Source organism: Ruegeria sp. G5 (assembly GCF_056533365.1).
Map to the genome: position 1 here is coordinate 1 of NZ_JBQFOK010000012.1, position 56,742 is coordinate 56,742.

Here is a 56,742-nt window from a genome sequence, read left to right on the forward strand (position 1 = left end):
CCGTGATGCTGTAGTTGATCTCATCACCCGCATCCGTGAACCCGTTCCCGTTCACATCCGTAACGCCCGTGATCGTCTTCTCAATCTCAAGGTCGGGTAGATATGCCAACGGAGCATCGGCGTCATCGTCGTCGGTTACTTCCTCTTCCTCAAAGAAGCCACTTACGCTGGCCGTGTTTTCTATGTTTCCATCATCGTCGTCTGTAACATCGCCTGTCTCTGCATCACCTATGCTGTCCAGATCCTCCTGGGTTACTTGGTAGATCAAATCTACCGTCCCCCCCATCCCATCACTGTCGCCGTCATTGATAGTGACGACTTCACCGACACCGAGATTTCCAACAAGAATGTTGGCTCCAGTTAGAGGGTCACTCACGGTCACGCCGGACAGTGCCACATTGCCCGTATTTTCGACTACCAATTGATACGTAATTTCGTCACCGGCGTCTTCGGCTATACCTTCGGACCCTTCGTCGTCTACATCGACAACTGTTTTCGTAATCGTTATCTGCGGATTTGGCGTCAGATTACCGATCTGGACGAAATCTGAGTCTCCAGCGTCCGATAGATTAGCGACCCAAAAATAAGGGTCGTCTCCCTGACCATCGAATGTGCCATTTGTTGGTTCAGTACCTGTCGCCAGACTGGACAGATCTTCGCGAATAATTATGTCATCGGGACTGGTCGCGACCCCGAAGAAGGTAAAATTACCATTCTCATCTGTGACAGTAGAGCGCTCGGAATCTGCATCGAACATGCCGTTGTTGTTGCTGTCGATATATACAACGACGCCTTCTAAACCGCTTTCTCCATCCTCCGGTTCATAGATACCGTCGCCATCAATATCATCAAATTTAAAGCCATTGATCGTGCCGGCGCTTTGGATGTTCCATTCGTCAAATCCTGCCTCTTCGTCGTAGACACCTTCTCGACCCATTTCTGTATAGAGGTAGAAATAATAGTCCTCAAAAGACTCGCCGGGGTTCGCCAAAAAATAGGCATCAATGACGCTTTTCTCAATTAGGACTGTGTAATCGTCTGTGCCGCTGCCTGTAGATGTTTCCGCCAAAAAGAGCGTAGTCGGCTCTACTGCATCAATATCGTAAACCAAGTTGGCCGTTGAAGTTAGATCGCTGAAAGTCCCAATCGTCCCATTGTCGGACAAGTAAATTTGAAAAGTCTCAAGCGTAATGAGGTCGTCACTGTTGCTTTCATTCAAATCCAAGCGAATTTCGTAGTATTCCACTCCGTCAATAACGGTGACCGGAATATCGGTCAGCTTGACCTCACTCGTTTTTTGCTTGTCTAACTCGTTATTTCCAAAAGCATTATTTATTGCGGAGTTCGAGTCGTTAGCAGTGTTGAATCCCGCAGCGACACCATCTGACGTACTAGCTTCGTCGCTTGTTGCTAAAAAAGGTTCAAAGTTTCCTGTACCGGAACCCTCATTGGGAGAGTTAATAAATGTAACTCCACCAATAGTTACACTGGTACCTTCACCTTCAAGATTAAAGTCAGCCATAATGCCCCCCGGCAAACTATTAAAATATCTGTGCTACGGGGCTTCAAACCTTATAACTACCTGCACTCATTAAATTTTTTTGGCCTTTAGTCGGAATATACAGATCGGCACCACCCGTTGCATATCATTCGCTAGAGGTGTCAGAACGATAGAAACTCAACAAATTCGAGTCAACAAACTAGTGAATTTGTGCATGCAAAACGTCTCAGGCTGGCTGAACCTGAAAAACCAATAACCCGACAGAATCTGGCACCAATTGCCCTGCCGAAACATCACCAGATCTGTTTCTTTGGAAATATCTACGTTCCTAACTTAACTCTCTCTAAGAGCTCTTCGGAAATAATTAGCCAAAGGCTGAACAAGATACGAAATCGGCGCGCGCGCATCTGTCTTTATAAATGCCTCCACAGGCATTCCCGGAACCAACAGTACATCCCCTGTCGCAGTCAGAGAATTCGCATCGGGTTGTAAAACGGCTTCGTAATAAGTTACTTCCAACGCCTCGTCAGTGAACGTGTCAGCTGAAATCCTCACGACGACACCAAGCACCTCAGGTGTTGTTCTTTGGTCAAACGTCGTAAAGCGCAAGGAAACAGGCTGACCCTCGTACACTTGGTCGATATGTACAGGGTCAATTCGTGCAGATACCTGAAGCGGTCTATCCTTAGGGACGATGTACATTATCGGATCGGCGGGTTTTATTACGGCCTGTTCAGCAAAAACGGATGACCCGAAAACAACCCCCTCGGAAGGTGACTTTACTTCCAACCTGGACAAGCGTTTCTTCAAACTTTGACGATTTTCCACCAATGGAATTTCGTTGAATCGCAGGTCACGCAACTCTGTAATGGCACCTTCGCGACGCCTGTTCTCCAAGTTAATGATTTCGATGGAAACTCCGGTCTTTCGCCCTTTCGCCTCGGCCTTTGCAGCTTCCAACTGACCAATCTCTCCCTTCAGTCTGGCCTGCTCCCGCCTCAGTGCCAAAACCCGAGACGCTTGGACCAACCCTTGTTCCAAAAGGGCCTCAAGGTCTTTGATTTCGGTTTCGACCAAGTCCAGTTGATCTTTAAGGGCGCTCACCTGGGCCTCGATCCCCCGAACTTGATCCTCTATTTGGAACGACTGTTGCTGCAGCTGGTCGATTTCGTTGCGATGCGACACCAGTTTCGCGTTGAAAAGGTTCTTTTGTCCTTGAAGTTGGGCGCTGACCCATTGCGTGTCCAGTGTCGAGAATTCCTCCAACGCGACATTCTGAAAATTGGAAAGCTGGTCTCTTTCCGCTTCTAACCTAAAGCGGCGAACGAGAATCTCCATCAGTTGTCGCTCGACCACTTCCAACTCTGATTTTAGAAATGTGCCATCAAGCTCGACTAATACGTCCCCCGCCTCTACCAAATCTCCGTCTCGGGCCAATATGGCTGAAACAACGCCACCGTCCGGGTGTTGCGCGACTTGTCTTTCGGCTTCTACTTTTACTGTACCGCTCGCCACAACAGCACCGGAAATCTTGGTAAAGATACTCCAGTAGCCAATACCGAAGACCAAAACCATTATTGAGATCAAACCAATAGAAATTGGGACTATTGCGCTCCAATCATCCCCATCTTCAATGCTCGTTTTTCTTTCTGATTGATCTGAAGCTTTGGTTTTTCTGTTTGACCAACTTACTTTTGCGAATTGAACGAAACTCTTTAACTGGTTTCGGCATTTTTCTATTCGCTCTGACAGATTTAAATTCTTCATCATCATTGGACTGAATTTGCCTCTTTATCGACATCACGTTCTTGAGCGAGGAACCAATTACTTGGTCGCGAGGCCCAAAAGCTTTCGTTTGGCCGTCTTGAAGAATAAGCAGTTTATCACATTCCGAAATCGCAACTGGTCGATGCGTCATAACCAAAATGGATTTTTTCGCAGCTTTCATTTCTGAAACGACGGCATTCAAAGCATCCGAACCCTCTTTATCCAAAGCGGAATTGGGTTCATCCAAAACAAGGATTTTAGGATCACCGTAGAGAGCGCGGGCAAGGGCTAATCTTTGCTTTTGTCCCCCTGATAAGTTGTCATCAATTGGGCCTATAACTGTGTTATAACCCTCATCTAGGTCCAAGATGATATTGTGAACTTTGGCTTTTTTCGCCGCTTTCACTACTCTGTCCGCAGCCACGTCGAGAGACATTTGCGCAATATTCTCAGCGATCGTTCCCGCAAAGAAATGAACGTCCTGAGGCAAGTAACCAATCTGCTTGCCCAGTTCTTCCGGTCCGTATTGCTTCAGTGTCGCGCCACCTAAACGGATATCTCCGAGGTCAGGCGAAACCAGCCCCATGACAACTCTGGCCAAGGTGCTCTTTCCTGAACCGCTTTTCCCCAAGATCCCCAGTGCCTCGCCAGGCTCTAAGTTAAAAGAAACATTTGCTAATACCGGACTTTCACGCCCTTGCGCAAAAACCGTTACACTATCGACGGTCAACGACGCGTCAGGTGTGGGAAGTTTAGTTACATCGTCATCGAGCGTCATGAGCTGCAGCAGTTCATCCAGTCGCCGCCAGCCCCGTCTCGCTTTTTGCGCGAGGGGCCACTGTGGAATACACTGCTCGATAGGTGCCAAGGCTCTGCCAAGTAGGATCGAGGATGCGATCATCGCTCCAGCCGTTAGCTCATGTTGCAAAACCAACCAGGCACCAAGTCCAAGCATCGCAGCTTGAAGCAAAAAGCGGAAAGCTTTTGTAAAAGAGGCAAACCCCCCGGTCCAATCGTTTGCCTGGATGGAAGATTGGAGAGAAGCATCTTGAAGCTTTTTCCAACGCTTCTCCAAGTCTGGCCCCATACCTTGCGACCACGCCAAGTCGCTCATCTCTTGGACTTGGCCAGCGAATCTATTGGCGGATTGTGAGACGGATTGCGCTTGCAGAGTTTTTTTGACCGTCAAAAATTGGTTAGTCAAAGCTGCAGTAATAAGAACACAACCACCCGCGAGCGCAAGCCAACCGAGATAGGGATGAAAGATAAAGACAGCAGCCAGGAATATCGGCGTCCACGGCAAGTCAAAAATAGCTAGCAATAGCGGGGACGAGTAGAATGTCTTAAGCGCTTCGATGTCTTGTAGCCCGTGATTTTCGACTTCCGAGCTTCTATTGAGAGCCGAGCTTTCCAGCAGTGCCTTAAACGCAAGCGGCCCGAATGTACTTTGAAATCTGGCACCTATCCTTGCGGACACACGCCCGCGTGCATATTCCAAAAAGCCGTAAATAGTGAATAACAGCGTGACCAACCCAAAGAGAACCAACAGGGTTTCTTCCGAACGCGAATTCAAGACTCTGTCATAAACCTGGAGCATGAATATTGGACCAGTCAGCATAAGCAAGTTTGTAAAAATACTGAAACCCATTGCGATCAACAACAAGTTACGACTTCTTGCAGCCGCGAGGGAAATTGACACGCGTTTATGATTCAGATCTTCCAAACAGGCACTCACTACAGAAACACTGGCGACACAATCATTGTATCCAAGAGCCATACGTTTCAACTGTGTTGTACGGATTTACCATTTTGCTGAGTTTTTCGGAGCTTAAGACAGTTCTCTCTGTGCCAGGACACAAACTCAGTTCTTGGACGGTTTTCCATATGGCTTGCGGCGATTAACTCTCTTAAATTATTAAGCATTTCGGAAGCCGTGTTCGGAATGCCTGTTCGTAGAGTTATCAATGCCCTCGGATCGCCCACCGAACCGGAAAGTTTTCGGTCGAGGATGCGTGATAGCAAGGACCCTGCCTTCACCGCGACATCAATCGTCGGAAAGCTTGATGCCACGTTGGATTTGCCGTGAATTGTCTTGCCGTATTGGATGATCCATGCACCCTGCGTTTTCTTATCGATTGCCATCTCAAATATCGGAATATTGCATGTGGTTGAATCAGCCACAGAGTCTTCTCGTGCCTGGCATTAATTGCAGCGTCAGGGTAAAGCCGATAAGAGCATGCCTGCTCAACCTTTCATCGCAGGCGGTAAACCAGAGGCAAGGACACCATTTTCTTGTTCGCACGCCAGGTTGGACATGTGCACTGTTGACGAATACGACGTTGCAGTCTGGGCGCAATCCCGAACGAGCAACCAACGAGGTGCGATAGCAGACATATCGCCAACGCATTTCTTTTAATAGGAAAAATGGTGCCCGGGGGCGGAATCGAACCACCGACACGAGGATTTTCAATCCACTGCTCTACCCCTGAGCTACCCGGGCACGGGAACGGCAACTGCCGTTGGGTGGAGGCGTTCTATGACTTGCTACAGGCAGTGTCCAGAGCCTTTTTTACATTTTTTCAATGTGGACGCGCCGGTTGTGTTTCATCCGGCAAACCCTCTTCTTCAAGGTCCTCTTCCCGTTGGGATGCGACGGCATAGGATCCGTTTAACCATTTGGCCAAATCGACATCCGCACAGCGCCGTGAGCAAAACGGGCGGTACTTGGTAACGGTATCTTCCCCACAAATCGGACAACTCATTTCAGCACCTCCGAAAGCGCAAGACGGCCTCTCTTTCGTTGAAGCTCAAAATGACCCAGCGGCGTCCAGCCGGCAAGAATGGTCTCGATCGGGTCGGATTTGAACGCGGCGCGCAAGGCAGATTCAAACCCACGGCGGTCTTTTTTGGGCATAGGGGCCAGGTCCAATGTGATCTGGCCACCAAGGCCGCGGACACGCAGCGCACGCGGCAACGCCTTGGCACAATCGAAATTTGCTTTGGTGCCTGCGGCCAAAGATGTGTCTGCGCCCGTGTTTACGTCTACGGCAACCAAGGCGCGCGTCGGCTGAATATACAGATGCCCGCCACCCGGCAGCGTTTCCGAAATGCCCCGCGCCGTGTCCAGCTCATCCAGAACCGCGTGGGTTTCAAAACCCCCCGATTTGGTGACGACCTCTGCCGGATCGGTCCAGTCGCGCCATGCCAGAACATGGGGGCCATCGCCTTCCAGCAGCAACTCGGGTTCAGTTCCGGGATCGTTCATGACCTCATCGGCATGGGCCAGCATTGCGCTGATATCCTCGGCAATCTCAGCTGCGTTTTCACCTACGCAGCACGAACGCAGGATCAAACCGTAAGAACTGCCATCCATGGCTTCGTGCGCGATTTCCAGCAGGCGGTCTCTTTCTTCCTCATCCCTGATTGAGCGTGAGATATTCAGGCCCGGCGCATCAGGTGTCACAATTGCATACCGGCTTTTGAACAAAACGCGGTCGGTCACAGGCAAAGCTTTGCCCGGTTCAGCGTAGCCTGTTACCTGCACGCAAATCAGCGCGCCCGGTGCCAGCCCCTTTACTTGGCGCAGAAAAGCAGGACCATCGGGCGTTGTCAGGAACATCCCGCCCTGCCCTTTGACTGGGCGGTCAGCACGGGCGCGATAGATCGTCCCCGGTGCAGGAGCATCCCCTGCGATCAGAAAATCGTCCAGCTTGCCATCCACCATCAAAGCAGCGGCTTCGCGATTGTCGATATGGTCGAGAACGATAGTGCGACCCTTCATGATGCCTCACGATACAGGGGATAGCCGATGCCTTGCAAAAGGGCGGCGGTTTCGGAAAGGGGAAGACCAACGATACCGGTGAATGACCCAGAAATCCAAGGAATGAACGCGCCAGCCGGGCCTTGGATGGCGTATGCGCCTGCTTTGCCCTGCCAGTCTCCGGTCGCCAGATAGGCGTTGATCTCAACATCCGACAGGCGTTTGACCTTGACCTGAGAAACCACGTCGCGTTGCAATACCCGGTCACCCCGTCGCACTGCGACCGAGGTGATCACACGGTGCCGCCGACCAGACAGAGCATGCAGGAACTCGGCCGCCTGACCAGCGTCTTCGGGCTTGCACAGGATGCGGCGACCCAGAGCCACGGTGGTATCCGCACATAGGGTGATGTCATCGCTATCCGCTTGAACAGCCTGCACTTTAGCCCGCGTGATGCGGTTACAATAAGGAACCGGCAACTCACCCTTCAAAGGCGTTTCGTCAATGTCAGGAGCGCGAATTGTATCGGGCTGCACGCCAAGCTGAGCCAACAGGTCCAGCCGCCTTGGGCTGCCCGATCCTAAGATAAACGCCATTGCGGCAGGCGTTACTTGAAGCGGTAGTTGATCCGACCCTTGGTCAGATCATAGGGGGTCATTTCGACCTGAACTTTGTCGCCGGCCAGAACACGGATGCGGTTCTTACGCATCTTGCCTGCCGTATGTGCGATAATCTCATGGCCGTTTTCCAGCTCGACCCGAAACGTCGCATTAGGCAGGAGTTCCTTCACGACACCGGGAAATTCGAGCGTATCTTCCTTGGCCATGTTGTCTCCATAGTTACGTTGCACTCGCAGAATCTGCGAGGATGTGCGCCTAAATGAGCCTATTTCGGGCTTATTTCAAGGCCGGAATCATCAAAGGCCGGATATTGTGACCGATTCGACTCGGGGCGTTTGCTCATCCCAATGGGTCCGGTTCAGTACGTGGCCATCCGCGCGAACGTGGGCGATAGCCGAAAGGTCAACATCGGCAAATGTCCAGCCGGGTTGGTTTAGTTGACCCTCGGCCAAAACCCCGGTGGGCGGGAAACCCTTGTCAGGCGGGCCAAAAATACCGCCGGTTCCCGTATTCATATCCACGGCTTCGGACCATTCGTTTTCACCAACCAGTGAGGCCATAGCAGTCACACATTGATTCTCAAGCGCGCGGGCCATCGCGCCAATCCGAACCCGCCAAAACCCTGAAAGCGCCTCGGTGCAGGACGGCACGAGGATCAGATCAGCTTGGCTTAACGCACGGCCCAACAAGGGGAATTCACTGTCATAGCAAATCAGAACACCGATCTTGCCCAGCGCAGTATCAAAAAGCTTGAGCGGTCCTCCGGGGGAGATATCCCAGTCCTCACGTTCGAACCGGGTCATGATCTGCTTGTCCTGAAAGTCGTGCCCGCCGTCAGGCGCATACAGCGCCGCGCGATTTACCGGACGGTCCAACCCGGCAAGGACCGGGGCAGAGGCCCCAAGGATATATACCTTGAATTCCTCAGCCAGCCGCCGATGCAGCGATTGTGCAGCGCCCATTCGATCAGACACTGCCTTGATCGAACGCTCCAGATCACCGGCAACGTCGGCACCGTCCAATGTCGACAACTCCATCGCGCCGTATTCGGGGAAAACCAACAAATCAGCCCCCTGCCCCGAGGCATCCGACACCCAGCGATGCAACTTGTCTTCGTATTGAGCCCAGCTCGACAGCCAATCAAGATTGTAGGCAGCGGTTGCGATTTTCATCAGCGAGTTCCTGGCCGTTGGAGTTGGCGGACACTAAGAGAGGTCGAAGCACCCTGTACACAAGTTTTATCCGTTCTATCAACGACGAGAATGTGAATTTGCATCTGTCGTCCTAGATGGTTGAATGCGTTGAGGAGGTGCATCATGCAAAACCCGGAAAGCTTCGAAAAGTTCTATTTTGCCAAGGTTGGAATGGGTGAAGCCTGCGGCTGCGCAGAGCGTGTCATCGACGTTTTCGAATTCAATCGCAAGAGCGGTGAGCAGACGAAACACGCACTGAAGACGCCCAAGAGAAAACGCCGATCGTTTAGAGGCTGGGCAGTCAAATACGGGCTACTTAGCCGTAAGCGGTAAGAGAGTGGTGCGCGACCAGAACTGTCAGATGGCGCACCCCAGAGTTGTGAACGACCTCAAAGATCCCTGATCCAAAACTGCAGCGGTTTCAGGCTTTCATCTTCCTCGCCGACATCTTTCCACGAGAACTGCGCGATAACTCCGGACAAGGGGTTATACCCACGAGCCTTCCAGAATGCGTCCAGCGGTCGATAAGACGTAGGCCGCATCGGGTGATCCGCTGGGCGTTGCACACCGCAAAACGCACATTTGGAGAAACCCAGCTTTCGGGCATGGGCTTCGCGCAGGTCAAAGAACTTGTGCCCGACACCCTGTCCTCTGTAGTCAGGCAAAAGGACAGACTCCGCGCAATAGAAAATCTCGGACAAATCGAGATCCGTATTCTCGAAAGCCGCAGCAAAATCATCTGCGTGATCAATCAAAGGTGCCCCGGTCGATGCGCCAATCAGGTGGTCACCTTCAAAGGCCCCGACAACAATTGCCTTATCGCTGTCACGGTAGGACTGCAGGTATTTACGCTCATAGTCCAGATGACCATCGTACAGGTAGGGCCAGGCCCGAAACACCTCGATCCGCAAACGCGCCACATCATCCAGAGCAGCTTCAAGCGCTGTCCCGGTCAAGGCGCGGACGTCAGTGACCTCAGCCACCCGACACCTGCTTCGTCCAGTCGGCCAGGTTGTAAAACGTGGTCACGCGAGTGATCTTACCATCCTTGAGGTCAAAGAATGAACCGGCTGGCAGACGATAAGTCTGGCCGTTCGCCTCGGGCAATCCTTCGTCGGTTTCCAGATAGGTCCCGTTGACAATAAACTCGGCTGCAGCCCGTGCGCCGCCCTCGGCCTCGAACACCACGATATCAGTCAGGTTTTCACGGTAGCAGCGATTCATATGGGCGCAAAAGGTCGCAAACTTTTCTTTGCCGACACGGATTTGACCTTCGTTCACGTGATGGGCCACATCGTCAGAAAGGCACGCCAGCATGCCATCAACGTCGCCTCCATTGAAAGCTTGGAAATAGGTTGTGACGGTTTGGTTCATGTTCACTCCGTAGGTTCGCCCCAGCGGTCTTTGAGATGCCGTATGATCTGATCGCGGGTCTGTCGGTAGTGAGTTAGCTTGTCTTCGCGGGTTTCGCCCAGTCCAGTAGGGTCCATTATTGGCCAATAATCGACATCCAGGTGAAAAATTCGGGTCAGTTCCAGCGCGCGGCGCTGACTGGCGGGTGACAATGCAACGATCAGGTCGAATGAGCTGAGGTCATCACCCCATTCCTGCATTTCGTCGAAAGAGCGCGACCTGTGGCGCGAAAGCTCAACGTCGATCTCATGGCAGACCGCGATGCAAAACCCGTCAATTTCGAGGTCGTTATGCACACCGGCCGATTGCACATAGGTGCCGGTGCCATAGAACTTTTTCATGATGCCCTCGGCCATCGGGGACCGGACCGAGTTGTGGTCGCAACAGAACAGGATCGACTGCGGCAGAGGCGTCACCCGTCACCCCCCGAAATGCAGCACGCAGATCAGCGTGAACAATCGACGGGCTGTATCGGTATCGACCTCGGCCTTGCCTTCCAACCGCTCCTGCAGAACGCGACTGCCTTCGTTGTGAATGCCACGCCGCGCCATATCGATTGTTTCAATCTGACTTGGTGGCAACGACTTGACCGCATCAAAATAGCTTTCGCAAATCTGAAAGTAGTCTTTGACCACTTGCTTGAAGGGGCCCAGCGATAAATGAAACTCGGCCGCTTTCTCTGCCGCTTCGGTCGCGACATCAAAAACCAGACGTTTGTCGCGGATTGAAAGTTGCAAATGATAGGGCCCTTCGGGAACCGTACGGCCATCACGCTGTGGCAGCGCAAAGCTGTTTTCTTCCAAAAGGTCGTATATCGCGACTTTGCGTTCCTGCTCGATCTCGGGTGTCGGCGGCGGCAGGTTACGGTCGTCCAGTTCGATATGTGAAATACGGGTCATGGCTGTGTGGTCCGTTCAGGTCGAGACAGACCTAACGCAAGATAAATGAATGAGCAACGAAGCTAAGTGGGATTTGTCACAAAGGATGGTGAGACGGATCGATCGCGTGCTTACGCAGTAAAGTACCGACTAGAGAATCCCTGTTGATTTCACGGTCTTTGAATATCTTGCGGAACCAAGAACCAAAGAAATGGATCGACATCTTGCTTTCCCAATCGAGGAAATCGAGTTTGGATAAATCAGGGTCATTCCATAGCCGTCGATGCCTAAGTGGAATGGCATAAAGCTCGCTCCTAGCTAAACACATTTCATGCTCTGGGGTGTCATAAAGACAATGGAAATATAGCGGTGGACCGAATGTCGACAGGGGTAGGCACCAATAGCTGGATTGCCCGTAAAGCTCAAGAAAGACGCGCTTCTGCTCATCCGGCCACCAAAACGGAAACAAATCACTTCAGAATGCAAAATCGCACATCTTCCTTAACGCAGGGCTGCGCTCGGCAGGCCGACGACACCATTCGTCATACGCTGTCGCGTCAGGTTTGCTTTCGGAAACAAATACCCCTGATTGGTTTCGAAAGGCCGCACTGCATAGGCGTCTGCGCCCACCCAAATGTAGTCCGTGTCTCGCATTAGTTTCAAACGAAACAGGTCGGCGTGAACCGCCACGGATCTCTTGATTGGATCACAATAAACCTCGGGCGTATCAAAAATCTCGCGAGCGTCCCGAGCTTCGATGTAGCCGGGAATATCCTCTAGATCTCCGTAGCGATAAACAATGGGCTTTTGATCGACATCCGCGAAGGACTTTAGGCACAGATGCTCTAGGAAACTGAACCGTTTGCCGATCCACAATGTTGCCACACGCTCCAAGGCTTACCCCACTAAACTGTCTCTAGCGCTCTTGATGTAGCTCTCATTCGTTCAGACGTAGCAAACGCGCCGTGACAGATAAACCATGCGCCTCAAGACTCTCGGACTTGGCCAGTTGCTCGGCCGCTGGGCCAATCGCTCGCAGCGCGGCTGGTGTCATCTGGCTGAGCGTGGTGCGCTTGAGAAAGTCCATCACGCTTAGCCCCGAGGAAAACCGAGCAGAACGCGCGGTAGGCAATACATGGTTCGGTCCACCCACGTAGTCTCCGATAGCTTCGGGTGTGTACTGACCAAGGAAGATCGCACCGGCATGAATTGTTTTTTCGCTCAGACCCACCGGGTCTGCCACGCAAAGCTCAAGATGTTCAGGGGCTATACGGTTTGACAACCTAGCGGCCTCTTCCAGATCGCGCACTGTAATGATCGCGCCAAAATCACGCCAGCTTGCCCCTGCGATGGCGCGACGTTCCAGCGTTTTCAGCCGTTTTTCTACCGCATTGGCAACAGCTTCACCAAAGACTGCGTCATCGGTAATCAGGATAGACTGGGCGCTTTCATCATGCTCGGCCTGGCTCAGCAGATCCAACGCGATCCAGTCCGGATCATTGTCTTTGTCTGCGATCACCAGAATCTCGGACGGGCCAGCGATCATATCTATGCCGACCTTGCCAAAAACACGACGTTTTGCGGCCGCCACAAAAGCGTTGCCGGGGCCAGTGATTTTATCCACGGGCGTGATGCTGTCCGTTCCATAAGCCAACGCAGCAATCGCCTGAGCACCGCCAATGCGATAGATCGTGTCTACACCAGATAATCTGGCCGCAAGCAGCACAAGCGGGTTCACCTGCCCGTTCGGAGTGGGCACCGTGATTGCAAGACGCTCAACACCCGCCACCTTGGCCGGGATGGCATTCATCAAAACGGACGACGGATAGGATGCGAGCCCACCGGGCACATACAAACCAGCGGCCGACACAGCCGACCAACGCCAACCGAGCGTTGCGCCGGTCTCATCTGTCCACTGGTGATCTTCGGGCAACTGTTTCTCGTGGTAGGCCCGGATGCGATCCGCCGCCAATTCAAGCGCCGCACGGTCCTCGGGTGACACCCGGGCAACTGCTTCGTCAATCTCATCCGACGAGAAAGCCAAGTTATCGGGCGTCAACTCCAGCCTGTCGAAACGCGCGGTCAGCTCAATGACGGCCTCATCGCCTCGGGCGCGGACATCGTCGATGATTTCCGCCACGACCGCGTCAACATCCGGGCTGTCTTCACGTTTGGCCGACAACAACGCAAGAAAGGCGGTCTCAAAATCAGGCGAGGTCGTATTCAGAAAAACAGGCATTGTCTGGCACTCCGGGCGTTTCACCGGGACATATCGTTCGAGGCTGAGGGGCTCAACCCTTCGTCGGGTACGCTTAGCGATTTGTGCATGGGAAACTGGGGAATACCGTGCCAATCTTCGGGGTCACCAGTGTCTTGCCAACCAAACCGGCGATAGAATTCACGCGCCGTGGCCGTGGCATCCAGATGCGCTACTGTGCAACCGTTTTGGGCAAGTACACCCTCCAGCCGGATCAGCAGCGCCAATCCGACACCGCGACGCACATAGGCAGGGTCGACATACAGCAGCGAAATTTCGGACAGGTTGCGAAGGCCCCCGACACCGGCGACCTGCCCGTCCATTTCAGCCAGCCAGATTTCGGCGCCAGACTGAATCCAACGCCGAACAGTTTGCGGATCTTTGTTTTCAGTCCAAAGCGCCAGCAAATCGGCGTCTTTGTGATGATCAGCCACGCAAAGATAGGTGATCGAACGGACAAGAACCTGACTAATGCGAAAGACATCAAACACAGTCGCACGGCGCAGCACCAGACCCGTTGAGGGTCCAGAGAACGCCTGCGCTATGCCGCGTTTATTCCGGATGGTGTGGTACCTGCCCAGACGGTGCCTGATACGGGCGTGTAACGTCCTTGAGCGCGGCATCCAAAGCTTCGACCGACAGGCGAATTGCGCCATCACCGGCCAATGTCAGGATAACATGACCTGCACCATCTTCCCCTGCTTCAAAATCTACCGACAACAGCGACATGACCATATCCTTGTCGCTGCGGTCGACGCCCTGGCTGGCGACCGACAGCACCGAGTCGAAGACAAGCACGGATTGCACCCGCTCAAACGGACGACCACGACGCGTCGCAGCGTCCTTGTCTTCCCAACGAAATCTGTTGAGCAACAGCCCGAACCGTCGCTCAGCGGGGCGCCATGTCATCTCGGTGATCGGGAACACCGCGTCCTGCGTGAGGGTTGAAATCACCTGCAGGTCATCGGCATCTTCGGCCCCCAGGTTCAGGGGCGACTCTTGCCCGTCGTGAAAACTTGCGTCTGTCATTGGCCCTTGATCCGTTCGATTTTGGCACCTACGCCTTCCAGCTTGCGCACTACATGCTCATATCCGCGGTCCAGATGATAGACCCGGCTGACCGTTGTTTCACCTTCTGCGGCCAATCCAGCCAAAATCAGCGAAACCGAAGCTCGCAAATCCGTCGCCATCACTGGGGCCCCTTTTAACTGCTCGACCCCGGTTACAGTCGCCGTTCCGCCGTGAACTTCGATGTTTGCGCCCATCCGAACCAGTTCAGGGGCGTGCATAAAGCGATTCTCAAAAATACGCTCTTCAAGAACGGACACACCTTCGGCAGTGCACATCAGTGCCATCATCTGCGCCTGCAGGTCTGTCGGGAATCCGGGGAAAGGCTCGGTCACAACATCAACGGCATTCACGCGGCCATTTTTGCGCGAAACCATCAGGCCACTTTCGGTTTCAGTCACATTTACCCCTGCAGCATCCAGTTTGGCAGCAAAAGATTCCACAAGGGCCATACGCCCGCCCAGCAACTCAACCTCACCACCGCACACCGCCGGTGCCAGCATATAAGTTCCCAGCTCAATCCGGTCCGTGACGACCTGATGGGTCGCACCATGCAAACGATCAACACCTTGAATCTCAATCGTCGAACTGCCTTCCCCAGAGATTTGCGCCCCCATTTTACGCAAGCACTCCACCAGATCGACAATCTCAGGTTCGCGAGCGGCATTTTTGAGGACGGTCGTTCCTTTGGCCAGCGTCGCTGCCATCACGATATTCTCGGTAGCCCCCACGGATGCAAAGCGCATTTCGTGAACCGCGCCTTTCAAGCCGCCCGGGGCCTTGGCATGTAGATACCCGTCCTTCAGGTCGATCTCAGCGCCCAGCGCCTCGAGCCCTTCAACATGCAGGTCCATAGGCCGGGCACCAATCGCACACCCACCGGGCAAAGACACCACAGCCCGCCCAAAACGCGCCAGCAACGGGCCTAGCACCAGGTTCGACGCCCGCATTTTACGCACGATCTCATAATCTGCCGTGTGACTTGTCAGGCTGTGGCTCGACATGGCCAAGACCTGCCCATCCTGCAGCGAGGACACCTCGGCCCCAAGCGACTGCAAAAGCGCCGTCATGGTCTTGATGTCACTCAACCGTGGCGCATTTGTCAGCGTCAGCGGTTCCTCGCTGAGCAAGGTCGCAGGCATCAGCGTCAAACACGCATTCTTAGCGCCGGCGATCGGTATCTGACCGTTCAACGGCCCGTTGCCTGTAACCAGAATCGAATCCATTTGCTCTTATCCCTCGTCTTTATCGGCCTTGTCCCCGGATGCCGCCCGCGCCTTGGCCTGCGCCTTACGACGCGCCATATTTGCCTTTAGCGCTGCTTTCAGCCGCTCTTCGCGCGCGTTACCGGGTTTGCCTTGTTTTTTTGATGAATTTTTGTCCGTCATGCTCTTTCTCTACAGGAGGCGAAAAAAACCGTCCAGACACCCTTGCGCCGCGTTTCGTTTGGGTCTAATCAGCCGCCCACAGCGCTGCTGTAGCTCAGAGGTAGAGCACTCCCTTGGTAAGGGAGAGGTCGAGAGTTCAATTCTCTCCAGCAGCACCATCCATCTACAAATTGATAGAATGCGCAACTTTTAGGCGAAATTCGCGGTTGCTTGGCAAGACTCGGCCAATTTAATCGCAGAAACTTGTATTTGTTGACGCGAATACCGGGACCGTGAAAAACAACTGATATTGTTTAATTTTCTGTTTCTTGGGCGCACTACAAATGCCCAGTGACCTAATTTTCAGGTTCTGGAGATTTCATTGTCTGACATTGATTCTATTGTAGAAAAAGCGCCTGCTGAACATCGTCCTAAACAAAGGCTGGACTGGATAGACGCGGTTAAGGGCCTGACAATCATTATGGTTGTTTTTCACCATTCAGTTGCGGGCTTCAGATTTGATCCACTTTTTCCAGAGTGGATAAGAACATTGGACTATAGTTTTGAACCGGTTCGAATGCCCCTTTTCTTTTTGGTCGCAGGACTGTTTGCAAAGAAAGCAATCGACGGTCCCGCCGAAGCGTTTATCCGCGGTAAGGTCATTTACTTCCTGTATTTCTATCTGCTGTGGTCCTTAATCATTTTTGCTTTCCGGTTTGGACTAAACCCCATCACGAACTCGGTTACTCATTGGTGGGAAATCTTCATCATACTCTGGGATCCCCTGCCGACCATCTGGTTCCTGTACGCATTGCTTTTATCTTTTCTGATCATGCGTGCACTCCGAGGAGTTCCCCCGGTTTATGTTGTTGCCTTTGCCGCCATCATCCAGGCGCAATATCTGGCAGGTGTGTGGATAGAGGGCGTTATTATCTTGGATAAATTAGCCAGGTTGTTCGTGTATTTCGTCATCGGAGTTTACGCGTCAGACTGGATAAGAAATACCGCAATCCTGGCCAGACCAGTACCGGTTCTCCTGTGCTGGGTCGGCTTCGTCAGTCTAATTATTTTTGCATTGTTTACAGGCGTCGAAAAGATGCCCATAGTCTTCTTTTCGCTTTCAGCCTTGTCTGCAGCAGCGGTAATTGGGACAATCGTCCTGGCCTGCAAAGCTGGACTTGCAAATTGGCTAGTGTTTGTCGGCAGCTACAGTCTCTACATCTATCTGACACACTTCCTTCCGATCGCGGGGGCGCGGATCTTGCTGTCAAAAATCTTTGACGTTACCGATCCGTTAGTCGTCATTCCCCTTTCAATTGGCGCAGCTGTGGCCTTTGGCATCTTCTTCTGTAAGGCGTTGACTGGCACGAAAAAGGAATGGTTCATCCGTGTTCCGGATTGGATTTCCGAGCGCCGTTTCCGCGTGCAGCCCCAATAGACCTGACCCTATCTTACCATGTTGTGCGTCGGTGCTAGCAGCCTACGGGGCTGCCGGCACGGCAAGGCCAAATTCCCTCGGCCAAGAGGCTTCAGATTTGACAGAAGCAAAACTGAGTGCTTTGCTACTTCAAGCACTAGTTGAGTTTGATTATTTCCAAACTCCTCCAATAAGTTACAAACGAAGATTTCGCACCTTCAAGACAATTGCGACGCTTGGGAATTCTGAAAATGGACGCACTTGCAGAACAACTTCGAACTTACCCTATCATGGCGCTCTTTCTGTGTTTGGGATTGGGTTATGGCGTCGGGAAATTTCGGGTCGGGAAATTTGAACTCGGCGGCATCGCGGGTACTCTACTGGTCGCTGTCTTTGTCGGCCAAATTGGCGGGATAACACTCAGCACAGATGTTCAGAACGTTTTCTTTTCCCTGTTTATTTTCATGGTGGGCTACAACGGCGGACCTCAGTTTTTTGCGGCGCTGAACCGATCGGCTCTGACCAAGTTACTGGCAGCGTTCATGATGACGCTTTGGGGGCTGTTCTTTGTGATCGTGATTGCCCGTTGGGCCGGTTTGGACAAGGGATTGGCCGCCGGTCTTGCCGCCGGAGGGTTAACGCAATCGGCGATCATAGGCACTGCGGGCAACGCCATTGACCTTTTGGGCTTGGCCGCGGACGAGGCTGCAAAACTTAAGACGAACATCGCCGTAGGATACTCGGTCACGTATATATTTGGTTCAATCGGTCCGATCCTGGCTGTCAGTATCATCCCGATCATCCTGCGCTGCGATCTGCGGCAAGAAGCAATAAAGCTGGCACAAAAACTCAGCGGCGGCGGTCATAAGCTGGAAGAAGGCGAGTTTCTTCCGATGAACAGGTTCGACGCGCGCGCATATCAAGTGAATGAAGGCTCGACCCTGATTGGTCAGGCCGTCAATGCGATTGAGGCTACCTATGACGGCGACCTGCTGGTTGAAAAGCTATTGCGCGATGGTGCGCCTTTGGACGCCACCCCGGATTTGACGATCCAATCCGGGGACCTGGTTGTGGTGTCAGGGCTGGTGTCCGCTTTGACGGCCTTCCAAGGCTCGGCCGGTGACGAAGTTGGTGAGTACCCGCCGGAGCTGACCATCGTCGAACAAAGGCAAAACGTGGTGATCACCAACCCCAAACTTGCCGGCAAGACCCTGCGCGAATTGCACCAGGCCATCACGATTGATCAACGGCGCGGCGTCCATATCTCAAAGATCACGCGGATGGGTCATGATGTCCCGGTTTTGCATAACACCGAGATCCATGCAGGGGACGAAGTCAGCATCGTTGGCCACAAGGATGCGTTGCAGCGGGCTGCAAAGATGGCCGGTTATGTGCCGCCCTCCGCTTCGGTCACGAATTTTATAGCACTTGGGATCGGGGTCGCCGCGGGTTACCTGATTGGCGAAATCAGCTTTGTTATTGCCGGAACCAAGGTTGCACTTGGATCGGGTCTTGGTTGTCTGATTACCGGATTGCTCATCGGTTACCTGCGCATTCGCAAGCCCAGTATTGGTGGCGTGAACCGGGGTGCGGCCAACTTTCTGCAAAGCTTTGGGCTGGCGGTTTTTGTCGGCGTCGTAGGGCTGAACGCTGGCAAACCCGCGCTGGAGGCAATCCAGCAATACGGAATTACGCTGTTGTTGTTGGGCGTTCTGGTCACGATGATGCCGATGATCGTGCAGTTCCCGATCAACTACTTTGCGCTTCGCATCAAGAACCCAGTCGAAGCTTGCGCGGTTGTGACCGGATCCCGCTCGGGTAACCCCGGGTTTGCAACCTTGCTGGAAAAGACAGGGAATTCGACCCCGACGCCAGCCTTTACCATGACCTACGCCGTGGCAAATATCTTCCTGACACTATGGGGGCCACTTGTCGTGGCATTTGTCCCGTGAGTTGAAGGATAGGGTGCCTCAAGTCGTCTCCTTAGGCACCCACCCTTTTACTCCTGACCGTGCAAAGGCAACCCTTTCGAGGCGCGGTATGCCTGCACATATCCGACCGCGACCGCACGGACCGCACGCCCAATCTGGCGATAGGCGCTGTCATCCAAATTGGCGAATGACACCCGGGCCGACCAGTTTGGAGCGTCAAAGCCGGACCCGTTCAGCAGCACAATCCCGTGGTCCTGCGCCAATTTGAACGAGATATCCAAAGGGTGAACATTCTCTTTGATCCATTCGACGACCTCATCACCCACGTATTTTCGCAGCCAAAACTCGAAATCGATGATCCCATAATAGTGGTCGAATAAGGGGTTGTCCGGCACGTCGATACCCATACCATCAACCAGTTCCTCGAAACGGTGTTTGAGGATTCCCCAGCAGAAGGATTGATAAGCTTTGTCCTCGTCCATCATTTCGACAAGCGAAAACAGCGTCATCATGACCTGCTGCGGCAAGGACAGACCAGCAGTGTGATTCAAAGCGACATCCCGGCTGTCGGCAACGATCCGGTCAATGAATTTGAAGTTCGATGGATCAGGCGTCAGCGGCGCATAGCGCGCATTCACCAAAGCTTTGGTTTCATCGTCTGCATCAGCGATCATTCGGTCAAAGATATTATCCTGGGCCACTGCAACCACACCCAAACGCCACCCCGTGCAGCCAAAATACTTTGAGTAGGAATAAACGCCGATCGTATTCCCGGGCAGATGCCCCATCACAGATTGGAAGTCCGGCACAAAGGTGCCATACACATCGTCCGTCAGGATGATCAGATCAGGACGCCGCGTGTTTACGAAATCAACCAGTCGCGCCAGAACTTCGGGGCTGATCGCAACAGAGGACGGGTTGCCGGGGTTGACCAGAAACAGCGCTTTGACCTTGGGGTCAGCCAGCTGCTCAAGATCGTCATCGGTCAACTGAAAATGGTCCTCTTCCTTTGACGACACATCGACCACGTTCAGCCCATAATCTTCGAGGACAGGCATTTCCAGATAAGGTGTGAAAATCGGCGTGCCCAGCGCGATGGTGTCACCCGCGTTGAGCAGCCTCTGGTTCTTGAGTGCTTTGAAAATATAGCACATTGCAGCGGTTCCGCCTTCGACCGCATAAAGGTCGAACTTGGCGTCTGGACGATGGCCCGAGCACATCGCCCACATCAGGTATTCGTGGACGATCGCCTCGTTGTGTTCAAGGCAACGATCCGGCATGGGATAGTGATCCCCGACTATTCCATCGGTCAGCTCCAGAACGAAATCATCGGGGGTGAAGTCAAATTTCTGGATCGCGAAATCCACAAGGTCTGACAATGTATCCGCACCGGGGGTTCCGTCCTGCCCCGATCTGGCGGCGCAGTAAGCCTTGAGGCGGTCATAGCTGCCGGGACCTTGCGGCATCCCCGCCAGACCGACCTGCGGCTCATTCCGGTGGCGTTGCGCTTCGGTCATGGCGAACTGACCCAACAGGAAAAAGGCTTCGCGGGCTTTTGTCGCGATCCAATTCGGGTTGCCGCGCCCTGCGTTCAGATAAGGAAGCGTCGATTTTCGCGCCTCTTTCTGGGCCAGCTTGATAAGCTCGTCCTTGATTTCAAAAGGACTTAGATTTTCAAATTGATGTAGGTCCAGCGTCTCAGGCATTGCATCAAACCCTTTGCTAAAATCAGTCGGATATATTCACCCGAAGCCTACGCAAGGACCTGAGCCACTGTAAACCATGCTGTGATAATCGAAGCGCCTCAAGCGGCGCTTTTAGTTGAGGCGGCTGGAGGCTGCCAATGCGCCTGCCAGAGAATTTTCAATCTCGCCCGGATAGTCCCGGCCTTTTTCGTGCAAACCGGCAGCGACCCAACCCACCGTGTGACCGCGCGCGCCGATATCATTGGCCCGCACAAGGGTTGGAGATGTCTTTTCGATCCGAACAAGCGCCATGGATTCCTCAACCTCGCGCTCGGACAGGATCATTTTCACGGCGCTGCATATATCCATCGAAACCTGTAATGTCTGGTGCTCCAGACGATGTGCGGACTCTGACAACATCCGCGTGCAGAACGCCGAAAGAAAATACCAACGGAAGATGGAAAAAACGCGTTTCTGAAAATCGCCGGTAAAGCCAACACCAGAAGAAGCAGCTTGATAGATTTTTTGAAACGCTGCTTCGGCAGCCTGCGACACCTCGTAGATCTGCGCTTCGCGCTGTTCAACAGGCAGCCCGCGCGAGCCAGAAAACACTTCGGCTTCGTGAGTCTCTAAATTCATTTCGGTCCTCCAGCTTTAATTCCTGATGAGGACATGGGAATGTTTAAGATCATTCGAATGTGATTTTCTGCCATTTAACAAGATGTCAGGCCATTTCTTGGCTTTACAAAAATGCCACAAACCTTCGTTCAACGCAAACTTGTCTAACATTAACATCAGCCAAACGGCAAAAATGTGACCGATTGCGCCCAGAACAAAATGGGGCAAACAGCCATTTTGTTTCTCAAAAAACCCTAATGCTGACACGATCTGGCAACAGTTGCGCCCATTTTAGATGCGAGAAACACTTAATCCCGCAGATCAGTTGACCAGTGAGATTTTAACGAGGGGGTACGAGCGGGACTTGGGGGTGAGCGCCTGTCTGGCCGACGCACCCGAGGGCAGAGCTGCTCCCCCTACTCCAAATACGATCAGTCGATCTTGCTTTTCTGCGCGTGTGGCGTGACCCCGAAACTTGACCGGTACACGCGCGAGAAATGCCCGGGGCTTTCAAATCCGCACGCCATTGCAACTTCGGTCACGGACGCTTCGGTCTGAAGCAGAAGCTTTTGCGCGCGTTCCAGCCGCAATTCCATAAAGTATTTCTTTGGCGACGTATTGAGGTACTTGCCAAACAACCTTTCCAGCTGGCGCGTGGATATCCCCAGATCTTCGGCAATCTGCGACGGCGAGACGGGGGACTCTATACAATCGCGCATGACATGGATGGCTTTAGCCAGATGGGCGTTGCGCATTCCGTTGCGCGATTGCAGCGACACACGCTGTTTGGCTGTGGCGTTGCGCACAGCGTTGTACACCATCTGGTCTGCAACCGCGATTGCCAGTTCCTCGCCATGATCCCGTTCGATCAGGTGCAACATCAGATCGGCCGTGGCAGTCCCGCCAGACGCCGTGATGTGTTTTTCATCTGCAACGAAAACGCTTCGCACAAGGTTTACCTCAGGAAATTTTTCCATGAACGCATCATGGTATTCCCAGTGAATCGCGGCCTGCATCCCATCCAGAAAACCCGCTTCGGCCAAAAGCCAGGCACCTGAGCACAGTGCGCCAATAGGCGTGCCTCGCGCCCGCTCACGCCGCAACGTGGCCAACAAGGATCGCGTGACGTGATTGCGCATGTGGATGCCCGACAAAACGAACAACTGGTCCGTCTTAGGCAGATCATCCAGACCGCCATCCACGAGGGTCACCATTTCGTTCGAGCAGACTGCGCGCTCTCCATCCTCAGAGATCAGCGCCCACTGATAGAGTTTTTCGCCACTGACCAGATTTGCAATCCTGAGCGGCTCGACCGCGCAAGAGAATGCAAGGTGCGAGAACTCCTCGATCAATATGAAGGTCACGTGGCGCGTTTGGCGCATGGAATGTTCCGTTCTTTTTAGCGTGTTTTCGCCCGAGTCTTTGCGGCTGTCAAATACGATACGATTTTTTTGTATACAAACTGTATTTTCATAGAATACAGCAAGGGTAAGATCTGCCCGCCACGATTCGGGCCGCCATCACAGGACAATCCGGATGAAAGATGACGCCAAATCCCGTAAGGCCGAGTTGACCGAACACCTCAAGGTGTCGATCCTGACCTTGCGCCTGCAACCCGGCGCGGATCTGGACGAGGTGGAATTGTCCGATGCGTTCGGACTGTCCAGAACCCCCTCGCGCGAAGTGTTCCGGCAGCTGGCGGGTGAAGGCTATCTGGAGTTACGCACAAATCGCAGCGCCCGTGTTGCGGAAATGTCTTATACGACGCTGCGGGATTTCTTCCTTGCAGCTCCGATGGTGTATGGCGCTGTTTTGCGGCTGGCGGCTGTCAACGCAAAACCAGCGCAAATCGATGCCCTGAAAGATGCCCAGCTGGCCTTCAAGGCGGCGTTGCGGTCGGGTTCGGCAGAAGACCGGGCATTGGCTAATAACCGTTTTCACGACGTGACCGGAGAGATGTCTGGCAATGTCTACCTGTTGCCGTCGTTCAACCGGCTTTTGATCGACCATGCCCGGATCGGCATGACCTTTTACCGGCCGCAAACGGCACAAATGAGCGAAAATCTGTCTGAGGCCAGTCGCCAACACGACGCCATCATCGCCGCCATCGAGGCGAACGATGAGGCGACAGCTGCGCAGCTGGCCGAAGACCACTGGAACCTGTCACGCGATCAGATCGAATTGTTCGTGATGCCAGATGCGCTGGATGTCCCGATGGGTCTTCCACCGCTTTCGAAACCTGCATGAGGACGGAATGAACCCTATTTTCAAATTTGAGGGGATTTATACCCCGGTGGTTACGCCGCATCACGACGATGGCAGCGTGAATTGGGACGCGCTGTCCGACGTGATCGAGTATCTGATCGAGAATGGGGTGCACGGGCTGATCTCGGGTGGTTCGACCGGAGAAAACTATGCGCAGACCGTCGATGAGCGTCTGGAACTGGCGCGCTTTACCAATAAGCAGCTCAATGGTCGCCTGCCTTTGGTTGTAGGTACCGGTGCGATGTTGACGCAGGATTCAATTGCCTTGGCATCTGGCGCGCGCGAGATCGGGGCGGACTCGATCCTGTTGGCAAGCCCGCCCTACGCGGTACCGACCGACCGGGAAAACGCGCTGAATGCGCTGGCCATCGACAAGGCCGCGGATTTGCCGGTTATGCTGTATAACTACCCCCACCGCACCGGCACCATGATGGGTGAGGAATTCCTTGATCGCGTCGGTCGCAGCCGAAACTTCTGCGGGATCAAGGAAAGCTCGGGCGACATTAACCGGGTGCATCTGCTGGCCCGCGATTATCCGCATATTCAGCTTGGGTGCGGTATGGACGATCAGGCGCTGGAATTCTTTGCCTGGGGTGCGCCATTCTGGGTATGCGGCGGATCGAACTTCCTGCCTGCGGAACATGTGGCGCTTTATAACGCCTGCGTTGTCGAAGGCAATTTCGACAAGGGTCGCCGCATCATGTCGGCAATGCTGCCCCTGATGAACGTGCTGGAACAAGGTGGCAAGTTCATTCAAACGATCAAGCATGGCGTTACGATGAACGGCATCGCAGCGGGCGTCATGCGCGCGCCGCTCAAAGGTCTGAACAAAGACGACAAACGCGCGCTGGAACAAGTGACCCGCGTGTTGAAACAAAAAATCGCTGACATTGTGGCGGAGGGTTAAGGCATGGGATTGCTGACACAGGACGAATACAAATCCATCGCAGCAGGTCTGGACCTGCCGAACGCCGCATTTATCGACGGGGCGTTTCGCCCGGCGGCCTCGGGCAAGACCTTCACCAGCGTTAACCCGGCCACCGGTGAAAAACTGACGGATATCGCGGCCTGCGGCGCCGAGGATGTGGACTTTGCCGTCGAAAAAGCGCGCGAAGCCTTTGACGATGGCCGCTGGAGCAAACTGCACCCGTCCGAACGTAAAGACGTGTTGATCAAGCTGTGCAAGCTGATGACGCGCAACGCGCGCGAACTGGCGGTGATGGAAAGCATCGACAGCGGCAAGACCATATTCGATTGCGAAACCGTCGACGTGCCCGAAACCATTCACTGCCTGAAATGGCATGCCGAGGCGATCGATAAAATCTACGATCAGGTTAGCCCCGCAAGTGATGATCACATCGCCATGGTTGTGCGTGAGCCGATCGGCGTTGTTGGCCTGGTATTGCCTTGGAACTTCCCCCTGCTGATGCTGGCGTGGAAGATCGGACCCGCCCTTGCCGCAGGCTGTTCAGTTGTGGTCAAACCCGCAGCTGAGACGACCTTAACCGCCCTGCGCCTTGCGGAACTGGCGATGGAGGCCGGGATCCCCCGCGGCGTACTGAACATCGTTCCCGGCGGTGGTGCAGATGTGGGTGAACCTATTGGCCGTCACATGGATATCGACATGGTCTCGTTCACCGGCTCGACCGTGACCGGCAAGCGCTTTTTGACCTATTCAGCCGAAAGCAACGCCAAGGAAGTCGTGCTTGAGATGGGTGGCAAAAATCCTGCGATCGTCATGGATGATGCAGAAAACCTGGACCGTGTGGCATCCCATATCGTCAACGGTGCATTCTGGAACATGGGCGAAAACTGTTCAGCAAGCTCGCGCCTGATCGTGCATAAGGACGTTAAGGCCGAACTGCTGGAGCGTATCGCGCATCATGCAAAACAGTGGAACATCGGTGACCCTCTGGACCCGGAAACCCGGATGGGCGCGCTGGTCAGCGAAGGCCACTACAAAAAGGTCTGCGGTTACCTCGATCAGGCTGAAAACGTGGTTATCGGGGGTAAGGCCGACAAGGGTTTTGTCGAAGCAACCGTCGTGGAAGTACCGGGAAATGATACGGTTTTGGCCCGCGAAGAGATCTTTGGCCCAGTTCTGTCGGTGATTGAGGTTTCGGGTTTTGACGAGGCGATCAATATCGCCAATGACACGGACTATGGCCTGTGCGCATCGATCTTCACCGCGAATACCAAACGGGCTATCCGTGGCGCCCGCGCCATAAGGGCGGGAACCGTGACCGTGAACAGCTTTGGCGAAGGCGATATCTCAACACCCTTTGGCGGTTACAAACAGTCGGGGTTCGGGGGTCGTGATAACTCGGTACATGCCCATGACCAGTACACCCAGTTGAAGACCATCTGGATTGATCTGGCAGACGATGCGGATGAGGCGGTCGATTGAGCGCCTACTCTGCCAAAACCCTTCCGGTACATCGTGGGCCTGCGGCGTGGAATGACATCCTTGGCGCGCAGGCCCCATTCCGGGAACTGACAGGCGACATGACGGCAGACTTCACCGTTATCGGTGCGGGTTTTGCCGGGCTTACGGCGGCACGTCGACTGCTTCAGTTGCAACCCACAGCAAAGGTGGTTGTGCTGGACGCCGGGCGCGTTGCCGAGGGGGCCGCCGGGCGAAACTCGGGGTTCATGATCGACCTGCCACATGATCTGGCGTCCGACGATTACTCGGGCGCGGGCGACGACAAGAAAATGATTGCGCTGAACCGGCAGGCGATTGCCTTTGCGCGACAGGCCGTTGAGCAATACCAGATCGATCCGAATTACTTTGATCAGTCGGGCAAAGTGAACGGGGCCGCCAGCGAAGCCGGAAACGCGCATAACGAAAGCTATGCCGAACATCTAGCCTCATTGGGTGAGACCAGCGAAAAGCTGGACCCGCAACACATGCAGGAACTGACAGGATCGCGCCACTATATCTCGGGGCTTTACACGCCGGGAACGGTGATGTTGCAACCCGCGGGCTATATTCGCGGCCTTGCTGCAGGGTTGATGGGAGAAGGGGTAGACCTTTTCGAAAACTCGGCTGTCACCGGGTTTTCGAAACAGGGAAGTTCTTGGAAAGTCACCACCGATCGCGGCACGGTCAGCACCGGAAAGGTTATCCTGACGGTCAACGGACATTTGGAAAGCTTTGGTATCGAACGTGATCGGCTGATGCAGCTGTTCTTGTTCGCCTCGATGTCACCAGAGTTGACCGTTGATCAAATGCGCGTTCTGGGCGGCCAGTCCCGCTGGGGTGTCACGCCGTCAGATCCCATGGGAACTACCATGCGGCGGATAGATTCCGGGCAAGGTGGCAATAGGGTCATAACTCGCACCTGTGCCGCCCTGCGTCCCGGCATGGAAGCAACCGCACGCGATCTGGCACGGGCCTCACGCGTCATGCAGCGCAAGTTCGATCAGCGGTTTCCCCAGCTGGCGGGTCTGGGCATGGAGTATCGCTGGGCCGGTCATCTGTGTCTCAGCCTCAACGGCGTTGCGGTTGCGGGTGAAGTCGAAGCGGGAGTCTATTCGGGTTGCGTCCAAAACGGGCTAGGCACGGCCAGAGGAACGCTGACCGGGATCGCGGCGGCCGAACGCGCCTGCGGTCACACCTCAGACATCACGCAACACTTTGCCACCGAAGACAAACCGAAACGCCTGCCCCCACAGCCCTTTCGGGAAATCGGAGCCAACGCCGTTTTGCGATGGAAGGAATGGCGCGCGCGGGACGAATGATCGGGTCGGTTTCCAACCTATACATACCTGATCAACTTTCCCAGACTGAACCAAGTCGGCTAATAAAAATCCCGTTTTATCTTTCGGGGTATCGGATCGTGAACCCACAAAAAAACCCGCCCGATCATTCGGGCGGGTAAGTTCCGGGGGAGATTATCAGTAGCTCTGGTTCAACTCATCGGCTGCAGGAATTTCACGCTCGCGACGGGCGATATAGTCCAGAAGCTGTTCGTTCTTAGCCTCATCCAGCTTTGGCTCTTGGTATTCGCCTAACAGCTTTTTGGCGTGTTTCAGTGCGCGCTCGGTGATTTCCACGCTCCCTTCGGCTTGCCACTGTTCGATCGAGTTGTTGTCGAATAGCTCGGGCATAAAGAACGCCTGCTGGAAGTTATCTTGTGTGTGTGGGTGACCCAGATAGTGACCACCTGGACCCACGTCTGGAACCGCTGCCAGCGCCTGGTCGAAATCATGCCATTTGGGCCCCTCGGCCATTCGGTAGGCCATGGCGCATTGCTCGGCGTCCACCACGAACTTGGCAACGGAACAATGCATACCAGCCTCGTTCCAGCCCGCCGAGTGCCAGATATAGTTCGCACCCGCATGCATCACCGCGCTGAGCGTTGTTGCGGATTCGTACCCGGCTTGCGCGTCGAATGTCTTGGCACCACCCAAGGTGTTCGATGTGCGCCATGGCACATCGTAATACCGTGCCATCTGACCGATCATAAAGTTCATAAGGTTGATCTCGGGAGTGCCCGCCATTGGGGCGCCCGATTTCATTGAAACGGTCGACAAGTAGTGGCCCCAGATCGCCGGACACCCTTTGCGGATCACCTGTGTGTACGCCAGCGCCGACAGCGCCTCAGCCGTCAACTGGGCTACCGTGGCGGGTACGCTGGCAGGCGTGTTCGCACCACCCAGAACAAAGGGCGAGCACAGCACCGGTTGATTGCGGCGGCAGAAGGCACGCATCGCGCCCAGCATGGTTTCATCCCAGACCAGCGGGCTGTTACCGTTGCAGTTGCCGGTGGTCACGGGATGTTCGTCGATAAAATCTTCGCCGAACAGGATATCGCACATATCCATCACATCTTCGGCGTTCTTGGGCGACGTCGTCATACCCATGAACATTTTGTCTGAATACTTCATCGACGAATAGGTAATGCGAAGATGTCGCTGGCTGATCGGGTGATCGTAAGGCTCGACGATGTGGTGGGCCGAACTGTGCAGCGCCGGCATCATGTGCGACAGCTTGTGGAACATCGCCAGATCTTCCAGCAGCGGATTGCGCCGAACATCGTCCAGATCACGCAGGAAGGGCGCACCGGTCATCGGCACAAAGACCGAATGTTTGCCACCCAGTTTGACATTATTCGCCGGATTGCGGGCGTGGTAGGTGAACTGGGCCGGAATTGTCGAAATCAGTTCGCGCACCATGTATCGGTCAAGATAGACCAGCTCGCCCACGACCTTTGCACCGGCCTTTTTCCAGTCTTCCAAAGCGATGGGATCGCGGAACTGAACGCCCACGTTTTCAAGAATATCCATCGCGGCGTTGTCGATAAGTTCAACTTGCGCCCCGTCCATCACCTCGCACAGAGGGATGCCGCGGGTCAGACCGGGCAGCATTTCAAAATTCGGTGCAGTGCGCAGAGCGCGACGGGCTGAGCGCCCGCCCGAGCGGGACGCAGTTCTGGTGCTCATGGGGCAGTCCTCCATTGTTGTAGTAACCTTGAAGGATTCGCAGAGCTTTCACCGCACTGATTGCGATATCTGCTTGCAGGAAGCGACACCCCTTCCCAACATGGAAACGCCGCCCGGTTTGGGCGGCGTTTGTTGTTTTGTTGCTGTTTTGGCTTTGGGTTATTCGGCGGCTTGTGTGGCGCCTTCGCCCTGCTTGTCGCGCAGGCCATCGCGGAACAGCGCTTTGGCAAGCGCAACCATCATCAGCCCCATCACCATCGTGAACGGAAGCGCGCCGATGATCATCGCGTTGCGCAGCGCGTCCAGCGGGTTGTTGTCACCCGCCGCAAGGATCAGCGTGCCAATCACTGCCGTCAGGATCAGACCCCAGATGATGCGGTGCTTGATGCCCGTCTCCTGGCTGCCGCCCGACATGATCGTGTTCATAACCAGAATACCCGAGTCCGCAGACGTCACCAGGAAGGTCATGATCAGGATCACACACATCACGTTCAGCATCGACAGCAGACCGCCGTCAATCATGTAGGACAGTGTTACGAACAGCTTGTTGGTGTTCGACGCACCGATGATCGCACCTTCAGCTGCACCTGCCAGCTCAAGATCAATCGCCGTGCCGCCCAGAACCGTCATCCACGCAAAGCACACCAGCGCCGGTGCGAACACGCAGCCCAGGATGAATTCGCGAACCGAACGGCCCTTGGAGATGCGCGCCAGGAACAGACCCACAAACGGCGAGAACGCGATCCACCACGCCCAGTAGAACGTGGTCCAACCGGCCTGCCAGCCAAACTGACGACCCTGCTCACCCGCAGCATAGGCCGCAGCCAGTGTCGCTTCGTCCAGCTCGGCTGCTGCGCCCTCAAGACCGCTCTTGAAGCCGTCAAAGCTGCCCCACGCATTGGTCGCGCCGCCCATCAGGTCATTGGCATGCGCCTGCGCTTCTGCAGGCAGAGCCGCCGCAAAGGCCTCGGCCGACAGCGGACCATAGGCGTTAAAGCTCAGCGAGATGAAGTGCAGGATATAGTCAACCATCGCCGTGCCATAGGTGGTCATGGCGAAGACAAACGACCCAAACACAACAAACGTGCCCAGCAGGATGATCGACAGAACCAGGTTCAGGTTCGACAGGTACTTAACGCCCCGGCCAACACCCGACACAGCCGAGATGATCGACAGACCCATGATGACGACCAGACCAGAGATCAGGCCCACTTTGGACGGGGCCGGAACCTCACCGCCAAAGTCCATGATCCACTCCATACCCGTGATGGCATAAAGACCGTCGATGAACTGGCTTACGCCAAACCCGATGGTCACCGACACGCCCAGGATGGTCGCAACCACGCCCAGAACGTCAACGATGTGGCCCAGGAAACCGTTCATCAGCTTGCCAAACAGCGGCGTCAACGCCGCGCGAATGGTCAGCGGCATGTTGCGCGTATACGCGTAATAGGCCAGCGACAGGCCTGTCACCACGTAGATCGCCCAGGCGTGGAACCCATAATGCAGATAGGTATAGCGATAGGCCGATTGCACCGCTTCGGGCTCGTTGCCCACAACGTCACCGGCAACCACGACCGGGTTCGATCCCCACAGGCCCAGAGGCTCGGCCGTGGCGAAAACCATCAGGCCCACACCCAGACCGGCGCCGAACATCATCGAAAACCACGAAAAGTTCGAAAACTCGGGCTTCTCACCCGGCAGGCCCATCACCCGCTTGCCCGTCGAAGGGATAATCGCAACAACTGCCAGAAAGAAAAAGAACAGCCCCACAATCACAATGTAAAAGCTGTTGAAAACTTCCAGAAGCTTGAAGTTCCAGCTGCCCAATGTGCTGTTGGCATTGGCCGGAAACACCAAAGCCCACAGCACCAGAGCAACCATGATACCCTTACTGATCAGCGCAATAGGTACGCTGTTATTCTCATAAAAACCGCTATCCGCCGTCTTTATGTCCAAGTCCGTAAACGGCTCTTTTATCGACATAACTTCCTCCGTGTTGTCCGTCATTGGTATTGGGGATCGCGTCCTATCGTTTCGCAATTCTCCCGGATTTCGTTTTCCCGCTCAGCTCGACACGCATTTTATTTTGGTGTTTCGGGTACGAGCTTGGGGTTAGTTGCCCTTTTCCCTTCGATCTGGTGTTTTCGCTGACTGACATGCGTGGAGTTCAACACAAACATCAATCAGAACGGGTTTCGCGCGAAATTCAAAAATTATCCTCAGCGCGTCTTGTGAATTCCCTTTCCGCCGTTTCCGGCTGCAGATGTCACCCGATTTTATTTCCAAGGACATCTTGAATATTCCATCAGTGTACGCCAGATGCCTGTCCGGACGCGACAATTGTTGGTGAACGTGACTATAGCGGCACCTGCGTTTCAATTTGGCCAGAACCGACAGATTGGTCGGTTTTGACGACATGTCCCCGAAACATGATCTCGTAAATACACCTAATAGCCGATGTGCCGCGATCTCCACTAAGAAAAATATTAACACCAAGGTGAAATGAGCTAATACGAACGGGTTGAAAGAATCCCAGGTCCTCATGTCCAGACGCCATTACAAGCTGCCCCCACTTACCACACTCTCTGCCTTTGAAGCGGCCGCAAGGCATCTCAGCTTCAAGAATGCGGCTGAGGAACTCTCTGTTACGCCCGGCGCTGTGAGCCATCAGATCAAAGCGTTGGAGGGCGACCTTGAGACGGCCCTTTTCCAGCGCAAGCACCGCGGGGTGGATCTGACAGACGACGGCAAAGCCCTGTACGAGACGCTGTCGTCATCTTTTGCGCGGATTTCTAAAACTCTCGCTACGATCCGCGACCGGGCGTCGGTCGAAAAAGTAACTGTCGGGTCAACCACGGCAGTCGCCGCATTGTGGCTGTCACCGGCAGTTATTCGGTTCTGGCGTGAAATGCCCGAAGTCAATGTAGATCAGCTGTCACAGGATCGGCCTTTTCGCGACCGACCAGACTTGGACTTTTTCATCCGCTATGGGCGTGACAGCGATGCAACCCTGTCACACACGCCTTTGTTCCGTGACCACCTGGTTCCCGTCGCCAGCCCTGAAGTCGCACAAAGCCTGACTGGATCCAGCCTTCAACACCTTGCGAAACAGCGGTTGATTCATCTGGAATCAGAGGACCGTACCTGGACAACATGGCCCGAATGGTTCCAGCAATTGGGATTCGACGGCCCCATCCCGATCGAGTCGCGGGTAAACAGCTATTCGGTGGCGCTGCAACTGGCCCGAAAAGGCGCAGGGATCGCTTTAGGATGGCAGCGCCTGATCGAACCGATGCTGGAATCAGGCAAGCTGGTTACAATCGGCCCCCATCAATTGACCGCTCCCAACCAGTTTTATGTCGTTGGCCGCCACGAAGATGAGCTAACCGAAAGCGCTCGCGCCCTTAAAAACTGGATCATTCAAGAGGTTCAGGACGGCTCGGTTTAGGTGAAGTCACTTAGTGATGAGGTTTTCTGATATTGAGGGTCGGGCGTTCCTTGCTCAATAGGGTCAAAACCATCCAGCAGCACCCTCAGGAGAGCCCGATGAACAAGCATAGCAAGCTGTCTTCCGTTCTTGCCGATTTGAATGTCGCAAACGGCCTGCCGAACGAACACTATGTTGACCCGGAAATTTTCAAGGAAGAACGGCAATCGGTGCTTTACGCCAACTGGTCGGGCATCGGATTCGGTAAAGACGTTCCCGAAGTTGGCGACGCCAAGCCTGTCGACTTTCTGGGAATGCCTCTGCTGATCGTCCGCGACCGGGATGGCGAAGTGGGTGTGTTCCAAAACACCTGTCGTCACCGCGGGATGATTCTTGTGGACACGCCACGCAAGATTGGCGGCGCCATTCGCTGCCCCTATCACAGCTGGTGCTACAGCCTTAAGGGCGAACTGCGCGCGACTCCGCATGTGGGCGGCCCCGGCCACAACACACATGAAGACGTTGATCGCAACGATCTGGGTCTGGTTCGCGTCCGCTCGTTTGTTTGGCGTGACGTGATCTTTGTAAACGTGGACGGCAACGCCCCGGAATTCGAAGAAGCCCACGCAGCACTGATGGAACGTTGGAAAGAGTTCGATCAGCCGGTCTATCACGGCGGCGAAGCGTCTTCGTTCAAGCTCGAGGTTAAAACCAACTGGAAGCTGGCCGTCGAAAACTATTGTGAAAGCTACCACCTGCCTTGGGTCCACCCAGGCCTGAACAGCTATTCACGGCTAGAAGACCACTACAACATCGAAGCGCCCGGCCACTATTCCGGTCAGGGGTCGCTGGTATACCGCCAGTTGCAGGATCAGGACGGCGCCACTTTCGACGATTTTGAAGGTCTCAGCGACCAGTGGGACGAAGGTGCGGAATATGTCGCCCTCTACCCGAACGTTCTGTTGGGCGTTCAGCGCGATCACGCATTCGCAATCGTTCTCGAGCCCGTCGATCTGGAAAACACCGTCGAACATATCGAGCTGTACTATGCCAAGAGCGTGAAAGACACGCCGCAGCACGACGGTCTGCGCGCCTCGAACGCACAGCTTTGGAAGACAGTGTTCGAAGAGGACGTATTCGTCGTTGAAGGCATGCAGAAAGGCCGCCACGGCGTTCTGTTCGATGGCGGACGTTTCTCGCCTGCAATGGACGGCCCCACGCACAATTTCCATCACTGGGTCGCAACCCAAATCGAAAACGGTCGCGCAGACTAAATCTGCGGGCCGACGGGTGTAAGCCTGTCGGCCCAGAACGGAGCTACGATGGATACCAAAAACCTGGACCGCCTGCTGCTTGACGCGCATGATCGCAATGATCACGCGGCCATGATCCAGTACTACACCATGGCCGCGGACCAACGCGAAGCAGAACAGGACGTCGACGCTGCTTGTTTCTACCTGACCCACGCCTTTGTCTTCGCTCTGGAGACTGGCGCGCAAGAAGCCCACGGGCTGAACGCGCGCTTGGTCGAGCATGGGCGCGCGCACAGACTGGAATTCTGAGACCGGCCTCGGCTCACCCCTTCAACCCAACATGAAATCAATGCTCGTTACCCGCGCATGAACGTTGACGACTGCGGCGACGAGCTCAACTTTGAAACGGCAGGCTCATGAAAACGAATGCACAAGCAGTGGTGATCGGCGGAGGGGTGATCGGATGTTCGATCCTCTATCACCTGACCAAATTGGGATGGTCCGACGTCGTGCTGCTGGAACGGGACGAGTTGACCTCGGGCTCGACTTGGCACGCGGCGGCAAACATCCACGGGCTGCATGACAGCACCAATATCAGCCGCATCCAGCACTATACGATGAACCTGTATAACGCGCTGGAAGAGGAAACTGGCCAAAGCTGTGGCGTGTTCCAGCCCGGCTCGCTGTATCTGGCCCAGACCGAAGAACGTGAGCATCAGCTCAAGCTGCAGGCGGCCAAGGCCAAGCTTTACGGTATGAACTTCTATGAGATCAGCATTGAAGAGGCGCAAAAGCTGAACCCGCTGGTCAATTATGAGGGCATCCGCTGCGTAATGTTCGAACCCGATGGCGGCAATGTGGACCCCTCGGGCGTGACCAACGCCTATGCGGTAGGTGCCCGTCAGCGTGGGGCCGAGATCCACCGCTTTACCCCCGTCACTGCGACCGAACAGCAGGAAGACGGCACCTGGATCGTGCGCACGCCCAAGGGCGACATCAAAACGCCTTGGGTGGTGAATGCCGCGGGTCTTTGGGGTCGTGAGGTCGCGAAACTGGCCGGGATCGAACTGCCGCTGCAACCGACCGAGCACCAGTATTTCGTGACCGAAGCCATGTCGGACGTTCAGGCACATGGTACGCGCCTGCCCTCAGTCTCGGACCGGGATGGCGAATATTACCTGCGCCAGGAAGGCAACGGTCTGCTGGTCGGCGCCTATGAAAAGGACATGAAGTTCTGGGCCGAAGAAGGCACCCCGCTGGACTTTGCCCATGACCTGTTCCCCGACGATCTGGAGCGGATCGAAGAGAACATGATGAACGCCATCGAACGCCTGCCCGCCGTGGGTGAGGCCGGGATCAAGCGCGTCATCAACGGCCCGATGATCTGGTCGCCCGATTCCAACGTGCTGATGGGTCCGGTGCCCGAGGTGGATGGCTATTTCTGCTGCAACGGCATCATCCCCGGCTTCTCGCAATCGGGCGGCATGGGCCTGATGGCAGCGCAGTGGATCATCGAAGGCGAAACCGAATATGACATGTTCGCCTGGGACATGGCGCGTTTCGACACATGGGCCACGAAAGAGTTCACCAAAGCCAAGGTGCAGGACCAATACGCCCACCGCTTTGCGATCCACTTCCCGAACGAGGAACGCAGCGCAGGCCGACCCGCCCGTGTGCGCCCGATCTATGAAACCCAGAAAGCCATGGGCGCGGTGTTCGGCCTGAACGTCGGCTGGGAACACCCGCTGTGGTTCGCGGATGAGCCGGGCACCGTGGATACCAACGGTTTCACCCGCCAGAACTGGTGGGGGCCTGTGGGTGAGGAATGCAAGATGCTGCGCGACCGTGCGGGCATCATCGACATCTCGAACTTTGCCAAATACATCTGCAAAGGCCCCGGCGCTGCCGATTGGCTGAACGCGGTCTTTGCCAACAACATGCCGAAGGCGGTTGGTCGGTCTTGCCTGACGCCGCTGATCTCAAAACGCGGCGGTATTGCCGGGGACTTCACCGTTACCCGTGTGGCTGAGGATGAGTTCTGGATCATCGGGTCCGGCATGGCCGAGCGCTATCACAAGCGCTTCTTCAAGCAGGTTCCGCTGCCCGAAGGCACCACCTTTGAGAGCCATACCGAGGCAATGTGCGGCTTCAACGTCGCGGGCCCCAAATCGCGCGAGATTCTGCAGCGCCTGACCAACACGTCGCTGGCGACCGAAGATTTCCCGTTCATGCGGTCGGCCAAGATCGAACTGGCGGGGGTCGAGGTTCTGGCCCTGCGCGTCTCGTTCACCGGCGATCTGGGGTGGGAGCTGCACTGCAAGACCGAAGATCAGGCGCGTCTGTACGAGGCGTTGCTGGAAGCGGGCAAAGAGTTCGACGCAGGCCCTGTCGGCAGCCGCGCGTTGATGTCGATGCGGGTGGAAAAAGGCTATGGCTCGTGGAGCCGCGAATACAGCCCCGAATACTGGCCGCATGAGGTCGGGCTGGACCGTCTATGCAAGTTCGACAAAGACTTCCTGAACAAGGAAGCCGCGCAGAAGGTGCTGGACACGCCCGCCCGCGAACAGCTGGTTCTGCTGCATCTGGATGAGGCCGACGTGACCGCATCCAACGCGGACGCAACCGGTGGCGAGCCGATCTTTAAAGACGGCGAAGGCATCGGTCGTGTAACGTCGGGCACCTATGGCTACACGGTCGGCATGTCGCTGGCGCTTGGGTATGTCAAAAACGCCCAACCCGGCGATGAGGTTGAGGTGATGGTGCTGGGCCGCCCGCACAAAGCCACCATCCTGCACAAGCCTCCGTTCGATGCAAAAGGTGAAAAACTGCGCGCCTGATCAAACCGTGATCAGCCCCTGACCTAACGAGACCCTATCCACGCGCCCCGCCCTGCCTATATCCTGAAGCAACCATCTGGATCGCTTTGGGAGGGGCGGGGCGCTTGGAACATAAAACAGATATGCTGATTGTCGGTGCCGGGTTCTCGGGGCTGATCATGGCGATCGAGGCGCGAAAGCGCGGGATCAAAGATATCACGATCCTTGAAAAAGCCGCCGATATCGGCGGGACCTGGCGCGAGAACACCTACCCTGGTGTGGCCTGCGATGTACCCTCGCATCTGTACTCCATGGCGACCCACCTGAACCCAAATTGGAGCCGCGCCTACGCTGGCGGGGCCGAGATTCAGGCTTATCTGAAGAAAATCGCGCAAGACGAAGGTCTGTATGACCTGTGCCGGTTTCACCAGCAGCTCAAATCGGCGCGCTGGGACGGCAATCGCTGGCAGGTTGAAACGCAGGATGGCCAAACCTGGTCAGCACGGTTTTTTGTTTCGGCAATTGGCGCGCTGCATGTACCCAACATTCCCAACATACCCGGCGCCGACAGCTTTCCCGGACCCAGCTTTCATTCCGCGGAATGGAACCACGATGCTGCACTGGCCGGCAAGCGTATCGCGGTGATCGGTACAGGCGCCTCGGCCGTACAATTCGTCCCCGAGATCGCCAGAATGGCCGCGCAGGTCACAATCTATCAGCGCAGCGCGCCTTACGTCTTGCCCCGCCCCGACGGCCCCATCGCGCCTTGGGTGCGCCGGATGTATCAGCGGTTTCCAATTCTGCCAAAGCTGCGGCGTAAACTGATCTACATGGTCTTTGAATACCGCCACAGGGTCTTTCGCCGCGAACAGGGTGCCGTGAACTTCGCCATGAAAATGTGGCGCACAGCCTTTGAAAAAGCGATTACCGACCCTGCAGAGCGTGAGAAGCTGACACCCGATTATCAGATCGGGTGCAAACGCATACTCAGGTCGAACGATTGGTACCCAACCCTTGCCCGGGACAATGTCGAGGTGATTCCGCATCGCGTGACCTCGATCGAAGGCGACCTGATCACTGCGGCTGACGGCGCACAAAGGCAAGCCGATATCCTGATCTGGGGAACGGGTTTTCATGTGACCGGTATGGTCGAGTATCTGGATATCACGGGGACCGATGGGCAAACCCTGCGCTCGGCGTGGGCCGATGGGATGCAGGCCAATCTGGGCACTGCTATCGCGGGCTTTCCAAACTTCTTTATTCTTCTGGGGCCACATACCGGTTTGGGTCACAACTCGGTCGTGTTGATGATCGAAGCGCAAGTCCGTCATATCGGCCGCGTTCTGGATGAAATGCGCAACACAGGACTGCAGATCGTCACACCAGATCCCACGCAGCAGGACGCGTTCGAAAAAGAAATGCAGGATCGGCATAGCGACAGTATCTGGCAATCCGGCGGGTGTACCTCGTGGTATCAGGATGCCAAAGGACGAAACACGACGCTTTGGCCGGGCACCGTTTCCGAGTATGAAAAGCGCATGGCGAAATCCGGGTTGGAACATTACCTAACAACCCCGGCTCAAGGCGGAGGCCAATGACATGACGACCATTCTGATTATTGTCCTGCTGGTTGCTGCGTTCTTTCTGGGTATGCACCTTTGGACCCGCAAGCTGACGGCGGAAGGTCTTTCGCGGGTGCCGCAGCTGGGCCAGATTGTTCCGGTTCACGGTGGCAGCATCCATTACGTAGAAAAAGGGGACCCAGCCAAACAAACCCTTGTGTTGATCCACGGTTTGACCGGGCAATTGCAGCATTACACCTACGCGCTCATGGATATGCTGGCAGAGGATTACCATGTGATCGCCGTAGACCGCCCCGGTTGCGGCTATTCAACCCGTGACAGCGCGGATTTGGGCGCATTGTCCGAACAGGGCCGCATGATTCAGGAGTTTCTGGAATCCAAAGACGTAACGGATGCCATCCTGGTGGGCCATTCACTGGGCGGAGCGGTCTCGCTGGCCATGGCTCTGGACTACCCCGACAAAACCAAAGCCCTGGCTTTGTTGGCCCCTCTGACTCAAGTCATCCCAGAGCCACCCCCTGTCTTCAAATCCTTGGAAATTCGCACCGAATGGCTGCGAAACTTTATCGGCCACACCATTGCCGTGCCGATGGCCGCAAAAACCGCCCCTCATGCACTCAGCACCGTGTTCGCACCCGAGCCCGCGCCAGAAGACTTTTTGGATCGCGCCGGAGGTGCATTGGGTTTGCGACCATCTGCGTTCATCACGGCCTCTCAAGACGTACTGGGGATAGAAAGCAGTATGGAATCCCAGGTCGCGCGGTATTCTGACCTGAAAGTCCCCGGGGGTATCCTATTCGGAGAGAAGGACGCCTTGCTATCACCGTCAACGCACGGGGATCCGATGGCGAAGTATGGGTTGTTTCATGAGCAACTCGAAGGGTTGGGACATATGATACTGATCACCGAACCCGAAGCTTGCGCGACTTTCATCCACCGGGTCATCAAGGGCGTCGACGAGCAGAGCAAAGATACCGGCCAGACGGGGTGATGTCGCGCCAAAAAGAATCCGATCCAGAGGATCATTTCCCTCTTGACCCTATCCGGCCCCTCCCGTAAATCGCCTCTCACTCGTGGCGGAGTAGCTCAGTTGGTTAGAGCAGCGGAATCATAATCCGCGTGTCGGGGGTTCAAGTCCCTCCTCCGCTACCAAATTTCCTAATATATCACACGCGCTTAAAGAGAACTGCGGATTGCAGATACTTGTGCGAACTAGAGTTTTGTGCGTTTTTTTGTGCGTTTTTCGAAAAAAGTTCGTGAATCAGACCGCAACCGGAAGGTTGCAACACCAATTTCCGAGGATCTACTCGCCTCGACGCATAGTATAGCCTATTCCAGAAGGAATTAAATCTCTTCCCGACAGGTGCTTTGTTAGTAACACAGTACTAGCAATCAAACCGCATCTTAAAGCCACAATGCGTAGGCGGTGACCCCCAATGGCAGGGCCAGATACCACGCCCAGAGATAGAATTTGGCATGTAAGTTAAGTCTATTGACGGACTTCTGCAAATCCTTTGAACTTTGGATAAGCTCAGACACAAATTCGTTTGGTGCCTTGTAAGGCGTCTGGCCAGCGTGCTTGTGCCAATCCTTTTGCAGCCTGTGGTATTCTTTAATCTGGGAAACATAGTATTCGATTTCAGAAATCGGTTCGTTTCTTTGGGCGTCGAAGTCCATGTTTGAAACTGCCTTGGTAGGCTTGTTCCATGCCTTGAAACTCTGCACATCTCCGAGCCACGAAAGTAGATGGTTTGCCGCTAAAAATATAAGCAGGAAGTCTGTAATGACTTCAAGATTTTGGCTGCCAGGTTTGACGCTCAAGATAGATAGTTCGCTGGCGTCTATACCTGTAGTGACGGTAAGGATCTTTGCGAACGCCAGAGCGATAAGGCTTCGATTGGAAATGTACGTTGCTTTGGAAATGAGTTCCTGTCCTTGAAAGTTCACTACGCCCTCGTTTTTTTACGGCTAAAATTCTGTAATGTCGGTACCGTTGAATACAAACACCGATGATTTTGAAGTGTCTATTTAGCCAAGGTGCCAGCATGGACGATACTATTGAGCAACTATTGAGAATCTCATCAGGCGGTTTCCCCATAAATACGGTATTCATTCGGGATGACGGAAGCGGTGATCCATCCGTTATAGCCTTCTTGCCTGACGTTGAAGGTGATGTCGTTGCCCTTCGCTTTTCAAATGAAAGTGCGGTTGAGATTGTCACCGAGGAGTATTCCTACATATCGCTATCTCAAAGCATGCTTCACAATTTGGACGACATGATTGATGAAGCCGATGAGCTTTGGAAAGCGTTGGACGCGTATTGGGATGAAAAAGAAAGTTCGTGGTTCGGTTGGGAGCATTTGGCAATCAAGCCGGACAAAACAGAATGAACTCAGGTAGTATCTCGCTCGAATTCTAAACTTCGCCCCAGAATCGAGTGCCGAGCCTTATACTTGCTGTCGGTGAGCTTTGCCTTAACCCCTTACATATAGCGCTCGCAGGATTGGCGAGCGGCGAGCTTCATGGGTTATCCATTACTTCACACGGATATTCTACCGGACAGGATACCCACCGCAAACGTGGCTATCCAAACCACAACCCACACACACAGCGTAGCCAGCGCAGGCACATTATTCCTATGGATCAAAGTCAGAGAGCAAATCACTCCTGCAATCGGAAGTAAGACCGCGTGCGGAGCTACCATAAAGATTATCGGTAACATCAACGGAAGCGTAAACAAGGCCATGATTGCTAGCAAAAAAGCATAAGCACCGGTCGCTACAAATCCAACTTGGGAGTCACTCAAAAAGGATGGTAAAGAAGCCAGCATCATTACGGCCGCAATCAGAGGCACAGAGATAACCAAGCCTAAAAAGGACAGCAGCAAAAGGCTGCGAAATGGCCTGTTTTTTTCCGGTTGTAAGCGCCAAACAGACAGGGCTTAACCTCCTAATTGTGAACTTTCAAATGTCCGGTTAGGGTCCAAATCAACCGATGCTGCGCATTGCATTAAAGTCAGCTATCGGGTTGGAGCGCCAATCCTCTCGTTGTCTGTAAGTTCTAAAATTTTCTCACTTTTCCTTTTCAATTTGCGCCAATGTTTTGGCTCACCTGAAGGGCTGCAACTCAGCATCATCTCCAAACTCGAACTCCACCCAATCATCATCCTGACGGTCGGTCTTTTCAATGCTCACGCCTCTGATCGTTTGACCGTTCTTTAAGGCGTATGCGAAAGGATTATCACCGGTCCAACCATGTGCCCTGTTGAACTCCGCAATGGTGATTTCCCCGGCCAAAAGCCTTTGGACGGCCCGCGCTGACATTTTCAATTTGCCACCTCCTTGCTTAAAGCCTCCCCAAGCCCCAATACTGTAGTCGACCTTTGTGACATTTTGTGCCGCCGATCGAGCATTGCTGTTTGGTTGTGGCCAACTCGCCATGCGCTCGTTCAAGCTGTCGGCCATTTCAGCCAGAATGACTTTCGTACCTGGTGCGATGTCCGCCCATTCTTCCCTTACTGCTCGAGTTGCGCTGAATTCCTTTTCAAATTGCCGAATCCCGTCGCTCACTTCGACAACCGTGAACATAAGTACCACATCGATGCTTGAATGCCTCCGCAAGAACTCGGACACTATCTCTTCTCTACCTGGCCGGCCGTCGATGCCTCCTTTACGCATCGCGTCCGATCCACCATCACACAGCAAGACAAGCCTAATTGCCCCTTTGGGAGTGTTTTTCAGCTGTTCCGCTTTTTCCTTCAGCCTGTTCCAGACAGGGTTTCTGTCGATGTTCAGAACGCTTGTATAGCTTGGATGCCCCCACGAGGCGAAATCTGACTTTGGCTTAAATTCGATCTCAATCGAGTAATCTTCTGTTCGAAACAGTTGTTTGTGACCGTAATCTTCTTTCTGCAACCGCTCTCTGATGTAAGGTTGAAGTTCATTCTTGAAAAACTCCGCGCGCTTATTTCCTCTCGGAATCAGCAACATCACCTTGCGGCGGTCGTATCGGCCTTTGTTAATACTGTCGGCTTGGACGTGAAATTGTGTGAGGTCTGACCCGTATTTTTTTGCAACCCGATCAAGTTCATCAAGAAAGAAGTCGATTGGGTTCTGCTCATGATAGCCTTTGTCCGAAACGCTGGTGATGTCTCCGACGATCAAAGCCTTCGATTTAGGGAGTTTGCACTGAAAATCCGGTTTTCGACCATCGGCCAAAGGTTCCTCGTGCTGAAACTCGGGAAAGCCGGAAAACATGTTCAGCATCACCACCTCCCACATCGCAGGAAGTCGATCACCTGATCTCTGGTTAAGCTTCGCTACAAGATCGTTTCTCTGTGTTAACGTTAGCCGATCGACAAGGTGGTCTAAACATTGCTGAATATACCGTCGTGAGAAAATGAAAGGCATGCGCAGCTTCTACATTAGCTTCGGTCCAAATAGAAAGCTCGCTTGGCATTTAGCAGACATTCACACCATACGCGTAAAGGCCCCCACGTCCGCAGAGCCGCCATCAGATACTTCGGCGGCAGTATCCAGTCCGTCTGAGGCATGACTTGGCGACCGCTGTCTCAAAGTGCCTGTATCGACCACCAGAATACCGGCGGCAATCTAAGGCGTGTCCTGCGGCTATAACTGCGGCCCCGATATCCACGCCATCGGCGTAGCATACCCCTACCCAGCGATCGTGTGTGCGTTCCCCATTCAGATCGCAGGTCACCGACTTGCCGCGCAGGTAGTTAACCATCCAGCGCTTGGCGTTCTGACCCGAGCGCGAGTCGAGTTCGGGCGCGTCCACACCGTTCAAGCGTACCGGTGCTCCATCCACAACGATTGTGTCTGCATCTCGAACGTAAGTGCCGCCTGCGTGGGCTGTGGTGGCCAGGATGAGGATCGCGATGGCTAGGAGGTGTTTCACCTGCTCTGATTCCCGCTAAATTGGGTTGTCCCAATACTGACTTTCGGGGACATATCCGGTACCGCCACACTCAACACAGCTAACCGTTTCATCACTGCCGAGTTTCGCCACATTGCTTTGGCTCAAACATAGCCGACAGGTAACTGTGTCGACCTGGTCTTTGATCCATTTGACTGCAGCCTCATAATTTTGGGGGCCAACCTCACTGGAATAATGGAGACGCCCTTCTACTACCTCACCGACCCTCCATGTAGTGACCGTTCCCGCCTCTGGGCAGTCAACGTCGCGCCTTTCCACAAAGTATTTCCCAAAGGGCTTAACTTCACCGTTTTGCATCTTTTCTCCTATTCGTCGCCTACAATTCTTAGCCAATTTAGATGCAGACCAACGACATTTACTTGCGCCAGCCTCCCAACAGCATGACACATGGTTCACCGCCGCCTGATTCTCGTTCAGTCACCGCATGAGATTTCAGAAAACCCATCGGCGTCGTGTTAGAATACCCCTTTTTCCCTTCAAACCAGTCTCGCACGAATGTGGATATGACCTTTGGTTCAGATGTCGTGTATCCTGTAACAGGCTTTTCAATGTTGATACCCATCTGAGTGAGCGCCTCTAGGGTGATATCCAAGTCTGTGGCGTCTTTGTCTAGTTTGCGCTTAGCGACCTTTACGGCTTGGGTTCGGTTCATGATCTCTGCTGCCTTAAAGAATAGAAAATGCCATTCCGGCCCCAAATCCGACGAAAACCATTGTCAAACTCCAAATGCTAACTTGAGAACCCAGAATCGTCATGTGCCACTGGGTAACGCTTTCGATTTGGTTCTCATCCAAGCCTTGTGATTTCAAAAACGTTCGGATTTTCTTTTCTTCTTTTGGAGAAAAATAAACAGCACTTTCCCAAGGCATTCAGCTTTTCCTATTCTTTGTCTGCAGGCAATTCGCGAGCAGCGCTGCCTTTGGCTTTTAATACTTGATCGGGCATCCAATGATCTGGCACTTCGGTACCAACAATCTGTCGGACTAACGCGACTACAGCACTACGCTTCATTTCAGGGTTGTGCCACAGCGAAACGATGGTTTCACCTGCTGACCCAAAAGAAGCCCCAAAACGGCAAAAAACGCCCGACCTTGCGGGCCGGGCACAGTTTACTGAAGTACAAGACTTTTAAAGCTCGGCCAGCCGCCTTTCACACGTCCCAGCCAGCGCCACAGGGGAGATAGGTTCCGTTTTCGTCTTTTCGGTGAAGTGACACCACGCGGCCTTTGACTTGAGCCGTGAAAACACTGCGCTCCTGGTCCTGCCAGCCATCGCCATAGTTCACGCGAAGTCCGCCAAAGAAATCCGCGCGGGCCAGAGACCCGTCATTTAGCAGGTACAGGAAATCGCCCCATCCTTTGGTCGGGTAGCAGAGCGCCGTGATGTCCTCGTCCCGCCAATGGCTGACAGGGGCTACAAATAGGACTTAAGACGTCTCAACGGTTGTCGCGTTGCTTGAGATCCGCTCAATCTCCGATACAGGAACGTCGGTCAACCAGTCGACCCATTTGTCCATGGAAATCCCAGTCGACTGACGTAGCGATTTCAACGCATCAACGAGTCTCTTGTCTTCTTCGTCCGTAAGATCTGACCAGCCCGAAACGCCAGCCAGGGCCATTGCACCTCCCAAAACGGGAACAGTTGCAGCGCCGGTCAACATAGAGCGACGGTTATATTTTAAGGGAAAGTTAAAACTTCCGCATTCAGGTGATAAGTTCATTTTCGGGAGCCTTTACTTGTGATTTTGCTTACTGTGTATTAACTATAGATACAGGGTTAACATTAAATCAATACCCTGTTTGCATTTTTGCATACGAGGTCTTCACAATGACACCCGCGCAACTTAGGATGGCCCGAAACGCTTTGAGAATAGGCACAAGGGAACTGGCAGGGATTGCCGGTGTTTCGTTCACCACCATCAGTCGATTTGAGACAGAAAAAGGTGGGATGCAGCATTCAAGCGCTGAAGCCATTAGAAAGGCTTTGGAATCTCAGGGCATTCAATTCCTGGACGAAGGTGATACGGCCAACGGGGTGGGTGTGGTGCTTTCCAGAGCGGACGCGGAATGAGGTTCATAGTCAGTTTGGCAAGTTGTGCGGCGCTCTGTATCATGATGGCGCCTAGTGCATCGCATTCTTCACCTGATTGGAACTGCATTGAACCCGCGCTTAAAGACGAGCTTGGCTTGAAGTTGAGGTTTCAGGACGACTTTGCCGAAATCGTATCCGCCAAACGCCCCGAGTTTCTTGAGGTCGCTTCATTGGTTGCGGAAGCTTCGAAAGTTAACTTCTCGATGCGTTTTTCGCGAATAGTTTGGCTTTGGGATACTCATCCAGCGCGTTTCGCTGATCCCAATGACTTTTGGGTGTTATCTTGGAGCGATGAGGACGCATCAAATTGGCGTGCGGCAGACGCGGGCAACGCTGCGGCGGAAAAGCGCCTGGAAGAGCTGCAAGCAACCTTAAGTGAGCTTCCCATCCTGACTGAATTCCAAGCCTATGTGTCAGAAAAAAGAGCCACCAGCCCTTATCTCGAATTGTACGTGGAATTTGGCGACGACATTCGTAACGCACGCACGAGAGTCGCGGAGTGCTATTGACGCCAACTCAACAACGTAAGTTTCGGCAAGTGTCTATTAGTCTGGCTGGTTCGCCAAGTGCACCCGCCCAATACCACTTACTTTCGTGACAGAGCTTGCCTCGGTTGGTCACATACCACATTCCAATACCGACAGCCTCGCCGGTCTTGCTAATTCCTTGGTATTCACCGCCTGGACCCCAATAGGCAAAACCTCCACTGTTACTGTGACTTGTCTTACCTGAGTAAAGGTTCGCGATTTGCTGTGGGTCCGTAGGCTTCGCGCCTTTGGTTTTGACAAGCTGCTGAGAGGGAGTTTTGTGCCGAAGCGTTCGGAGGTCTGGATCGCTCGGAAGTATGGGCTAATGCCAATTGGATACAAGCGCATTGGTGCATGTCGGGGGCTCCGGGGTAAGTGATCCTGTGCCAAGAATAAAATTAGATCACCACGTTTGAATGTGATTCTGTAAGCTATCACAATGTGTTGACAACCACTATTGAGACGTGAAGTTTGCATTCACCTTTTGCGTGTGCGACCTCGACTCCTATTCATTTGGTGTTCGTTTATCATTGGTGTGAGGATTATGATGTGAAGATTTTTTTGCAGTTTTTAGTAGAGCGCCGAAGGGCTATTTTATTTTATTCGATTATTTCAATTCTCGTCATCGCTACGAAGTTTTTAGCACCAGCCTTTTACGAGAGTTCCAGATACGCGCGTTTATTGGACACTGTTCCCTTTATTTCCTTAACGCTGGGAATTTGGTGGGAGTGGATAACGTTCAACAACACCAGAAAAGCAAACAAAAACGACAGTAAAAAGGACTAATACTTTGGTTGATTTCCGCTATTGTGAACACTTGGGAAATTTGGGTACAGTTTTTGATGTATACTCTGACCAAAGGTCAGCGCCGTCCTAGTACCCCTTCAAAGAACTCGCTGTACGCTATTCACCTGTGATGAGTTTTGAAATTCGGGGTGCGAAACTGACTATAGACCGGTTTTGAAAACGGAACGAGACTTGGGGCGTAAATTACGGCCTCACCCGAGCTGCGATACTACCCATATGGAATCATTAAGAACGATTATGTTAAACTGTCAAAAGTAGCCTAGACGCATAGTCTTTTCGTGCTTAGCTTTCGGTCATGGCGGCCGTAGATCTTACCTTGTTCCAACTGTATTGCGTTATCGCAGCCTCAGCCTCGATCTTCGGTCTTATCGTGTTCTCTTTGTGGAGTGTTGTGACTGACCCGGAATACAGCTTCTCTTGGATCGGCTATTTTGCAATTGGCGTAGTCGCCCTCGCCGGCGTGATAGGACCCGCATTGTACGGAGCCTACATCCTTTATTCCGGTCTCAACTGAGGGCCAACAGCGTTCAGCATCAGTGCGCGAATGATCGCCTGTTTGGCCTTGTTTGGAATGCGCGACGCGGCACTTTGTAGCTGCGCGGGCAATTGCCCATCTGTCAGCATCCGGGCGATGATCGGCGCAACGCTCGCTTCCCGACCGGCCGTCGCATGCCCGATCAACGCGCCTCCGCCTCGTCGGGCCAGGATAGTAGCCAGCGCGCCAATGCCGGCGCTTTGCGCATCGCCTCCTGTTGCAAGCCCTGCTGCCCCACCTACACCACCTAACAAGCCTTGTTCCATTAGTTGGCGGACCGTGGTTGAATTCCCGGTCAAAGCCCGATGGGTATCAGAAAAGGTGCGCTCGTTCGCAATCTGACTGCGAACCGTTCTGGCTCCCTCTGGCCCCAATGCGGCTTGCATTGCGTCCTGCTGGCGTGTCGGGCCAAACAGCGTGTCAAGCGCGCCCGGTGTGTCCCGGCGGTTCTGCAGCTGGTCGATCTTGCCCGAGGCATAGCCCTGTGCGACCTCATCCGGGCTTGTCCTTGCAACTGCCCGTGCCCGATCCGCATAGTCGGCGGGGATGCGGGGTTTTGCACCGTCTGCGCCAAGACGCACCGCGCTTTCTCGCGCATATCTTTCAGCGGCCATATCCCGAGCACCGCCATAGGACGGTGTCAGGGCATCTGTGCGTTCCCGGAGCCGCTTTGCCAACATTCCCGCAATCGCCTGTTCATTGGTTGGCCCCTGACCCAAGGAGGGCCGTGCAAGATCATCCAGCGCATTTTTCGCCTCATCCAGCACTGCAAGAGTGGACGGTTCCCCAATGACGCCCTCAGCGGCCATGCGATCCCGTGCGAGACGTTGCCCCTGCTGCAGCGCTTTGCGGCCCATATCGGTCTGAAAAATGTCGTCAAACGCGGCCATGTCGATGTCATGCCCCAAAGAGCGCGCCTCGGCATAGGCCCGATCAATGGCAGGTTTGGCCTGCTTGCGAATACCCTGAACCAGATCATCCACCGTTTGCGGTTGATCCAGGCGCGATGCCTTAAGCAAGCTATCCGTCATCCGGTCGCTCTGGCCCGCCATACGCGCCTTGGAAGCGTTTTCCAGCAACTCTCGAGCCTCCGGACTGGAATTGGCTGCTGAACGCGCCAGAGCGCGCCCACGTTCGCCCAGAGCATCCACCACCATACCCTCTGGGCCCAGATCGTCCAGCTTGGCTGCAGACTCGGGTGTCATGGCTTGTGCAATCCGTGCCTGAGCCTGAGACGCCGGTTTTCCCACGCGACGGGCAAGGTAGTTTTTGATTGCTGGTCCGCCGGTCGCCAAGGCAGAGAGACCACCACCTGCGACTGCTCCAATTGCAGCGTTCAACGTTGCGCCTTGCGCCCGGTCCTCAAGCCCGCCGTCAGTGTTACCTGCGCCAGCCAAAGTGCCGTAAAAACCGCCATCAAATGCTGCCCCCGCAATGGCTTTTCCCGGTGTTGTTGCCTTGGCAGCCATGCTCAGACCAAGTTTACCGATACCAGCAGCACCCGCACCCAACCCTACGACGTCCCCGATCGTTGCGGCCTTCGAGTGGTGAACATCCGCCGCCATGGACCGCGCTTTTTGGTTCTTCAAGTTGCCGGAGAAATCACCGAACTCGCCACTGATCCCCGTAGCTGTGCTGCCCGCCGCTAGCAGTTCATCTCCGAAACCAAAAGCCGCTGTATCTGCAGCATTCCGCACACCTGCGCCGATAGCTTCAAAATCGCGTATGTTGGCCCTAGGAACGATACCGCTCCGACGCAAACCGGTCATCGCGCGTTCAAACAGGGATGGTTCATAGGGCGCGAGGGTCGAGCCGTCACCCTGCGGCTTTGTGGGCTCGACCATCTGCGTCTCTTGCGAACTGTATTTCTCCCAAGGCTTGCTCGGCGGGGTTGCCTTTCCGTATTTTTCCCAAGGTCCGGCCATCAGTTTACCCTCTCCCAGTTGTTGGGGTCGCCGGGGTCACCGCCAAGGTAGCGATACCCATCCTCTGTCTCGCCCACATGTGGTGTATTTGGCTGGGAAACTGCTGGGGAGGATTTGCCAACTTCCTCAGAACCTCCCTCTATCGCAGCCTCAAAATCCGCTATAGTCCACTCTCTACCCGTCCACCCTGTCAGTGTGCCGTTCTTTTCGTAATAATCAACTTGAGACTGAGTGTCCTGTGCTGCGGCTTGCATTGCCAAAGACAGACGACGAAGACGTTTCGCATTATCCGCTTCGGGCAGGCGCGGGTTGTAAGCCCGAGCAATCAGTTGCTCACCCTCCTTCGCCGTGAACTGAGCACCCAACAATAGCCGCAGGTTCCGTTGAACGACATTTTCGACGGTTTCCCGAGCCGCAACCGCGTCAGGGTTCAAGACCGTACCCGCCCAATCCGGAAGGCTTCCTACACCTGGACCTGTAAGATTACCCTTGCCGCTTTCAAGCTGGTTCGCAACGGTCTCGATCTGCGCGATTTGGCTTGCCATATCCGCACCGCCGCCTTGCGACCATGGTACGTAAGTCTTTGCAAACTCCTCGTCGACTTTTTCCTGAGCAGGCGTAACTGGCTGCGAATATTGCGTTTGCTGTCCATTCGGGCCCAAGCCGACCGATACATTGACGTTGGGCTTACCGCCTCCAATCTGAGTAATTCGGCCATCTGCGCCCCGCTGATAAGATCCAGCTGGGTCTAAACCAAATTCCGCCTCTTGTTCGGACGTCAGAACGGAGAAACCGGGCCGAGGATTGCGAACTTTGTTCAATTCGGCTTGGGCCATCTGCAATTCGATCTGCCTCATTGGGTCGCTGGCCTGCATCTCTCGTTGCATCAGGCTGTTCAGGATAGCCATACGCGCCGGGTCTTGCCGGATTGAAGGGTTGGACAGGGCCTGCGCTATCTGGGCCATTCCAGGTGAAACTGATCCCTGCGAACCACCTCGCGCGCCAGCAAGTTCAAGCTGCCATGGTTCCCAATCCATCGGAACTGCAAGCCCGTGCTTCGCGGCATTGGCCTTGAGCCATTGTGCCTCCCGGCTATTTGCATCCCTTAATAGGCCGCCATCGGCTCCGGCAAAATCCACCGCATTTCCGTGGTTGTGCTGAGAGCGACCGGCTGGGGCAACCCATTTGCGCGCGGCTTCTTCGGATCCGTATTTGGCGACTGCATCTGCAAAAAGCTGACCCTGCAACTCCGGTGAACGATAGGCCGAGGTGACTTTGAGCGCCCCCGGCCCTAGGTCCTTGTCTGCCGCTTGCAGTAGGGATGCCAGAGACGCTTGCATATCCGGTTTCAGCCCTGTGAAGCTGTCAGGGCGCGACGCAGCTCCTCCGACCGCGTATGGGGCAAAATTGAAGCCCTCTGGCGCTGCTTGCCCCGGAGCCGACGAGGCTGAACCTCCAAACAGGTCACCCCACAGTGCGTCGGCTTCGCCCTGCAATTTTGTTTCACCCTTTGCGATCTGCTTGTTCAGGCCGCGATACATCAAAGCCCGTCCTAGAGCATGCAGACCTTCGCCAGCGTTCGCAGGCGTGCGACCCATATCCGCTAAGAGCTGCTGCGCGATACGACGTTTGTTTTGAAGTTGGTCATAGGAAACGTCGGTCTCCCCTCCGAAAATAAATCCAGGTAGTTGTTTAGCTGGTTGCTCCAAGAATCCAGTCATGCTTGAGCCTCATTCTGAGAATTGGTTTCCGCCTCATACATCGCCATCGCTTTTCGAATTTCTTGCCAGCGTGCTTTCGCGCTTTCCGACTGCCTCTTGCGCCCCTCAGGTGTCTTCGAACCTGTCGATAGTCCTCCGTGCAGACGGCATCGGGTCTTCCCAACGACGGGATCCGCATTGCAGGCGGTACCGTCGGCCAGTTTTGCACCACAGGGTTTTGCTCTCTTCAGTGGCATTTTCGGAACCCCCATGAGATTACCGGGGCTTCGCCAAGAGGAAGAACACCAACTTGGTGAAATCCGATTGATTGCATGAACGAAACATGCGTCCAGCTCGTCGGCGTGTAGGCAACTACGTATTCAGGATTTTGTTGGTCCCAAAAGGCTTTCAAAATTGCCTTCGTTTCCGCTTGGGAACTGACAAGAGCATCGAGATCGAGATGAATCAGCATTTGCCATACAGACGGCAATGCGCTTGCGGAAAACGTCGTTATCACCTCATTTGAGCGCCAATATTGGACATATCCATTCAGGATAAGAAGAGCATCGTCGCCCGCAAGTTCTTCGAATTCGTCAGCGTCCAACTCGTCAGCGGGAAGGATTTGCTCCGCTTTCAAATCACTGACTTTTTCTTGTACCTGAACCATTTTTCTGACCCTCTGACTTCCCCATAATAATACCATGGTACCCCTGCCTCACATAGCTTTTGCCTTCGCCAATAGGGCCGTGAACAAGGCTGTTAGATTGGTTTTGCGAAGCACCGCGGCGTACTCAAGCTTCGAGCAGAACCGGCATGATTGGAGGCTACTCAAACAGGTCTAGGCTGTTCGATCTGAGGTTGATTGACAAAGCTGTTCAACTTTTGCCTCAAACTCGGCTTGATCTTCAAAAGCTGAACAATTGATGGATACGGAATGCCCATCACTCCAAACAACAACTGCTGAGGTGGTCGAGTCTTCGGGGTGAGTTTCCCCGTTTCGGTTCTCGTACAGTGTTCGAAAGACGGAGACTTGAACCGCGGGAGAAAGCTTTTTCTCCTCAAGTTTTTTCATACGTGTTTTTAAGTTCATTGCTTGGCCTCCAAAGCTTCAATCCTTTGCTCAATCTCGGTGGTTTCAAGAACCCTTCGAAATTGGTCGACGAGTCCCATGACAGTCGCGCCCTCTAGGGGAGTAATGTCGCCATGCGCTACGGCTTTGAGAACGGCTTGAGCCGCTTTTGATGCTTCTTCCGCTGACCCGATAGACGGTAGGTCAAACGACACGGTCGCGTCCTTTCTGGTCGGAGCAATACGCTCCATACAAAGACGAAGCGCAGTGCTGTCGCCCTCCAGCGCCATTTCTACCGCCTTTTGGGTGATTGCCTCCGATTGCCCCTCAAGCAGCCCCTCAATGGCCCGCGTTACCCGGTGGCGGGTTCCTCTGGGCTTGCCTGAGTTGCCGGCCGCAAATGTACCGTCAGGGTTTCGATCGTCCGTATTTGCCCCGTTATTTCGGTCAGGTTCACCCGTCATACTCGTTCCTCATTTGCTTGATTGGTTCGCGCGACGCCCTGCAATTCCGGTCTCGCAATCGCGTTGCAGAGGCTCGCTTTGCCGCAAAGTCCCATACCCAGCAGAACTTGCTCTAAAGTGTCCACTTCGTTCAGGGGTATATGGCTAGATGTATATATGGGGGAGTTTTTACCCACAGTAGAAGGCTCATTTGGGCCAAAAGCGGGGGAATTTTTACGCCTTTGATTTTCCAAATGGGTAATTTTTCCCCCACCCATGGGTAATTTTTCCCCCAAGGAATGGGGAATTTTTACCCTAGGCTTTTTCTTTTTCAGGGTCGGTTTCCAGCGCATGAATTCCTTCGTTGCCGAACCCTCTGACGTCTTCTCTTCGGTCAGGCGATATGTGGCGGATTGGCCGATGCCGGAGGGTCCGAGGCAGTGCCCGCGGGTGACCACAATGAACCCGCGCTAATTCCTTCGTTGCCGAACCCTCTGACGTCTTCTCTTCGGTCAGGCGATATGTGGCGGATTGGCCGATGCCGGAGGGTCCGAGGCAGTGCCCGCGGGTGACCACAATGAACCCGCGCTCTAACAAGATTTCGAAGTAACCAGAGACAGTTTTCCGGTCTACGTTCAGCGCTTTTGCAGCGTCGCGATGGCTAAGGAATATATCGCCGTTGTTGCCGCCGTTGTAGCGGCGTTTCAATTCCACATACAGCGCACGAGGGCCCGGCTTCAAAGTGGACCAGGCCTGCGAAGCCTGAAGCCACTCCATTAATTGAACGTGGCGAGGACCGCCACGCTTGTTTGACTTGTACGCGCCAGCCATCAAGCTGGTCTCCGTAGCAAGACATCATTCGAGTCCTGCCCGTCAGGAACGGACGTCATCGATACCCTCCAACCAAGGGAATTGGCGCGGCTGGCCATCGCGTGACCGGCGTCCCGTCCGGCTTCATCGCCATCGGTCGCAACAATCAGGCTCGTTGGGCGATCTGGTAGGCGCACGGTTTTCAGGCCCGATGTGCTGAGCGTGGCCCAAACCGTCGCAGGGCCGTCTAGAAGACCGGACAGCAGCGACAGGCCGGTTTCAATGCCCTCGCACACTACAAACGGTCCCTTTGCCTCCGACAAAGCCACTGCACCGCCAGCACACGGCCCCAGCATCATTTTGGCGTTCTTCTGAAGGCGGTTGCCTTTCTTGTCGAAAAACGTCCGATGAACCCCGCCGGTTGAGACGTTGGCCACCATAGCCATGCACCAGGACATTGACGGGCCGTGGAACAGATCCGGCGAAAAGCGCAGGGGCGGCGGCAGGGGGCAGGTAATACCCCGACCCCTCAGGTAAGTCTCTGCCTTGGTGCCTTCGATCGGGCAGGACGCTTCCCACAGGCCGCGCGCCTGCCTGAGTTTGTTAGCCTCGTATTCGGCCCGCTTTTTGTCAGCCTGCCTCTGTGCTTCAGGGTCAACCTGCGTTTGGCTGGCCGGGATATCTGCCGCGTTGGCAATGTCTGCAAACCTGCATCGGCCCTTGAAGCAATATAGCAGCAGCTTGCCGCCGGATTCAGTGATTGAAAGTGCGGTTTGGTCTCGACGGCGTTCAGGCTGGCAAACCGGGCAGGGCGCAGAACCGCGCCCAGCGCGCCAGACACCGCCAAGATTGAAAGTGAGGGACTCCGCGTTCATCAGTTAGTCTCCCCGTAGAGCAAGGTAGCAATCAGTCGTGCCGCGGTTTCCGAGAGGCCGTGTTTGCGGCGCAGGGTGTGGGTTTGGAGCTTGCGGGTCTTCATGAGCGCTGCTCCTTACCGTCAATAGGAGTCACTTTGCTGACGAGGCGATAGACACCATAGCGCACTCTCCCGGTAGCCTTGTCGCTGCCGTACAAATCGGTTTCGATGCAAACTCCGAAATCGTGCTTCAGGACCCGGACAAATTCGCCAATCCGGCAACGGCTGGCGCAGTAAACCGGGCGATCGATCAGGCCATCCAGAACGCGACGGGTAAGCTTGCTGACAGTGATGACATGACTTGCACCCGAACCATCCTCAACGAGGTACTGCGCTGGGGAAGTGCTGTTCGGAAAGTCCTGCCAGCGTTCTGCCGACAGGGTATTGGGTGGTGGTGAGAGGGGTTTGGTACTGGTGTTCTGCTTAGGCATAATCTGCCTCCTTGGTTGCACCAAGGGCGAGAAACGGTTACATTCGCGACTGTTCCATCAGTCGAAAATTTGTCCGCCCGCGCCCTGTAATGGGTGCGGGTTTCGTTTAAGCGGCGGTCGGTTCGACGCGCTGCTCATTCAACCATTTGATGATGTCTGCGCCGGAGTAGAGAATACGACTGCCAGACTTGATATAGGCAGGGCCTTTGCCCTCGTGACGCCATTGTGCGAGCGTTTGCTTTTTCGCAATTCGGCGGTCTTCGACCGCCTGCGGTGTGAATAGTTGGTTAGGGTCAATATCCATCTCGATACCTCTCAATAGCTGGAGTATCGCGACGGTATTTGCAGGTATTTAGGACAGCACGCAGCGGTGTCCCAACTAACCGGTGTCCGGGCTAGCTTTTGTCGGCGTGCCTATTCCAAATCTTTCGGTTGGCGTCAGCGCTGGCACCTAGGCCATCGTGCTGGTAGGCGTACAGCGCTGCTTTTGATATGCTCATGCCGGAGTTTATCTGCTCGCGCATTGCATTAAGGATCGCCTTCCTGTTTGGCTCGTGGTGCCTTGCTGTTGTTACACCCCCGGTTTCCCTGCCGGAGCGCACCTGCCGCCCAAGGATGACGTTTTTTTCGTGCTCATCCTTCATTCGCTGTTCAGTTTCAAGTTTGCCAAGCTCCACTGCCGAGTGCGTCAATAGAACCAGAAGTTCTTCCATGCCCAAAGCCTGTGCTCGAGCTTGTGCATACTTGAGGTCGATCTGAGCAAGCATAACGGCCATTCTCGCAGCATACCAAAGGTCGGAGTGGTCTTCTGACGGACAGTGCCATAACGCGCAAAGAAAGTAGCCGAACTGATGTTGTGCCTTAATGTAAGCATCACCCTTGAAGACTGCCACAGGCCATTCGATAGGCTCAAGAATGCCGTCAGGGTCGATTAGTGTGAACGGGTCAGGCAGTGATTGTTCCTTGAATACTTTTCTGCACGTCGCTTCAATCTCGCGCCTGACTTCGATGAAAGGCCGGGCCGGGTCTTTGCGAATGTTCGATGGCAGAAGCTCATCTGACCTAGCTGCGGCTCGGTAAGGGGCGTCATAAAGTGTTTTTTCCCGGTCGTAGAAGGTGATACCAGAACCAACACGCACAACGTTCTTAGACTTGTCGCCCCCGGTCATATCCTTACAACCTTTCCGCCATCGTCCTGTGCTCCGGACCCACTGACGGTTGCCGCCAACACCTCCAGTGCCGCGCGTTTTTCGTCCCGATATGTCGCGCGGTCATAGATAGCTGTAACGCTGCTATCAGAATGTCCCAACACCCTTTCCACGACGAACCTGTTTGCCTTCCCAGCCTCGTTGCCCGTGGTCATAAGCGTTGCGGCGGTTCGCCGGATATCGTGAAAACGCCAATCTGAGGTTTCTGAGTTTTTCTGCAGCAAGTTCTTTATCTTGGTTCCAGGCGCTATTGGCACTTTACCGTTGCTGGAGAACACATAATCACCTCGACGTTTAACACCGGCTATCAAATCGCCCAGAGCGCCGGACAACGGCACCTCATGGGCCGTAGCATTGTCAGTATTCGTCGCCTTTATCTTTTCCTTTGGAATAACCCATACGCCGCCATGTATCTCGTCATAGCGCATCTGGGCGACATTGCTGAGGCGTTGTGCGCTCAGCATCAGCGCCCGTGTGAAATCTCCAAAAGGATAAGGCATTTCGAAGGCCACAGCATAAACTGATTGCCATTCATCCAATGACAAAACACGGTCGCGTCGCGCTATCTTCGTGCCGGTTTTCAGCTTCTCCCATGGGTTCGCAGCAATCATTTGCTCCTCGGCACACCATGCGAGAAATGGGCGTAGATACCGAACAACTGCTCCTGCCCGGTTCGCAGATGATTTCTTGCTAACATGGGCCCGAAGGTCTTGGCCGTGATGAAAGGTTAAGTCTGTAGCTCTGACATGGCCGATCCGATCCTTGGCCCAATTGTCCCAGACAGATTGAACATCCCGCCATGCCCTCATGTCGTCTTCACGTGCTGTCTTGTAGGCGTCGAACAGATCCGACACAGTTTTGATGCCCGGGTCAGAGCGCATGGTGTGCGCCCGCTCTTTGGCTTCCTCTGCCAGCTTACGGGCTTGTTTGACGTTGACAGTTGGGAAGGTGCCGAGGCGTTCACGCTGGCGGCGCTTGCCGCGTTGTATGACAACCTCCCAAACCTTCTGGCCACGCTTGCCGATCCGCAGCACTAAGCCGCGCACAATCTCGT

Annotated in this window: 60 protein-coding genes and 3 tRNA genes (1 of these 63 only partly in view); 19 read left to right on the forward strand and 44 right to left on the reverse strand. The window is 54.4% G+C overall.

Annotation, left to right across the window (positions count from 1 at the left end):
• The 10 genes from ACR0BD_RS17660 to ACR0BD_RS17705 form a co-directional block, all read right to left on the reverse strand.
• Positions 1-1,522: DUF7507 domain-containing protein (locus ACR0BD_RS17660; protein WP_480832398.1), on the reverse strand; the 1,522-nt coding region annotated here is incomplete at its 3' end.
• Positions 1,523-1,834: 312 nt separating this feature from the next.
• Positions 1,835-3,088 (reverse strand): HlyD family type I secretion periplasmic adaptor subunit, encoded by a 1,254-nt coding sequence (locus ACR0BD_RS17665; protein WP_480832399.1) that lies wholly within the window; start codon positions 3,086-3,088, stop codon positions 1,835-1,837.
• 43 nt (positions 3,089-3,131) lie between these two features.
• A complete protein-coding gene (locus ACR0BD_RS17670) occupies positions 3,132-5,045 on the reverse strand; it encodes a type I secretion system permease/ATPase (RefSeq protein WP_480832401.1) in 1,914 nt (637 codons plus the stop codon).
• Between the two features lie 5 nt (positions 5,046-5,050).
• Complete coding sequence (locus tag ACR0BD_RS17675) at positions 5,051-5,449, reverse strand: hypothetical protein (protein ID WP_480832403.1); 399 nt, start codon at positions 5,447-5,449, stop codon at positions 5,051-5,053.
• 244 nt (positions 5,450-5,693) lie between these two features.
• Positions 5,694-5,768: transfer RNA gene (locus ACR0BD_RS17680), tRNA-Phe, on the reverse strand.
• Positions 5,769-5,847: 79 nt separating this feature from the next.
• On the reverse strand, positions 5,848-6,030 hold the full coding sequence (locus ACR0BD_RS17685; RefSeq protein ID WP_480832405.1) for a DNA gyrase inhibitor YacG: 183 nt from the start codon (positions 6,028-6,030) through the stop codon (positions 5,848-5,850).
• Positions 6,027-7,049, reverse strand: a complete 1,023-nt coding sequence (locus ACR0BD_RS17690) for a ribonuclease E/G (RefSeq protein ID WP_480832407.1) — start codon at positions 7,047-7,049, stop codon at positions 6,027-6,029. The genes ACR0BD_RS17685 and ACR0BD_RS17690 overlap by 4 nt, the downstream gene beginning before the upstream one ends.
• Positions 7,046-7,624 carry a Maf family protein gene (locus ACR0BD_RS17695; protein ID WP_480832409.1) on the reverse strand — a complete coding sequence of 193 codons (579 nt, stop codon included), beginning with the start codon at positions 7,622-7,624 and terminating at the stop codon, positions 7,046-7,048. Before ACR0BD_RS17695 ends, ACR0BD_RS17690 begins: the two co-directional genes overlap by 4 nt.
• Before the next feature lie 11 nt (positions 7,625-7,635).
• Positions 7,636-7,854, reverse strand: coding sequence for a translation initiation factor IF-1 (gene infA / locus ACR0BD_RS17700; RefSeq protein ID WP_005978431.1), 219 nt, complete (start codon positions 7,852-7,854; stop codon positions 7,636-7,638).
• Between the two features lie 90 nt (positions 7,855-7,944).
• Positions 7,945-8,820, reverse strand: coding sequence for a carbon-nitrogen hydrolase family protein (locus ACR0BD_RS17705; RefSeq protein WP_480832411.1), 876 nt, complete (start codon positions 8,818-8,820; stop codon positions 7,945-7,947).
• 144 nt (positions 8,821-8,964) lie between these two features.
• Here ACR0BD_RS17705 and ACR0BD_RS17710 point away from each other — a divergent pair, with 144 nt between their 5' ends.
• Positions 8,965-9,174 carry a hypothetical protein gene (locus tag ACR0BD_RS17710; protein WP_480700225.1) on the forward strand — a complete coding sequence of 70 codons (210 nt, stop codon included), beginning with the start codon at positions 8,965-8,967 and terminating at the stop codon, positions 9,172-9,174.
• Between the two features lie 56 nt (positions 9,175-9,230).
• On the opposite strand, the gene ACR0BD_RS17715 is transcribed toward ACR0BD_RS17710, so the two are convergent.
• From ACR0BD_RS17715 to ACR0BD_RS17760, 10 genes are all read right to left on the reverse strand, one after another.
• On the reverse strand, positions 9,231-9,824 hold the full coding sequence (locus tag ACR0BD_RS17715; RefSeq protein ID WP_480832412.1) for a GNAT family N-acetyltransferase: 594 nt from the start codon (positions 9,822-9,824) through the stop codon (positions 9,231-9,233).
• Positions 9,817-10,215: a ketosteroid isomerase-related protein gene (locus ACR0BD_RS17720; protein ID WP_480832414.1), complete on the reverse strand. Its 399-nt coding sequence runs from the start codon at positions 10,213-10,215 to the stop codon at positions 9,817-9,819. Before ACR0BD_RS17720 ends, ACR0BD_RS17715 begins: the two co-directional genes overlap by 8 nt.
• Before the next feature lie 2 nt (positions 10,216-10,217).
• A complete protein-coding gene (locus ACR0BD_RS17725) occupies positions 10,218-10,670 on the reverse strand; it encodes an arsenate-mycothiol transferase ArsC (RefSeq protein WP_480700228.1) in 453 nt (150 codons plus the stop codon).
• A gap of 3 nt (positions 10,671-10,673) precedes the next feature.
• Positions 10,674-11,153, reverse strand: coding sequence for a UPF0262 family protein (locus ACR0BD_RS17730; protein ID WP_480832416.1), 480 nt, complete (start codon positions 11,151-11,153; stop codon positions 10,674-10,676).
• 480 nt (positions 11,154-11,633) lie between these two features.
• Complete coding sequence (locus tag ACR0BD_RS17735) at positions 11,634-12,026, reverse strand: hypothetical protein (protein WP_480832418.1); 393 nt, start codon at positions 12,024-12,026, stop codon at positions 11,634-11,636.
• 43 nt (positions 12,027-12,069) lie between these two features.
• A complete protein-coding gene (gene hisD / locus ACR0BD_RS17740; protein WP_480832420.1) occupies positions 12,070-13,371 on the reverse strand; it encodes a histidinol dehydrogenase in 1,302 nt (433 codons plus the stop codon).
• A gap of 20 nt (positions 13,372-13,391) precedes the next feature.
• Positions 13,392-13,898 (reverse strand): GNAT family N-acetyltransferase, encoded by a 507-nt coding sequence (locus ACR0BD_RS17745; protein WP_480700232.1) that lies wholly within the window; start codon positions 13,896-13,898, stop codon positions 13,392-13,394.
• Between the two features lie 43 nt (positions 13,899-13,941).
• The gene (locus tag ACR0BD_RS17750; RefSeq protein WP_480700233.1) at positions 13,942-14,418 is read right to left on the reverse strand and encodes a DUF2948 family protein; all 477 of its coding nucleotides are present in this window, start codon (positions 14,416-14,418) and stop codon (positions 13,942-13,944) included.
• Positions 14,415-15,683: a UDP-N-acetylglucosamine 1-carboxyvinyltransferase gene (gene murA, locus ACR0BD_RS17755; protein ID WP_480832422.1), complete on the reverse strand. Its 1,269-nt coding sequence runs from the start codon at positions 15,681-15,683 to the stop codon at positions 14,415-14,417. Before murA ends, ACR0BD_RS17750 begins: the two co-directional genes overlap by 4 nt.
• Before the next feature lie 6 nt (positions 15,684-15,689).
• A complete protein-coding gene (locus ACR0BD_RS17760; protein WP_480700235.1) occupies positions 15,690-15,845 on the reverse strand; it encodes a hypothetical protein in 156 nt (51 codons plus the stop codon).
• A gap of 83 nt (positions 15,846-15,928) precedes the next feature.
• On the opposite strand from ACR0BD_RS17760, the gene ACR0BD_RS17765 reads away from it, so the two are divergent.
• The 3 genes from ACR0BD_RS17765 (at position 15,929) to aspT (ending at position 19,193) form a co-directional block, all read left to right on the forward strand.
• Positions 15,929-16,003 (forward strand) — tRNA-Thr (locus ACR0BD_RS17765).
• A 203-nt stretch (positions 16,004-16,206) separates the two neighbouring features.
• Positions 16,207-17,262, forward strand: a complete 1,056-nt coding sequence (locus ACR0BD_RS17770; protein ID WP_480832424.1) for an acyltransferase family protein — start codon at positions 16,207-16,209, stop codon at positions 17,260-17,262.
• A gap of 230 nt (positions 17,263-17,492) precedes the next feature.
• Entirely contained in the window at positions 17,493-19,193 is a 1,701-nt protein-coding gene (gene aspT, locus ACR0BD_RS17775) for an aspartate-alanine antiporter (protein WP_480832426.1), read from the forward strand.
• 47 nt (positions 19,194-19,240) lie between these two features.
• On the opposite strand, the gene ACR0BD_RS17780 is transcribed toward aspT, so the two are convergent.
• The 3 genes from ACR0BD_RS17780 to ACR0BD_RS17790 all read right to left on the reverse strand — a co-directional run bounded on the left by ACR0BD_RS17780 (position 19,241) and on the right by ACR0BD_RS17790 (position 22,857).
• Entirely contained in the window at positions 19,241-20,878 is a 1,638-nt protein-coding gene (locus ACR0BD_RS17780; protein WP_480832428.1) for a bifunctional aspartate transaminase/aspartate 4-decarboxylase, read from the reverse strand.
• A 111-nt stretch (positions 20,879-20,989) separates the two neighbouring features.
• The gene (locus tag ACR0BD_RS17785; protein WP_480832429.1) at positions 20,990-21,496 is read right to left on the reverse strand and encodes a hypothetical protein; all 507 of its coding nucleotides are present in this window, start codon (positions 21,494-21,496) and stop codon (positions 20,990-20,992) included.
• 410 nt (positions 21,497-21,906) lie between these two features.
• Positions 21,907-22,857, reverse strand: coding sequence for a GlxA family transcriptional regulator (locus ACR0BD_RS17790; protein WP_480700239.1), 951 nt, complete (start codon positions 22,855-22,857; stop codon positions 21,907-21,909).
• 154 nt (positions 22,858-23,011) lie between these two features.
• Here ACR0BD_RS17790 and ACR0BD_RS17795 point away from each other — a divergent pair, with 154 nt between their 5' ends.
• The 4 genes from ACR0BD_RS17795 to ACR0BD_RS17810 are packed head-to-tail and all read left to right on the forward strand — an operon-like array spanning position 23,012 to position 27,484.
• Entirely contained in the window at positions 23,012-23,722 is a 711-nt protein-coding gene (locus ACR0BD_RS17795; protein ID WP_480832431.1) for a GntR family transcriptional regulator, read from the forward strand.
• A gap of 7 nt (positions 23,723-23,729) precedes the next feature.
• Positions 23,730-24,647: a dihydrodipicolinate synthase family protein gene (locus ACR0BD_RS17800; protein ID WP_480832433.1), complete on the forward strand. Its 918-nt coding sequence runs from the start codon at positions 23,730-23,732 to the stop codon at positions 24,645-24,647.
• A gap of 3 nt (positions 24,648-24,650) precedes the next feature.
• Entirely contained in the window at positions 24,651-26,147 is a 1,497-nt protein-coding gene (locus ACR0BD_RS17805) for an aldehyde dehydrogenase (protein WP_480832435.1), read from the forward strand.
• Positions 26,144-27,484, forward strand: a complete 1,341-nt coding sequence (locus ACR0BD_RS17810) for an NAD(P)/FAD-dependent oxidoreductase (protein WP_480832437.1) — start codon at positions 26,144-26,146, stop codon at positions 27,482-27,484. The genes ACR0BD_RS17805 and ACR0BD_RS17810 overlap by 4 nt, the downstream gene beginning before the upstream one ends.
• Before the next feature lie 156 nt (positions 27,485-27,640).
• Here ACR0BD_RS17810 and ACR0BD_RS17815 read toward each other — a convergent pair whose 3' ends face one another.
• Both ACR0BD_RS17815 and ACR0BD_RS17820 read right to left on the reverse strand, forming a co-directional pair.
• Positions 27,641-29,188 (reverse strand): trimethylamine methyltransferase family protein, encoded by a 1,548-nt coding sequence (locus tag ACR0BD_RS17815; RefSeq protein ID WP_480832439.1) that lies wholly within the window; start codon positions 29,186-29,188, stop codon positions 27,641-27,643.
• 159 nt (positions 29,189-29,347) lie between these two features.
• Complete coding sequence (locus ACR0BD_RS17820) at positions 29,348-31,174, reverse strand: BCCT family transporter (RefSeq protein WP_480832555.1); 1,827 nt, start codon at positions 31,172-31,174, stop codon at positions 29,348-29,350.
• A 559-nt stretch (positions 31,175-31,733) separates the two neighbouring features.
• On the opposite strand from ACR0BD_RS17820, the gene ACR0BD_RS17825 reads away from it, so the two are divergent.
• The 7 genes from ACR0BD_RS17825 to ACR0BD_RS17855 all read left to right on the forward strand — a co-directional run bounded on the left by ACR0BD_RS17825 (position 31,734) and on the right by ACR0BD_RS17855 (position 39,422).
• Positions 31,734-32,639, forward strand: coding sequence for a LysR substrate-binding domain-containing protein (locus ACR0BD_RS17825; protein WP_480832440.1), 906 nt, complete (start codon positions 31,734-31,736; stop codon positions 32,637-32,639).
• A 98-nt stretch (positions 32,640-32,737) separates the two neighbouring features.
• Positions 32,738-33,892 (forward strand): aromatic ring-hydroxylating oxygenase subunit alpha, encoded by a 1,155-nt coding sequence (locus tag ACR0BD_RS17830; RefSeq protein WP_480832441.1) that lies wholly within the window; start codon positions 32,738-32,740, stop codon positions 33,890-33,892.
• Positions 33,893-33,940: 48 nt separating this feature from the next.
• A complete protein-coding gene (locus ACR0BD_RS17835) occupies positions 33,941-34,180 on the forward strand; it encodes a hypothetical protein (RefSeq protein ID WP_480832442.1) in 240 nt (79 codons plus the stop codon).
• Between the two features lie 107 nt (positions 34,181-34,287).
• Positions 34,288-36,708, forward strand: a complete 2,421-nt coding sequence (locus ACR0BD_RS17840; RefSeq protein ID WP_480832444.1) for a GcvT family protein — start codon at positions 34,288-34,290, stop codon at positions 36,706-36,708.
• Between the two features lie 104 nt (positions 36,709-36,812).
• The gene (locus ACR0BD_RS17845; RefSeq protein WP_480832446.1) at positions 36,813-38,285 is read left to right on the forward strand and encodes a flavin-containing monooxygenase; all 1,473 of its coding nucleotides are present in this window, start codon (positions 36,813-36,815) and stop codon (positions 38,283-38,285) included.
• Position 38,286: 1 nt separating this feature from the next.
• Positions 38,287-39,261, forward strand: coding sequence for an alpha/beta fold hydrolase (locus ACR0BD_RS17850; protein WP_480832448.1), 975 nt, complete (start codon positions 38,287-38,289; stop codon positions 39,259-39,261).
• Between the two features lie 84 nt (positions 39,262-39,345).
• Positions 39,346-39,422, forward strand: a tRNA-Met gene (locus ACR0BD_RS17855).
• Between the two features lie 252 nt (positions 39,423-39,674).
• Here ACR0BD_RS17855 and ACR0BD_RS17860 read toward each other — a convergent pair.
• Entirely contained in the window at positions 39,675-40,217 is a 543-nt protein-coding gene (locus tag ACR0BD_RS17860; protein WP_480832450.1) for a hypothetical protein, read from the reverse strand.
• Between the two features lie 98 nt (positions 40,218-40,315).
• Here ACR0BD_RS17860 and ACR0BD_RS17865 point away from each other — a divergent pair, with 98 nt between their 5' ends.
• On the forward strand, positions 40,316-40,660 hold the full coding sequence (locus ACR0BD_RS17865) for a hypothetical protein (RefSeq protein WP_480832452.1): 345 nt from the start codon (positions 40,316-40,318) through the stop codon (positions 40,658-40,660).
• Positions 40,661-41,377: 717 nt separating this feature from the next.
• On the opposite strand, the gene ACR0BD_RS17870 is transcribed toward ACR0BD_RS17865, so the two are convergent.
• The 5 genes from ACR0BD_RS17870 to ACR0BD_RS17890 all read right to left on the reverse strand — a co-directional run bounded on the left by ACR0BD_RS17870 (position 41,378) and on the right by ACR0BD_RS17890 (position 44,844).
• Positions 41,378-42,535, reverse strand: a complete 1,158-nt coding sequence (locus tag ACR0BD_RS17870; RefSeq protein WP_480832454.1) for a hypothetical protein — start codon at positions 42,533-42,535, stop codon at positions 41,378-41,380.
• Positions 42,536-42,782: 247 nt separating this feature from the next.
• On the reverse strand, positions 42,783-43,187 hold the full coding sequence (locus ACR0BD_RS17875) for a thermonuclease family protein (RefSeq protein ID WP_480832456.1): 405 nt from the start codon (positions 43,185-43,187) through the stop codon (positions 42,783-42,785).
• 394 nt (positions 43,188-43,581) lie between these two features.
• Positions 43,582-43,878 carry a hypothetical protein gene (locus ACR0BD_RS17880; RefSeq protein WP_480832458.1) on the reverse strand — a complete coding sequence of 99 codons (297 nt, stop codon included), beginning with the start codon at positions 43,876-43,878 and terminating at the stop codon, positions 43,582-43,584.
• A 13-nt stretch (positions 43,879-43,891) separates the two neighbouring features.
• On the reverse strand, positions 43,892-44,095 hold the full coding sequence (locus ACR0BD_RS17885) for a hypothetical protein (protein WP_480832460.1): 204 nt from the start codon (positions 44,093-44,095) through the stop codon (positions 43,892-43,894).
• Positions 44,096-44,652: 557 nt separating this feature from the next.
• On the reverse strand, positions 44,653-44,844 hold the full coding sequence (locus ACR0BD_RS17890) for a hypothetical protein (protein WP_480832462.1): 192 nt from the start codon (positions 44,842-44,844) through the stop codon (positions 44,653-44,655).
• A gap of 209 nt (positions 44,845-45,053) precedes the next feature.
• Here ACR0BD_RS17890 and ACR0BD_RS17895 point away from each other — a divergent pair, with 209 nt between their 5' ends.
• Both ACR0BD_RS17895 and ACR0BD_RS17900 read left to right on the forward strand, forming a co-directional pair.
• The gene (locus tag ACR0BD_RS17895; RefSeq protein ID WP_480832464.1) at positions 45,054-45,296 is read left to right on the forward strand and encodes a helix-turn-helix domain-containing protein; all 243 of its coding nucleotides are present in this window, start codon (positions 45,054-45,056) and stop codon (positions 45,294-45,296) included.
• On the forward strand, positions 45,293-45,826 hold the full coding sequence (locus tag ACR0BD_RS17900; protein WP_480832466.1) for a hypothetical protein: 534 nt from the start codon (positions 45,293-45,295) through the stop codon (positions 45,824-45,826). The genes ACR0BD_RS17895 and ACR0BD_RS17900 overlap by 4 nt, the downstream gene beginning before the upstream one ends.
• A 7-nt stretch (positions 45,827-45,833) precedes the next feature.
• On the opposite strand, the gene ACR0BD_RS17905 is transcribed toward ACR0BD_RS17900, so the two are convergent.
• Positions 45,834-46,163 carry a DUF995 domain-containing protein gene (locus ACR0BD_RS17905; RefSeq protein ID WP_480832557.1) on the reverse strand — a complete coding sequence of 110 codons (330 nt, stop codon included), beginning with the start codon at positions 46,161-46,163 and terminating at the stop codon, positions 45,834-45,836.
• Positions 46,164-46,946: 783 nt separating this feature from the next.
• On the opposite strand from ACR0BD_RS17905, the gene ACR0BD_RS17910 reads away from it, so the two are divergent.
• Positions 46,947-47,165: a hypothetical protein gene (locus ACR0BD_RS17910; RefSeq protein WP_480832468.1), complete on the forward strand. Its 219-nt coding sequence runs from the start codon at positions 46,947-46,949 to the stop codon at positions 47,163-47,165.
• Here ACR0BD_RS17910 and ACR0BD_RS17915 read toward each other — a convergent pair.
• The 12 genes from ACR0BD_RS17915 to ACR0BD_RS17970 all read right to left on the reverse strand — a co-directional run.
• Positions 47,147-49,111, reverse strand: coding sequence for a hypothetical protein (locus ACR0BD_RS17915; protein ID WP_480832470.1), 1,965 nt, complete (start codon positions 49,109-49,111; stop codon positions 47,147-47,149). The genes ACR0BD_RS17910 and ACR0BD_RS17915 overlap by 19 nt on opposite strands.
• Positions 49,111-50,832, reverse strand: a complete 1,722-nt coding sequence (locus tag ACR0BD_RS17920) for a D-alanyl-D-alanine carboxypeptidase family protein (RefSeq protein ID WP_480832472.1) — start codon at positions 50,830-50,832, stop codon at positions 49,111-49,113. The genes ACR0BD_RS17915 and ACR0BD_RS17920 overlap by 1 nt, the downstream gene beginning before the upstream one ends.
• Positions 50,829-51,083 (reverse strand): HGGxSTG domain-containing protein, encoded by a 255-nt coding sequence (locus ACR0BD_RS17925; RefSeq protein ID WP_480832474.1) that lies wholly within the window; start codon positions 51,081-51,083, stop codon positions 50,829-50,831. Before ACR0BD_RS17925 ends, ACR0BD_RS17920 begins: the two co-directional genes overlap by 4 nt.
• Positions 51,059-51,478, reverse strand: coding sequence for a hypothetical protein (locus tag ACR0BD_RS17930; RefSeq protein ID WP_480832476.1), 420 nt, complete (start codon positions 51,476-51,478; stop codon positions 51,059-51,061). Before ACR0BD_RS17930 ends, ACR0BD_RS17925 begins: the two co-directional genes overlap by 25 nt.
• 171 nt (positions 51,479-51,649) lie before the next feature.
• Complete coding sequence (locus tag ACR0BD_RS17935) at positions 51,650-51,901, reverse strand: hypothetical protein (protein WP_480832478.1); 252 nt, start codon at positions 51,899-51,901, stop codon at positions 51,650-51,652.
• Complete coding sequence (locus ACR0BD_RS17940; RefSeq protein WP_480832480.1) at positions 51,898-52,344, reverse strand: DUF5681 domain-containing protein; 447 nt, start codon at positions 52,342-52,344, stop codon at positions 51,898-51,900. Before ACR0BD_RS17940 ends, ACR0BD_RS17935 begins: the two co-directional genes overlap by 4 nt.
• A 294-nt stretch (positions 52,345-52,638) precedes the next feature.
• Entirely contained in the window at positions 52,639-53,154 is a 516-nt protein-coding gene (locus tag ACR0BD_RS17945) for a helix-turn-helix domain-containing protein (protein ID WP_480832482.1), read from the reverse strand.
• The gene (locus ACR0BD_RS17950; protein ID WP_480832484.1) at positions 53,154-54,008 is read right to left on the reverse strand and encodes a DUF7146 domain-containing protein; all 855 of its coding nucleotides are present in this window, start codon (positions 54,006-54,008) and stop codon (positions 53,154-53,156) included. The genes ACR0BD_RS17945 and ACR0BD_RS17950 overlap by 1 nt, the downstream gene beginning before the upstream one ends.
• 100 nt (positions 54,009-54,108) lie before the next feature.
• Entirely contained in the window at positions 54,109-54,480 is a 372-nt protein-coding gene (locus ACR0BD_RS17955) for a hypothetical protein (protein ID WP_480832486.1), read from the reverse strand.
• A 106-nt stretch (positions 54,481-54,586) separates the two neighbouring features.
• On the reverse strand, positions 54,587-54,784 hold the full coding sequence (locus ACR0BD_RS17960; RefSeq protein WP_480832488.1) for a helix-turn-helix transcriptional regulator: 198 nt from the start codon (positions 54,782-54,784) through the stop codon (positions 54,587-54,589).
• 91 nt (positions 54,785-54,875) lie between these two features.
• Positions 54,876-55,649 (reverse strand): hypothetical protein, encoded by a 774-nt coding sequence (locus tag ACR0BD_RS17965; RefSeq protein WP_480832490.1) that lies wholly within the window; start codon positions 55,647-55,649, stop codon positions 54,876-54,878.
• Positions 55,646-56,742, reverse strand: the 3' portion of a protein-coding gene (locus ACR0BD_RS17970) for a tyrosine-type recombinase/integrase (protein WP_480832492.1). It continues 70 nt past the right edge of the window; the window shows 1,097 of its 1,167 coding nt (coding positions 71-1,167); its start codon lies off the right edge, out of view; its stop codon occupies positions 55,646-55,648. The genes ACR0BD_RS17965 and ACR0BD_RS17970 overlap by 4 nt, the downstream gene beginning before the upstream one ends.

Coding starts and splice junctions, on each gene's coding strand:
- ACR0BD_RS17805 (WP_480832435.1), top strand. CDS start 24,651: ATGGGATTGCTGACACAGGACGAATACAAATCCATCGCAGCAGGTCTG.
- hisD (WP_480832420.1), bottom strand. CDS start 13,371: ATGCCTGTTTTTCTGAATACGACCTCGCCTGATTTTGAGACCGCCTTT.
- ACR0BD_RS17910 (WP_480832468.1), top strand. CDS start 46,947: ATGGCGGCCGTAGATCTTACCTTGTTCCAACTGTATTGCGTTATCGCA.
- murA (WP_480832422.1), bottom strand. CDS start 15,683: ATGGATTCGATTCTGGTTACAGGCAACGGGCCGTTGAACGGTCAGATA.
- ACR0BD_RS17865 (WP_480832452.1), top strand. CDS start 40,316: ATGGACGATACTATTGAGCAACTATTGAGAATCTCATCAGGCGGTTTC.
- ACR0BD_RS17685 (WP_480832405.1), bottom strand. CDS start 6,030: ATGAGTTGTCCGATTTGTGGGGAAGATACCGTTACCAAGTACCGCCCG.
- ACR0BD_RS17885 (WP_480832460.1), bottom strand. CDS start 44,095: ATGCCTTGGGAAAGTGCTGTTTATTTTTCTCCAAAAGAAGAAAAGAAA.
- ACR0BD_RS17920 (WP_480832472.1), bottom strand. CDS start 50,832: ATGACTGGATTCTTGGAGCAACCAGCTAAACAACTACCTGGATTTATT.
- ACR0BD_RS17890 (WP_480832462.1), bottom strand. CDS start 44,844: ATGGCCCTGGCTGGCGTTTCGGGCTGGTCAGATCTTACGGACGAAGAA.
- ACR0BD_RS17895 (WP_480832464.1), top strand. CDS start 45,054: ATGACACCCGCGCAACTTAGGATGGCCCGAAACGCTTTGAGAATAGGC.
- aspT (WP_480832426.1), top strand. CDS start 17,493: ATGGACGCACTTGCAGAACAACTTCGAACTTACCCTATCATGGCGCTC.
- ACR0BD_RS17935 (WP_480832478.1), bottom strand. CDS start 51,901: ATGAACTTAAAAACACGTATGAAAAAACTTGAGGAGAAAAAGCTTTCT.
- ACR0BD_RS17825 (WP_480832440.1), top strand. CDS start 31,734: ATGTCCAGACGCCATTACAAGCTGCCCCCACTTACCACACTCTCTGCC.
- ACR0BD_RS17940 (WP_480832480.1), bottom strand. CDS start 52,344: ATGACGGGTGAACCTGACCGAAATAACGGGGCAAATACGGACGATCGA.
- ACR0BD_RS17955 (WP_480832486.1), bottom strand. CDS start 54,480: ATGCCTAAGCAGAACACCAGTACCAAACCCCTCTCACCACCACCCAAT.
- ACR0BD_RS17930 (WP_480832476.1), bottom strand. CDS start 51,478: ATGGTTCAGGTACAAGAAAAAGTCAGTGATTTGAAAGCGGAGCAAATC.
- ACR0BD_RS17785 (WP_480832429.1), bottom strand. CDS start 21,496: ATGAATTTAGAGACTCACGAAGCCGAAGTGTTTTCTGGCTCGCGCGGG.
- ACR0BD_RS17925 (WP_480832474.1), bottom strand. CDS start 51,083: ATGGGGGTTCCGAAAATGCCACTGAAGAGAGCAAAACCCTGTGGTGCA.
- ACR0BD_RS17820 (WP_480832555.1), bottom strand. CDS start 31,174: ATGTCGATAAAAGAGCCGTTTACGGACTTGGACATAAAGACGGCGGAT.
- ACR0BD_RS17915 (WP_480832470.1), bottom strand. CDS start 49,111: ATGGCCGGACCTTGGGAAAAATACGGAAAGGCAACCCCGCCGAGCAAG.
- ACR0BD_RS17945 (WP_480832482.1), bottom strand. CDS start 53,154: ATGGCTGGCGCGTACAAGTCAAACAAGCGTGGCGGTCCTCGCCACGTT.
- ACR0BD_RS17800 (WP_480832433.1), top strand. CDS start 23,730: ATGAACCCTATTTTCAAATTTGAGGGGATTTATACCCCGGTGGTTACG.
- ACR0BD_RS17815 (WP_480832439.1), bottom strand. CDS start 29,188: ATGAGCACCAGAACTGCGTCCCGCTCGGGCGGGCGCTCAGCCCGTCGC.
- ACR0BD_RS17730 (WP_480832416.1), bottom strand. CDS start 11,153: ATGACCCGTATTTCACATATCGAACTGGACGACCGTAACCTGCCGCCG.
- ACR0BD_RS17695 (WP_480832409.1), bottom strand. CDS start 7,624: ATGGCGTTTATCTTAGGATCGGGCAGCCCAAGGCGGCTGGACCTGTTG.
- ACR0BD_RS17880 (WP_480832458.1), bottom strand. CDS start 43,878: ATGAACCGAACCCAAGCCGTAAAGGTCGCTAAGCGCAAACTAGACAAA.
- ACR0BD_RS17780 (WP_480832428.1), bottom strand. CDS start 20,878: ATGCCTGAGACGCTGGACCTACATCAATTTGAAAATCTAAGTCCTTTT.
- ACR0BD_RS17720 (WP_480832414.1), bottom strand. CDS start 10,215: ATGAACCAAACCGTCACAACCTATTTCCAAGCTTTCAATGGAGGCGAC.
- ACR0BD_RS17705 (WP_480832411.1), bottom strand. CDS start 8,820: ATGAAAATCGCAACCGCTGCCTACAATCTTGATTGGCTGTCGAGCTGG.
- ACR0BD_RS17870 (WP_480832454.1), bottom strand. CDS start 42,535: ATGCTGAACATGTTTTCCGGCTTTCCCGAGTTTCAGCACGAGGAACCT.
- ACR0BD_RS17960 (WP_480832488.1), bottom strand. CDS start 54,784: ATGGATATTGACCCTAACCAACTATTCACACCGCAGGCGGTCGAAGAC.
- ACR0BD_RS17950 (WP_480832484.1), bottom strand. CDS start 54,008: ATGAACGCGGAGTCCCTCACTTTCAATCTTGGCGGTGTCTGGCGCGCT.
- ACR0BD_RS17670 (WP_480832401.1), bottom strand. CDS start 5,045: ATGGCTCTTGGATACAATGATTGTGTCGCCAGTGTTTCTGTAGTGAGT.
- ACR0BD_RS17850 (WP_480832448.1), top strand. CDS start 38,287: ATGACGACCATTCTGATTATTGTCCTGCTGGTTGCTGCGTTCTTTCTG.
- ACR0BD_RS17690 (WP_480832407.1), bottom strand. CDS start 7,049: ATGAAGGGTCGCACTATCGTTCTCGACCATATCGACAATCGCGAAGCC.
- ACR0BD_RS17830 (WP_480832441.1), top strand. CDS start 32,738: ATGAACAAGCATAGCAAGCTGTCTTCCGTTCTTGCCGATTTGAATGTC.
- ACR0BD_RS17750 (WP_480700233.1), bottom strand. CDS start 14,418: ATGACAGACGCAAGTTTTCACGACGGGCAAGAGTCGCCCCTGAACCTG.
- ACR0BD_RS17840 (WP_480832444.1), top strand. CDS start 34,288: ATGAAAACGAATGCACAAGCAGTGGTGATCGGCGGAGGGGTGATCGGA.
- ACR0BD_RS17710 (WP_480700225.1), top strand. CDS start 8,965: ATGCAAAACCCGGAAAGCTTCGAAAAGTTCTATTTTGCCAAGGTTGGA.
- ACR0BD_RS17795 (WP_480832431.1), top strand. CDS start 23,012: ATGAAAGATGACGCCAAATCCCGTAAGGCCGAGTTGACCGAACACCTC.
- ACR0BD_RS17965 (WP_480832490.1), bottom strand. CDS start 55,649: ATGACCGGGGGCGACAAGTCTAAGAACGTTGTGCGTGTTGGTTCTGGT.
- ACR0BD_RS17900 (WP_480832466.1), top strand. CDS start 45,293: ATGAGGTTCATAGTCAGTTTGGCAAGTTGTGCGGCGCTCTGTATCATG.
- ACR0BD_RS17790 (WP_480700239.1), bottom strand. CDS start 22,857: ATGCGCCAAACGCGCCACGTGACCTTCATATTGATCGAGGAGTTCTCG.
- infA (WP_005978431.1), bottom strand. CDS start 7,854: ATGGCCAAGGAAGATACGCTCGAATTTCCCGGTGTCGTGAAGGAACTC.
- ACR0BD_RS17760 (WP_480700235.1), bottom strand. CDS start 15,845: ATGACGGACAAAAATTCATCAAAAAAACAAGGCAAACCCGGTAACGCG.
- ACR0BD_RS17835 (WP_480832442.1), top strand. CDS start 33,941: ATGGATACCAAAAACCTGGACCGCCTGCTGCTTGACGCGCATGATCGC.